Genomic DNA, 57,671 nt, shown 5'->3' with positions numbered 1-57,671 from the left:
GGGCGACGTGCGCCCAGAAGATGTCCATCTCCAGCCATACGGTCTTCGGGTCGGTGACCGTGAGGAAGTACTCGAGCTTGCGGATGCCGGAGCTGCGGGTCGGCCGGCCCTGTGCGTCCAGCGGACCGCCGTCGAGCAGGAAGCCGTAGGCCGCATCGTGGTTGTGGGTGTACAGCTTGATGCCCGCACGATGAGCGATCTGCCCCAGGGCGTTCCACTTGTCGGCGGCCACGTCCCAGTCGGCACGGTAGGCGCTGCCGGTGGGGTCGCCACCGGTGCCCATGTGGTCCATGCCGAGGATGTTCGCGATTTCGAGCGTCCGCTTGAACTGGTCCAGGTCGCTCTGGCTCAGCGGCCAGGACGACGGGATGAAGCCGTGGTTGCCCTGGGCGCGCAGACCGTATTCGTCCAGCCACGAGCGCAGCAGCTTCGCACCCTCCACCGTTTCGAGGTTGCTTCCGCCGGGTGCATTGGCGTGCTGGCCGTACCCGGCGAACTCGACCTGCTTGTAGCCGTAGCGGGCCAGCTCCTTGAAGACCTCGCGGAAGCCCGAGGGAAGGTCGGTGCTGAGCGGATCCCGGCCCGTGGCGTCACGCACGGTGTACAGGATGATTCCGCGCTTCGACGCCGGGACCAGATCCTGGCCGTGGCCGTGGTCGTCGTGCCCCTGGTGGGGTGCGGGCTGGGCGAAGGCCGGCGACGCGCCGAAGGCGGGCGCGGCGATCGCCGTTGCCGCAGCGGCGGTGCAGGTGCTGAGAAAGCGGCGGCGACTGACGCCGAGGCTGCGGCGCAGGGCGCCGTCCGTTCCGGATTCGTCGTTGTACACGGTCACGGTCTCTCTCTTTCTCGAAGATGCTCGCAACGCTGTGCGCGGACCGAACTCATGCGAGGCCGGCAAGCGTGAGGAGCAGGGACTTCACTTCGGTGGCCCGGACAGGTCCGGTGAACGCGTGGGGGGTGGAGCAGAGGATGAGCGGACCTTCTTCGTCGCTCATGGGGAGGCGGCCGTGGCTGCCTCGAATGGGTGAGGGGTCGAGGGGCACGACTGCCATGCGGTAGCGCATGCCGAGCTTCTTGCGGGCCACGGCGGTGGCCGCCTTGACCCGTACGTACGGGTCCTGGGGGTCCAGGAAGAGTTCGACCGGGTCGTAGCCGGGTTTGCGGTGGATCTCGACGAGCTGCGCGAAGTCGGGGGCGCGCGCGTCGTCGAGCCAGTAGTAGTACGTGAACCAGGCGTCCGGCTCGGCGACGGCGACGAGTTCGCCGGAGCGCGGGTGGTCGAGGCCGTGTGCCTTCTTGCCCTCGTCGTCGAGGAGCTGCTCGATGCCCTGGACGTCCTGGAGAGCTTCACGGGTGACATCGAGGTCCTCGGGGCGGCGTACGTAGACGTGGGCGAGCTGGTGGTCGGCGACGGCGAAGGCCCGGGACGCCATCGGGTCCAGGTACTCCATGCCGTCCTGGGTGTGGACCTCCAGCAGTCCGGCGCGGCGCAGGGCCCGGTTGATGTCGACCGGGCGGTCGACGCGGGTGATGCCGTATTCGGAGAGCGCCACGACGGTGCGGCCCTCGCGGCGGGCGTCGTCCAGGAGCGGGGCCATGGCCCGGTCGAGGTCGGCGGCGGCGCGGTAGGAGCGGGGGTCGTCGGGGCCGTAGCGCTGGAGGTCGTAGTCGAGGTGCGGGAGGTAGCACAGGGCCAGGTCGGGGCGGCGGGTGTCGAGGATGTGCCGGGTCGCGTCGATGATCCACTGCGAGGAGACCAGGTCGGCGCCGGGGCCCCAGAAGTGGAAGAGGGGGAACGTGCCGAACTTCTCGGTGAGTTCGTCGTGGAGGGCGGGCGGCCGGGTGTAGCAGTCGGGTTCCTTGCGCCCGTCCGCGTAGTAGACGGGGCGCGGGGTGACGGTGATGTCGGTGTCGGCGCCCATGGCGTACCACCAGCAGATGTTGGCGACGGTGTAGCCGGGGTGGACACGGCGGGCGGCGTCCCAGAGCTTGTCGCCGGCGACCAGGCCGTTGTGCTGACGCCACAGCAGGACGTCGCCGAGCTCGCGGAAGTACCAGCCGTTGGCGACGATGCCGTGCTCGGCGGGGGTGGTGCCGGTGAGGAAGGTGGACTGGGCGGCGCAGGTGACGGCGGGCAGCACCGTGCCCAGGGGGGCGTGGGTGCCGGACCGCCCGAGGGACTTGAGGTGCGGCATGTGGTCGAGGAGCCGGGGGGTGAGCCCGACGACGTCGAGGACGAGAAGCGGGGTGGGGGTGGAGTCCGGGGACGTACCCGTTTCGGCTGCGGTCATGGGAGCTCCTTGAGGCCGAGGTCGACCAGGAGGTCGCGGGCGAGGGTGAGTTCGGCGGCTATGCCGTCGGCGAGCTGGGCGCGGGTACGGGGGCGCAGCTCGGCGGGGAGCGCCTGCCAGGTGTACGTCTCGACCTCCAGGTGACGGGTCAGCGGGTGGGCACCGCCGACCAGGCGGGTCAGCGCGGCCCCGAGCACCGGGAGGGTGGAGGTGAGCGGTGGGGCGGGTGGTGCGTGCAGCGGCACATGGAAGTGGGCTCGCCACGGGGTGCCGTCGGGCAGGGCCCGGCCGCTGACGGCTTCCTCGAGGTCGTCGGTGCCGCGCAGTCCGTGGGTGGTGAGCGTGCGGGTCTGGTGGAGGAAGCGCGGTTCGGCGAAGGCGGCGAGTGCGGCGCGCACCTCCGGCAGGTGCGGGTGTTCGGCGTGGAGCGCGGCGGAGAGCTGGGTCTTGGCGACGGGGATGCCCGCTGCGGCGAGCGCGTCGAGGGCGGTGCCGGGGTCCTCGAAGGAGGTGGCGAGGTGGCAGGTGTCGACGCAGATGCCGATGCGGTGGTGTCCGACGGCGGTGAGCGGGGCGATCGCGTCGGCGGTGGTCTCGATCGTGCAGCCCGGTTCGGGTTCGAGGCCGATCCGGATGGACTTGCCGGTCAGCTCGGCCAGGGCGTCGAGGCGTTCGGCGAGGGTGACGAGGGCGGTGTGCGCGGTGCGGGCGGCCTCGGGGTCCTCGGCGTACGGGGTGCGCCAGGCGATCGGGAGGGTGGAGACGGTGCCTTCGGTGACGTCCTCGGGGAGCAGGGTGGCGAGCAGCCGGGCGAGATCGGTGGTGTGGGCGAGCCGTTCGGGGTCCGCCCAGTCCGGCTTGTACACCCGGTACTTGACCTCTTCGGCCCCGAAGCCCTCGTACGGGAAGCCGTTGAGGGTGACGACCTCCAGACCGCGCCGGTCGAGTTCCCCGCGCAGGGAACGCAGCTGGGCGGGGTCGTTGATCAGGGTGTTCGCGGCGTCCTTGGCGAGCCAGAGGCCGATGCCGAGGCGGTCGCGGCCGAGGCGCTTGCGGACGGGCTCGCAGTGGTCGCGCAGCTGGGCGCGGACACCGTCCAGCGTCTCGGCGGGGTGCACGTTGGTGCAGTACGCGAGGTGGACGGTGGATCCGTCGGGGTGGCGGAAGCGCATCGGATCACTCCCCTCCGCGGAGGATGGAGTTCCCCTCGTGGAGCGGATCGGGGGTGGTGAGGTCGAGTCGGAGTCGGCCGCTCTGGCCGTAGAAGGCGACGGGGTTGCGCCAGAGCACCTGGTCGACGTCGTCGTCGCTGAACCCGGCGGCGAGCATGGCGTCGCCGACCCCGCGGGTCTTGAGGGGATCGCTCTTGCCCCAGTCCGCGGCCGAGTTGACCAGGATCTTCTCGGTGCCGTAGGTCCTCAGGACCGCGACCATGCGGTCCTCGTCCATCTTGGTGTCGGGGTAGATGGAGAAGCCGGCCCAGCAGCCGCTGTCAACGGCGTCCTTCACGGTCGTCTCGTTGAGGTGATCGAGCACGACCCGTTCCGGGGCGAGGTGGGACTCGCGGATGACGTCGATGGTGCGCTGCAGACCGGCGAGCTTGTCGCGGTGCGGGGTGTGGACGAGGGCGGGGAGCCCGTGGTCGGCGGCGAGCTGGAGCTGGGCGGCGAGGGCGGTGTCCTCGGCGGGGGTCATGGAGTCGTAGCCGATCTCGCCGACGGCGACGACCGAGTCCTTGACGAGATAGCGCGGCAGGGCGTCCAGCACCGGAGTGCAGCGGGGGTCGTTCGCCTCCTTGGGGTTGAGGGCGAGCGTGCAGTGGTGGGCGATGCCGTACTGGGCGGCACGGAAGGGTTCCCAGCCGAGCAGGGCGTCGAAGTAGTCGATGAAGCTGGCGGGCGAGGTCCGGGGCTGGCCGAGCCAGAAGGAGGGTTCGACGAGGGCACGGACACCTGCGTCGTACATCGCCTGGTAGTCGTCCGTGGTGCGGGAGGTCATATGGATGTGCGGGTCGAAGATGCGCATCAGGACTCCTCCGTGGGGGGTTGGGCGCTCCCCTGCTCGAGTTCGTTCGAGGGTTCGGGGAAGGGGGCGGGGGCCGTGAGGGCGAGGACCCGGCGCAGGTCGTCGGGGACGGTGCGGCCGGCAGCGGTGCGCTCGGCCGCGAAGTCGCCGAGCATGCGGGCGAGTTCGGCGTCGCCTCGCGCGCGCCGCGCCAGTCCGTCGACGGCATCTACGGGGACACCGGTGAAGAGGCACTTGAGGATGGCGTGCCGCCATTGGTGCGCGTCGAGATGGGCGGCGGCGTACGGGCCGACGGCGGCGGCGACCAGCCGGGTGTCGTTGGTACGCAGGGCGTCCTCGACGAGCGCGAGAGCGGTGGGGCCGAGGTCCAGCCGGTGCAGGGTGAGGAGGACGGCGCGGCGTTCGGCGGCGGTGCCGTGTTCGTAGAGCCTGGTCGCGACGGGCAGACCGGCGCGGGCTTCGAGGAGCAGCAGGGCGCGCACGGAGTCGGCGTGCTCGAGTCCGCAGTGCCGGCCCGCGGCGGCGAATCTGAGCTCCCACGGGGGTACGGCGTAACGGCTGCCGGGTGCGGTGTCCGCGTGGACGGCGGTGTGGGCGGCCTCGGCGAGGGCCTCGTCGAGCCAGGCGCGTGCGGCACCGCCCAGTTGTGCGTCAAGTTGTTCGCGGGTCACCGGCGGGGTCATCGGCATGGTGTCGCTCCCTTCGAGGACATCGACGGGATCCGGGACCGCAGGAACTCGACGGACGTCCTGGCCAGTTCGGGCCCCGCGTGGGAGTGGCGGGGCAGTTCGACGACGGTGAGGCCGTGGTATCCGGTGTCGCCCAGGGCGTCGAGCGCCTCGAGCACGGGTGGGAAGTCGATCTCGCCGTCGCCGAACGGAAGGTGTTCGTGGACGCCCCGGCGCATGTCCTCGATCTGCACGTGCCGCAGCCAGGGGGCGGCGGCCCGCACGCAGTCGGCGGGCGCGGCCGGTTCCAGGCACTGGCAGTGACCGATGTCGAGGGTGAGCCCGAGCGGTTCGGGGTCGCCGCTGAGGACACGGAGATGGTGGAAGTCCGAGAGGGTGGCGAGGAGATGACCGGGTTCGGGCTCGATGGCGAGCGGGACGCCGGTGCGGGCCGCGGCGTCGAGCACGGGGGCGAGCGCGTCCGTCAGCCGCTGCCAGGCCGTCTCAGGGCAGGTGCCGGGTGGGGTGATGCCGCTGAAGCAGTGCACGGCGTGGGCGCCGAGGTCGGCGGCGACGTCGACGGCGCGCAGCAGCAGCCGGGTCCGGACGGCGCGGGCCTCCGGGTCCGGATCGAGGAGGGACGGTCCGTGTTTGCGGCGTGGGTCGAGGACATAGCGGGCCCCCGTCTCGATGGTCACGCCGAGCCCGGACCGGTCGAGCGCGGCCGCCACGTGCCGGGTGCGTGCGGCGAGGTCCGGGGCGAGAGGGTCGAGGTGCATGTGGTCGAGGGTGAGGCCGACGCCGTCGTAGCCGAGGTCCGCGAGGAGTTCCAGGGCGTCGTCCAGGCGGAGGTCGGTGAGGCCGTTGGTGCCGTAGCCGAGGCGGATCGTCATGTGAGGCTCACCTTCCGGGCGAGGGTCCGGGCGAGGGGAACCAGCCCCATGACGGCGAGCCCGGTGGCGGCCGCTCCGGCGCGGGCGGCGAGCGCGGCCTGGAGCGGGATCATCGCCCGGATGCCGCTGCCGACGGCGCGTTGGGTGAGGGGCGCTGACGGATTGAGGGCGGCGTGGAGGAGCGGCTCGGCGGCGGTGCGGAAGTAGGTGGCGGTGAGTGCGGTGAGGAGGACGCCGGGTGGCGTGGAGGTTCCGGCCCGGGGGCGGTGGTGGTCCCCCGGCCCGTCCCTTCCCGGTAGTCGGGGCAGGCCACCGAGCCCCTGCTGCCCACGCACCGTGACGGCGCCCAGCGCGGCGACCGCCGCGAGCGCGCCGAGGGGCACGGCGGTGGAACCGCCCTGCGCCTCGTGGCGTGAGACCGCGGTGACGGCGTAGGTGTGCGCCCCGAGCAGGGCGGCGGCCGGCACGGCAGCACGAACCGCGGAGTCGACGGGGCTCAGGGTGCGGGTGGTGCCCCGGGGAAGGGCGGTGCGCCCGGGATGGACGGTGCCGGCCCTGCGTACGGCGCCCGGCGTGCCGGTCGGGCCCTCGGTGCGGGCGATGCCGACCGGGCGGGCAGGGGCCTGTACGTGCCGGGGCGGCTCCGCGCGGCGGGGTTCGCGATCCGCGGTCGCCGTCGCCACCGCACGGCCGATCCGGCCGAGCAGCCGGGCGACCGGGCCGCCTCGCCGCTTCCCCGCCACGGACCGGGAGGGGGCGGATGCCCCGACGAAGCCCGTGGCTGTCGCGGACGGAGTGACCGCGCCAGCAGCGGGCGGGGCTGCGGTGCGTGAGCTCGTCGCACCCGTACCTGCCCCCGCCCCCGCCGTCGCCGTCGCCGTCGCCGTCGCTCCCAGCAGGAGGTCCAGTGCGCGGGCCGCCGCCATCGCTGCCGGGCCGGCCTGGGTGTGCTTCAGGCGGAGGTCGTACGCCCAGACCGTTGCCGCGAGGCCCGTGGCCACCGTCAGGGCCGGACGGCCCGCGTGGGCGGCCAGCGTCAGACCTGCGGCCGTCAGGGCACCGGCTGCAGCCAGGGCCGCGCCGGGAGTGATCTGGCCCGAGGGGATCGGGCGGTGCGGGCGGTCGACGGCGTCCTCGTCGCGGTCCGCCCAGTCGTTGAGGGCCATGCCCGCCTCGTAGAGACAGAGGGAGGCCCCGACAGCCAGTGCAGTGCCCCCGTTGGGGCGCCGGCCGATGGCCGCCGCCCCGGCCAGCGCATCACCGGGGACGGTGAACAGCGCCGATACCCGCAGCAGTTCGGCCCAGGCGCGTACCGCGGCCGTCATTCCTGCCCCCGCAGCGTTTCGGCGAAGGCCAGCAGCTGCAGATACTGGTCGGAGAGTGCGGCGGGCCCGCCGTCCGGGTCCTTGAAGTAGAAGCCGAGTTCGGGCCGTGGGCCCACCAGTCCCGCTTCATGGGCGCGGGCGAGCAGCCGCGCCAGGTCCAGGACCAGCGGGGCGGCCAGCGCCGAGTCACACCCCTGCCATGTCGTCTGGAGGACCATACGCGCCCCGAGGAATCCGTCGAACGCGATGTGGTCCCAGGCCGTCTTCCAGTCGCCGAGGGCCGGCACGTCGTCGATGTGCACCTCGCCCTCGGGAGCGGCGCCCAGGGTGTCGGCGAGAACCCGTTCCTTGCCCGCGTTCTTCGCCGCCGCCGCGGCCGGGTCGGCCAGCGCCGCCCCGTCCCCGCCGCCCAGCAGATTCGTGCCGGACCAGGCCCGTACGGGCAGGGCGCGCTGCACGAACATCGGGGCGAGTACGGAGCGGAGCAGCGTCTGGCCCGTCTTGCCGTCGCGGCCTGCGTGAGGAAGTCCGCATTCCGCGACGGCGTCCTGGAGCGCGGGGGTGCGCAGCCCGGTCGAGGGGGTGAAGTTGACGTAGGGGCAGCCGGCCCGGAGCGCCGCCGCGGCGTAGAGCGAGCTGGCGGGCAGCCGGTGCTGCCCGGGTTCCGGGAGCGGTTCGGTCGAGGCGACGTTCACCACGACGGTGCGGGCCAGGTCGTTGCGGCGGCCGAAGTCGGTGAGGTCGGCGGCGAATGCGGCGATGAGCTCTTCGTCGGTGCGGGTGTCGCCGGGCAGCGGCCCACCGGGGCGTATCTCCGCGTCGGCCGCGGCGAGTTCGGACCGTACTGCCGAGGGCAGCCCGTGCGGGAGCACTCCCCCGGCGGCCAGGGCCTCGGCCCGCTTGGGCAGGGGGCAGTCGACGGTGTCGTGTCCGCCGAATACCAGGGAGGTCAGCGCCGGCAGCCCGCTGCCGGCGAAGGGCGCGGTCTCGGTGACCATGCCCGCCGCCGGGTGGAGCCCCGCCGCGACGGCCGCGCAGCCCGCTGTGGCGGTGGTGGCGACGGAGCCGCGTGCTCCGATGAACCAGACTCCGGTACGAACGGCATGTGCTGACACGGGGCTGCCTCCCTGGCTGGGATCCTGGCTGGGCAGTGCGAAGAGCGCGGCGCTGTTCGGTCGGTGGCGGGCAGGGAAGTGGTGGTGACGGCGGGCGGGGTAGGGCCGTCGCCCCGCCCGCCGTCGGACTGTGGCTGCCGCCTATGCGGCGGGCAGCTCCTTCAACTCGATGTTGCGGAAGGACACCTGGTCGTCGGCCCCGTGGTTCTGCAGGCCGATGTAGCCGTCCTTCAGGCTGCGTACGGGATCGGTGTTGGTGAAGTCGTTGATCTTGACTCCGTTGAGGAAGACCTGGAGCCGTTCACCCTGGACCTTGATCTCGTAGCTGTTCCACTGGCCCGGCGGCCGCAGGACCTGGTCGCGGGCCTTGATGTTCGCCGCCTTGAAGGTGTAGATGGCGCCCGTGGTGCGGTCGGGGGCGTCGGTGGCGTCGATCTGGACCTCGTAGCCGTTGTTCACCGCGGACCAGGGGTCGTCGGACTCCGGGAAGCCGACGAAGACACCGGAGTTGTCGTCGCCCGCCAGCTTCCAGTCGAGCTTCAGCGAGTAGGACCCGAGCTCCTTGGGCTGGTAGGTGAGGAGGCCCAGGCCGCCCTCGGAGCGGAGTTCACCGTCGACGACGTTGAACTTCCCCGGGCCGGCCTGCTTCCAGCCTTCCAGCGTCTTGCCGTTGAAGATCGGCCGGTAGCCGGTGTCCGGCTTGCAGTCGGCACTGACCTGGCCGGCCGCGTACCGGACACCGCCGAGGAGGAGCTGGCGGAAGGCCGGTTCGGCGTACGACTCCTTGGTGTGGCCGAGGCCGGTGTAGAAGGAGCGGCCGCCCCCGTAGGACTGGCACCAGGTGATCGGGTGATCGCCCTTCATGGTGCCGCCGGTGTAGGTCGTCTCGTCGAGCGTGGCGAGGACCTTCACCTTGTCGCGCGGGTTGGTGCGGTAGTTGTACAGCTCATCGGTTCGGACCCAGGCGTCGTCGAGGTGGGCGGTCGCCGGGTTCTTGTGGTCCTCGACGCGGACGGTGACGGGCTGGATCGCGGGGTGCCCGGCGAAGTACGAGCCGACCAGTCCGCCGTAGAACGCCCAGTCGTACTCGGTGTCCGCGGCGGCGTGCACGCCCATGTAGCCGCCACCGCCGGCGATGTAGTTCTCGAACGCCTTCTGCTGGTCGGCGTTGAGAACGTCACCGGTCGTGGAGAGGAAGACGACGGCGTCGTAGCGGGCCAGGTTGCTGGTGGTGAACTGGCCTGCCTCCTCCGTGGCGTCGACGGTGATGTTGCTGCTCGCGCCGAGTTCCTTCAGTGCGGCGATGCCCTCGGGAATCGCGTCGTGGCGGAAGCCGGCCGTCTTCGAGAAGACCAGGACCCGCTTGGCGGTCCGGTCGGGGGCGCTGTTGGAGAGCTCGAAGTCGTCGATGTCGTAGAGCGCACCGTCGCCGCCCTTGAAGACCAGGAAGAGTTCCGTGGCCTGCTTCGGGACGCCGCGCAGCGGTACGTCGATGTCCTGGAAGGTCTCCCAGCTGCCGGTCACCGGCACCGGGGCGGAGCCGAGGATCTTGCCGGTCGCGGAGCCGGTCCGTACCTCGAGGAAGCCACCGGCGCCACCGGACGAGATCCGGGCGGTGAGCTTGGTGGAGTCACCGAGGATGTACGGCTTGAAGGCGATCCAGTCGTCGTTGTTGATGTCGCCGACCGTCTTGCCGCCCTCTGCGTTCGCCTTGTCGAACGTCTGGATGCCAGACGACGAGGTGAAGTGCTCGGCCTGCCGGTGGCGGGGCTGGAGCTGCGCCTGGTCGTGGCCGGAGAGTGCGGCCTGGCCGCCGCCCCCGCCATCGGTGTACGAGGCGTCGATGACTCCGAAGATGTTGGCGTTCGGGTCGTGCCCGCCGTCCATCTCGGTCTTGACGGTGCCGGAGCAGCCGTGCTCCGTGGTGATCGGGTGGCCATGGTTGTCATGGCCGAGTACGAAGCTGACCTGGACCTTCGAGCAGTCGATCGTGCCGTCCTCCGGGTCGGTGACGGTCACCTTGAACGGGATCTCGTCGCCGAAGGTGAACAGCTGCCCGTCACCCGGGAGTTCCAGATTCACCGTGGGTGCGGTGTTGCCGACGGTCACATGGGCACTTGCCGAACCGGTGCGGCCGGTGGGGTCCTTGGCGGTGACGGTCGCGGTGTAGGTGCCGTTCTTCTTGTACGTGTACGTGGGGTTCGCGGCGGTCGACGTACCGCCGTCGCCGAAGTCCCAGGCGTAGGTGAGCGAGTCGTTGTCGGAGTCCGTGGTGCCCGCGGAGGAGAACTGCACCTTCAGCGGTGCGGTACCGGACGTCTTGTTGGAAGTGGCCTCGGCGATCGGCGAGTGCCCGCCGGTGGCGTTCTCGATGCGGTAGAGCGCGGAGTGCTCGTCGCCGCCGAACCAGGAGAGGCCGTAGTCCAGGACGTACAGCGCCCCGTCCGGGCCGAAGGCCATGTCCATCACCTGGGTCCCGGACCACGGGATGTCGTTGATGGACTGAACGGCGCCGTCGCCGTCCTGCTCGATCCGCTTGATCCACTGCCGGCCGAACTCACCGGCGAAGAAGTCCCCGTCGTACGCCTCGGGGAACTTCACGGGCGAGTCGAGGTTCGGGTCGTAGTGGTAGACGGGGCCGCCCATCGGCGACTCGGAGCCGGTGCCGAACTCGGGCACGGATCCGCCGTCGTACGGGATCCAGGCGGGCTGCGCCGGGGGAAGGTCGACCAGGCCGGTGTTGTGCGGCGAGGTGTTCTTCGGTGCGGCGCAGTCGAAGGTCGCGCCGGACGTCTGCGTCGCGAAGTCGTAGTCGACGAAGGGATCGTTGTTCCCGGTGCAGAACGGCCAGCCGAAGTTGGCCGCCTTGGTCACCCGGGCGAACTCGACCTGTCCGCCGGGTCCGCGCTTCGGGTCGGCCGCGCCCGCGTCGGGACCGTAGTCACCGACGTACGCGATACCGGTGGCCTTGTCGACGCTGAAGCGGAACGGGTTGCGGAAGCCCATCGCGTAGATCTCGGGCCGCGTCTTGTCCGTGCCCGGGGCGAAGAGGTTGCCCTCGGGGATGGTGTACGAGCCGTCCTCCGCGACCTTGATCCGGAGGAGCTTGCCGCGCAGGTCGTTGGTGTTGCCCGCGGAGCGCCGGGCGTCGAACGCTGGGTTCCGGTCCGGGCGCTCGTCGATCGGTGCGTAACCGTCGGAGGCGAAGGGGTTGGAGTCGTCGCCGGTCGACAGGTACAGGTTGCCCTGCGCGTCGAAGTCGATGTCGCCGCCGACGTGACAGCAGATGCCGCGCGACGTCTTGACGTCGAGGACCTTCTTCTCGCTGCTCAGGTCGAGGGTGCCGTCCTCCTTGAGGACGAAGCGGGAGAGCCGGTTGACGCCGTCGAACTTGGCGAAGTCGGCGGCGGTGCCTGTCTCCGGGGCGTCGCCGGACGGGGTGTCCAGCGGGGGCGCGTAGTAGAGGTAGATCGCCCGGTTCGTGTCGAAGTCGGGGTCGACGCCTACGCCCTGGAGGCCTTCCTCGTCGTGCGAGTAGACGGGCAGGACACCGGAGACCCTGGTGTTGCCGGCGCTGTCGGTAATCCGCAGCTCGCCGCTGCGCGAGGTGTGCAGGACGCTGCGGTCCGGGAGGACCGCCAGCGACATGGGTTCGCCGGTTTCGGCGGCACCCTTGGCGAGGGTGACCTGCTGGAAGTCCTCGGCCGCCGCGGCATCGGTGGCGGCCGGCGAGGCCGCGGACGCTGCGGAGGCGCCGGGGGTGGCGCCGAGGGCGAGGGTGGCGGCGGTGAGGAGGCCGCCGGTGAGCAGGGCGAGGGACTTACGGAGCCCGGTCCTGCGTTTGCTTCTGCTTCTGCTTCTGTGCACGAGTGTCCTCCGGAAAGTGCCGGTTGTACGGGCGGGTAGTGCCGAGCCGTTCCGCGCGGGGACTGCCGCGCAGGTCACATGAGGGCCTGATGGGGCCCCGGTGACGAGAGTTATGTCGTGTACACCCCATGGACCGTAGACCCGTTCGTCCTGCACGGAAAGCCTTTGCGCAGCAGTTGAGTTGAACTTTTTCCTGCATCAGGACAAAGGCCGGTGAGGGCATGCGGAATCGCCCCGGGGGTGCGCGGAGTGACGCCGGGCGGGGGCTGTTCCCCCTGCCCGTCCTTCCCGAAACCGGGGCAGTGCCCCGGGCCCCCGGTCCTCGGACGCCGGGCAGGCCTGGTCGTGCCGGGCAGCACCCAAGGCGCCGCCCGGACGGAGAATCAGGCTTCCCCGGCGATCGAGGAGCGGGGTTCCGGGGGCCGAGCCCCCGGAAACACCGTCAGTCGCCGCCCCCGAACGCCGCGTCGAACGACGCCGCCGGCGGGTCGAAGTCGTACCGCTTCAGCGTGGCAAGCGCTTCGGGCGCGCCCGCCAGCCGGTCCATGCCCGCGTCCTCCCACTCCACCGAGATCGGCCCCTCGTAGTGGATCGACCGGAGCATGCGGAACACGTCCTCCCACGGCACGTCACCGTGCCCGCCGGAGACGAAGTCCCAGCCGCGCCGCGGATCACCCCATGGCAGGTGCGAGCCGAGGCGGCCGTTGCGCCCGTCGAGGCGCTTGCGGGCCTCCTTGCAGTCCACGTGGTAGATCCGGTCCCGGAAGTCGTAGAGGAAGCCGACCGGATCGAGGTCCTGCCAGACGAAGTGGCTCGGGTCGAAGTTCAGCCCGAACGCGGCACGGTGGTCGACGGCCTCCAGAGCACGGTGCGTGGTCCAGTAGTCGTACGCGATCTCGCTGGGGTGCACCTCGTGGGCGAACCGCACGCCCTCCGCGTCGAACACGTCGAGGATCGGGTTCCAGCGCTCGGCGAAGTCCTCGTACCCCCGCTCGATCATCCGCGGCGGCACCGGCGGGAACATCGCCACCAGGTGCCAGATCGACGAGCCGGTGAAGCCGATGACGGTGTCGACCCCGAAGGCCGCGGCGGCGCGCGCGGTGTTCTTGATCTCCTCGGCGGCCCGCTGCCGTACCCCTTCGGGCTCGCCGTCGCCCCAGATCCTGGCGGGCAGGATCCCCTGGTGCCGCTCGTCGATCGGGTTGTCGCAGACCGCCTGGCCGACAAGGTGGTTGGAGATCGCCCAGCACTTCAGCCCGTACTTGTCGAGCAGCTGGTGCCGCCCCGGCAGGTAGCCCGGGTCGGCGAGGGCCTTGTCGACCTCGAAGTGGTCGCCCCAACAGGCGAGTTCGAGCCCGTCGTAGCCGAAGTCGCGGGCCAGCCGGCAGACCTCCTCCAGCGGCAGATCGGCCCACTGGCCGGTGAAGAGAGTGAAGGGACGGGGCATGCGCGGAACCTCCTACGGGGTGTGTACCGGGGTGAGTACGGAGTTCTTCTCGGCGCTCTCCTCCACCGCCGCGAGCACCCGCTGCACCTGGAGTCCGTCGGCGAACGACGGCACGGGGTCCGCCCCTTCGGCGATCGTCCGGACGAGGTCGCGGGCCTGGTGGATGAAGGTGTGCTCGTAGCCGAGGGCGTGACCCGGCGGCCACCACGCCTCCAGGTACGGATGCTCGGGCTCCGTGACGAGGATGCGGCGGAACCCCGCGGTGGTGGCGGGTTCGGTGTGGTCGTGGAAGGACAGCTCGTTCAGTCGCTCCAGGTCGAAGGCGAGCGAGCCGCGCTCCCCGTTGAGCTCCAGCCGCAGCGCGTTCTTGCGGCCCGCCGCCATACGCGTCGCCTCGAACGAGGCCAGCGCTCCGGAAGCGAGCCTGCCGGTGAACAGAGCCGCGTCGTCGACGGTGACCGCCCCCCGCGCCTCGCTGTCGGCCGAGCCCGAGAGCCCCGCCGACGCTCCTGCGAGCAGGGGCCTGTCCCGTACGAAGGTCTCGGACATCGCGGACACCCCCACCAGCAGCTCCCCCGCCAGATACTGCGCGAGGTCGACGATGTGGGCCCCGAGGTCGCCCAGCGCACCGGATCCGGCGCGCTCGCGGTCCAGCCGCCAGGTGAGCGGCGACTCGGGATCGACCAGCCAGTCCTGGAGGTAGGTGGCCCGTACGTGCCGCAGGGAGCCGAGCCTGCCGTCGCTGATCATCTTCCGTGCGTAGGCGATCGCCGGCGCCTTGCGGTAGTTGAAGCCGACCATCGCCACCTGGCCACGGGCCCTGGCCCGTTCCGCGGCCTCGGTCATGGCCTCCGCCTCGGCAACCGTGTTGGCGAGCGGCTTCTCGCACAGCACGTGCTTGCCGGCCTCCAGGGCGGCGATGGCGATTTCCGCATGGCTGTCGCCGGGAGTGCAGATGTCGACGAGCTGGACGTCGTCCCGGGCGATCAGGGCGCGCCAGTCGGTCTCCGCCGCCGCCCAGCCGTGACGCTCGGCGGCGGCGGTGACCGCCGCACGGTCGCGTCCGCAGATCGCGGCGAGAGCCGGCCGCATCGGCAGGTCGAAAACGTGTCCCACGGTGCGCCACCCCTGGGAGTGGGCGGCGCCCATGAACGCGTATCCGACCATGCCGATCCCGAGCGGTCGCTCCGGCTTCCTCGTCGGCGGCGCAGCGGCCTCCTGCTCCGTCTCTTCCCTACGGGCCATACGGGCTTCCTCCTCATCGGTGCTTCGGTGGGGGCTGCAGGAGGGTCAGCACCCTCCCGGACGGCGGATCAGCTGAAGCCCGTCGGCAGGTACTGGTCGATGTTGTCCTTGGTGACGACGGCGGAGTAGAGGGTGAGGCTGGTCGGGATCTCCAGTTCGGAGAGACCGCCGATGCCCTTGCCCTGGCCGAGCGCACGCGCCAGGTCGATGGCGGACGCCGCCATCGTCGGCGGGTAGAGGACGGTGGCCTTCAGGACGCTGTTGTCGGCCTTGATGGCGTCCATGGCGGACTTCGCCCCGGCTCCGCCGACCATCAGGAACTCGTCCCGGCCGGCCTGCTGGATGGCGCGCAGCGCACCGACACCCTGGTCGTCGTCGTGGTTCCACAGTGCGTCGAACTGCTTCTGCGCCTGCAGAAGTTGGGCCATCTTCGCCTGGCCGGACTCAACGGTGAACTCGGCGGCCTGCCGCGCGACCAGCTTGACGTTGGGGTAGTTCTTGAGGGCGTCGGCAAATCCCTGGCTGCGCTGCTTGGTGAGCTCCAGGTTGTCGATACCCGCGAGCTCGACGACCTTGGCGTCCGCCTTGTCCTTGAGCTGCTCGCCGATGAACGTACCGGCATTGAGGCCCATGCCGTAGTTGTCGCCGCCGACCCAGCAGCGGTAGGCCTGCGGTGAGGCGAAGATGCGGTCCAGGTTGATGACGGGGATGCCCGCCTTCATCGCTTCCAGACCGACCTGGGTGAGCGCCTTGCCGTCGGCGGGGAGGATGACGAGGACATCGACCTTCTTGTTGATGAGGGTCTTGACCTGGCCGATCTGGGTGGCGGTGTCGTTGGAGCCCTCGGTGATCTCCAGGGTCACCTCGGAGTACTTCTCCGCCCGCGACTTGGCGTTGTCATTGATGGCGTTGAGCCACCCGTGATCGGCCTGCGGGCCGGCGAAGCCGATGGTGACCGCCTTGCCGGGCTTGTCGTCGGCGGCCGGCTGATTGGTCTGCGCGGTCTCCGACTTCTTGGGCTCGTTGCTGGTGCAGGCGGTGAGGAGGGCGCCCGCGGAGACGGCTGCGGTGCCGAAGAGCAGGCCTCTGCGGCTGGTTTCTGGCATGGCTGTCGAACCCTTCATCCGGTACGTGGGTGGCATGCGGAACTGTTGGGTGGGACGGGGTGGGGTGCGGTGAGGGGATATGGGGTGGAGGACCGGGGGTCAGGTCTCCCCGTGGGCCGAGGTTCGGCGCTGGACCAGGACGGCGGCGACGATGATCGCGCCCTTCGCGATCTGCTGGACATCGCTCTGCAGATTGTTGAGCGCGAAGATATTGGTGATGGTGGTGAAGACGAGGACGCCGAGGACGGAGCCGACGATCGTGCCGCGTCCGCCGCTGAGCAGGGTGCCGCCGATGATCGCGGCGGCGATGGCGTCGAGCTCGTACAGGTTGCCGTTGGTGTTCTGTCCCGAGCCGGACAGGATGATCAGCATGAAGGCGGCGATACCGCAGCACAGCCCGGAGAGCAGATACAGATAGAGCCGCTGGCGCCGTACGTCGATCCCGGCGAGCCGGGCCGCTTCCGCGTTGCCGCCGACCGCCACCGTGCGGCGTCCGAAGGTCGTCCGGTTCAGCACCAGCCAGCCGATGACGGTGACCGCGGCGAACGCCAGCACCAGGGGCGGTATGCCGAGGACGTACGAGTCCGGCAGGCCGAGGTCGAGGACCGACTGGACGGTCACGATCTGCGTCTTGCCGTCGGTGATCTGCAGGGCGAGGCCGCGGGCCGAGGCGAGCATGGCCAGCGTCGCGATGAACGGCACCATCCTCCCGTACGCGATCAGCAGCCCGTTGACGAATCCGGCACCGACACCGACGAGCACCGCGGTGAAGAGGATGCCCGCGAAGCCGTACTCCTGGGTGGCGAGCGTGGTCGCCCAGACCGAGGCGAGCGCGACCATCGCACCGACCGACAGGTCGATGCCGCCACTGGTGATGACGAAGGTCATGCCGACGGTGACGACGCCGATGACGGACGACTGGGTCAGGATCAGCTGCAGATTCCCGGTGTCCAGGAAGGCGTCGGGTTCGGTGAACCCCCCGACGGCGATCAGTACGGCGAGGACGCCGAGCAGCGACAGGTTGCGCACGTCCATGCGCACCCCGAAGGCGCGCAGTCCACCGCCCTTCGAGGGCGGCAGCGTGGCGGAGGCCGGCGGGGCCGCCTTGTCCGGCCCACCGTGCTGCGCCGAGGAGACGGGCTGTGTCATGACGTCGGGCTCCCTTCCATCACGAGATCGAGTACGCGGTGCTCGTCGAGCTCCCGGGCGTCCGCCGTATGCACGACGCGGCCCTCACGGAGCACCAGCACCCGGTCGGCGAGGCCCAGTACTTCGGGCACTTCGCTGGAGACCAGCAGAACGGCGAGGCCTTCGTCGGCCAGCCGGCGGATCACGGCGTAGAGCTCGGCGCGAGCGCCGACGTCGACGCCGCGGGTCGGTTCGTCGAGCAGCAGCACCCGGCAGCCGCGCAGCAGCCAGCGGGCCAGGACGGCCTTCTGCTGGTTGCCGCCGGAGAGGGTGCGGACCGGGGTGTCCGGGTTGTCGGGCCGCAGCGACAGTTCGCGGGTGGCGGCACGGGCCGCTCGGCGCTCGGCCCCGCGGTCGAGCCAACCCACCCTGGAGAAGCGGGACATGGAGGAGACGGAGACGTTGCGGGTGACGGATTCGAGCATCAGCAGCGCCTGCGCCTTGCGCTCCTCGGGGGCGAGCCCGATGCCTGCGGCGACGGCGGCTCGGACGCTGCCGGGGCGCAGCGGCCGTCCGTCGACGAGGGCCCGGCCCGAGCTCGGCCTGCGTGCCCCGTAGACCGTCTCCAGGATCTCGGAGCGCCCGGAGCCGACCAGGCCGGCGAGGCCGACGATCTCGCCGGGCCGCACCTCCAGGTCGAACGGGGCGAACTCGCCCTCCCTGGACAGCCCTTCGACGGCGAGTACGGGCTCCCGGCGGGCGGTCTCCCCGGCATCCGTGGTCGCGTCGGGGCGCGGCGGGAAGACGTACTCGACATTGCGGCCGGTCATCAGGGCGACGATGTCCCGTGTCGGGGTGGACTTCGCGGGCAGACCGACCGCGACGGCCCGGCCGTCCTTCAGTACGGTCACCCGGTCGCCGATCCGGCGGATCTCCTCCAGCCGGTGGGAGATGTAGACGACGGCGACACCGTCGGCGGTGAGTGCGGCGACGATACGGAAGAGGTTGTCGACCTCGTCGGGGTCGAGGGCCGCTGACGGCTCGTCCATGACGATGAGCCGCACCTCGTGGGAGAGGGCCCTGGCCATGGAGACGATCTGCTGCTGGGCTGCGGAGAGCGCACCGACCGGGCGGGCGGGATCGATCTCGGGGTGACCGAGTCGCTTCAGCAGTGCGGCGGCCGCCGTACGGCCCTCGCGGGTACGGACGACGAAGCGGGCGGTGGTGGGTTCGTGTCCGAGGAAGATGTTCTCGGCGACCGAGAGACCCTCGACCAGGTCGAGTTCCTGGTAGATGGTGGCGACACCGAGGCGCATGGCGGCGATCGGAGACTTCAGTGCGACGGGTGCGCCGCGCCAGGTGATTTCGCCGTCGTCGGGCTGGTGGGCGCCGGCGAGCACCTTGATGAGCGTGGACTTGCCGGCGCCGTTCTGCCCGAGCAGGCAGTGGACTTCGCCGGCCTGGACCTCCAGGTCCACGCCGTCGAGGGCGCGCACGCCGGGGAACGACTTGGTGATGCCGGACATCGTGAGCAGGGGTGGTTCTGGTGCCATGACAAATCCCCTCGGCGAAACGAGGTCTCCCCTGCTCGAGCGAAGCCGAGAGCGTGGGAAGGGCCGGTGAGCGGGCAAGGCTGTGCCAGGTACGGGTGGTGCTCGGTTTCCGATATCTCGCTGGTGACGTGCAGCCGGCCGGTGATCAGGCCGGTGAGAACAGGTGGTCGCTGATGAGCCGGGCGGCGCCGATCACTCCTGCGGCCGGTCCCAACTCACCCAGCACAATGGGGAGATTGCCGGTGGCCAGCGGCAGGGACTGCCGGTAGACCTGGGTCCGGACGCTGGCCAGAAGCGTGTGGCCGAGGCCGGTCACACCACCGCCGATCACCACCAGTCCGGGGTTGAAGAAGCTGACGAGTCCGGCGATGACCTGACCGACCCGGTTGCCGCCTTCGCGGATCAGATCGAGCGAGGTCTCGTCTCCGGCCGCGGCCGCCGCGGCGACATCGGCGGCGGTGAGCCGACCGGCCGCCTCCAGCCGGGCCGCGAGCTCCGGCGACTGTCCGGACCGTGCCGCCTCCTCGGCGTCGTGGGCGAGCGCCGCGCCGCTGAAGTGGGCTTCCAGGCAACCCCGGTTGCCGCAGGCGCAGGCACGCCCGTCGGGCTCGACCTGAATATGGCCGATGTCGCCCGCGCTGCCCGTCGTACCGCGGTAGACGTCGCCGCCGACGACGATTCCGCAGCCGATGCCGGTACCGATCTTGACGCAGAGGAAGTCGCCCACGGAGCGTGCGACGCCCGCGTGCTGCTCCCCCATCGCCATCAGGTTCACGTCGTTGTCGACCATGACGGGGCAGCCCAGTTCCTGACTGAGCGCCTCGCGGACCGGGAAGCCGTCCCAGCCGGGCATGATCGGGGGTGCGACCGGTACGCCTTCGGGGAAGCGGACCGGTCCGGGTACGCCGATGCCCGCGCCGTCGAAGCCCTCCGCGAGCCCGGAGGCCCGGAGCTTGGCAGCCAGGGACAGCACCTGCTCGAAGACCGCGACGGGCCCCTCGCGTACGTCCATGGGGTGGTTGAGGTGACCGAGGACCTCCAGCTCCGCGTTGGTGACTGCCACATCGATCGATGTGGCACCGATGTCGACGCCGAGGAAGCGCAGTGCGGGAGCGAGCCGGATGTTGTGCGAACGGCGGCCGCCACGGGAGGCGGCGAGTCCGTCGGCCACGACAAGTCCGGTCTCCAGCAGCCGGTCCACTTCGACGGCGAGCTTGGAACGGGAGAGGTCGACCTGATCCCCCAGCTGCGCCCGCGAGTTGGGCCCGCCGTCGCGCAACAGCCGCAGTAGCCGCGCCTGATGCGCATTCGCGGGTCGTGCCGTCATACGTCTCACGCGCCCCTCCCCGCCGCGTCGGCCTTGTCCGTCGGGCTTTCGAGTGGAACGTAGCAGCGCTTGCCCGGAGTGGGAAGAAGTTGAGCAGGAATCCGCTCCAACTTTCTCCACCCGCAGGACAAAGACGTACGCCTTCGCCGACACGAGGTCCCCGCGACGCGGGGACGGTCGCGCGGCGGGCAACGCAGAAAGGGCCGGGGCGCCACGCCCCGGCCCTGATCCGAACGTAAGGCTCTAGCCCTCTTCGCGCTGGTGGTAGGTCCTGCGGGTGTGCTCCGTGTGAGCCCGCATGACCTCCGTGGCGCGCTGTTCGTCGCGCGAGGAGATCGCCGAGATCAGGGCGCGGTGCTCGATCCAGGACTGGGTGCCACGCTGGCGGGCCACCGGCGTGTAGTACCAGCGGACCCGGCGGTCGACCTGTCCGGCGAGTTCGGCGAGGACGACATTGCCCGCCAGCTCCATGACCTTGGCATGGAACTCCGCATTGGTGGCAACGGCGAGATCCACATCGTCGGCGGCGACGGCCTGCTCACCCTTGGCGCAGAGCTCCTCCAGCGCGGCAATGCCGGCCGTGCCCGAATTGGCCGCGGCCAGCCGGGCGGCCTCCGCCTCCAGGAGCGTACGGACCGAGAGCAGCTGGTCCGCCTCCTCCTCGGTGGGTTCGTGGACGAACGCACCCTGCGCGGGCCGCAGATCGACCCAGCCCTCGGTGTTCAACCGCTGCAACGCCTCGCGCACTGGCTGGCGGGACACACCGAGGTGCCCCGCGAGCTCGCTCTCGACCAGATGCTGGCCGGGGCGGAGCGCACGCGTGGTGATCAGTTCGAGCAGCGCCTCATAGACGCGCTCGCGCAGCGGACCGGGCCGTTCCAGCTTCGGCACGGCCCCTTGCGGCAGTCCTGTGGACAACATCGCGGTCCCCCTCCGGGCGACGAGCAATTGCTTATCGTCTACAGTCTACCGAGCGCAATGGGGCTCAGGGACAGAGGATCACCTGACCCGCGTACGAGAGATTCCCGCCGAATCCGAAAAGGAGCGCCGGGGCGCCGCTCTCGACCTCGCCACGTTCGATCAGCTTGGACAGGGCCATCGGGATCGAGGCCGCGGATGTATTGCCCGAATCCACCACATCCCGGGCGATGACCGCGTTGACCGCACCGATCTTCTTGGCAACCGGTTCGATGATCCGCAAGTTGGCCTGATGCAGTACCACCGCGCCGAGGTCCTCGGGGGCGACACCGGCCCTTTCGCACACCTCGCGCGCGATGGGCGGCAGCTGGGTGGTGGCCCAGCGGTAGACGGACTGCCCCTCCTGGGCGAAGCGCGGCGGCGTCCCCTCGATCCGTACCGCACGGCCCATCTCCGGCACCGAGCCCCACAGCACGGGCCCGATTCCGGGCGCGGCGTCGCCGCCTCCCTGCGGGTCCGCGACCACGACCGCGGCGCCCGCGCCGTCGCCGAGGAGGACACAGCTGGAGCGGTCGGTCCAGTCGGCGACATCACCCATCTTGTCGGCACCGATCACCAGCGCCCGGGTGGCGGCGCCCGCCCGGATGGCGTGGTCAGCGGTGGCCAGGGCGTGGGTGAAGCCGGAGCAGACGACGTTGATGTCCATCACGGCCGGCGAACCCATACCGAGGCGGGCGGCGACCCGAGCCGACATGCTCGGCGAACGGTCGATTGCGGTGGAGGTCGCGACGAGGACCAGATCGATATCCGCAGGGAGCAGACCGGCCGTGGCCAGCGCCTTGGCCGCCGCGTGCGCGGCCAGCTCGTCCACCGGCTCGTCAGGACCTCCCACATGGCGGGTCCTGATCCCGACACGGCTGGTGATCCACTCGTCGCTGGTGTCGACCATGGCGGCCAGATCGTCGTTGGTGAGCACCCTGGCGGGCTGATAGTGGCCGAGCGCCACTACACGTGAGCCGGTCATGTACGGGTCCCCTCGCTACGTATGGCAGGAACTATCCAGTCTTGGTGGCTACCGCCCGGTACGGGGGCACGTGATCCCACAGGATTACCGGCCGGGGGTTGGAGGCTTGACGACAGCCTTGACCCCCCTCTCCGCATACTGTAGACAATATTCTGTCGACTTGACGTCGTCTCCTGTTCCCTCGCTCGGTCCCTTACCGAACGGAGAGCCCCGTGAAAGTCACAGTTGTCGGCGCCGGTGCGATCGGCGCCCATGCCGGGGCCGCCCTGCACCACGCCGACGCCGAGGTCAGTCTCATCGCCCGCGGGCGGCCGAATGGATTCGCCGTCGCGGGCCGCGGCTTCGACGCCCGCATCTCCACGGAGCACGAGGCGCCGCTCACCGACTCGGCGTGTGTCCACTGCGGTGTCGGACGCAACGTCACCCTCCATGTGCAGGACAATGAGATCGCCAAGGTCACCTCACCGCACGACAACCCGGTGACCCACGGCCATGGCAATCTCTGCATCAAGGGCCGTTTCGGCTTCCAACACGTACAGAATCGGGTTTAACCGCCATGGGACGGGTCACCGAGCGCCGCCGCACCATCCGCATCCGGGACGGAGTGGTCTCCGCCCGCCCCGACACCCTTGTCGCCGAGGAGCCCCTGGAGATCCGGCTGAACGGCCGGCCGCTGGCCATCACGATGCGCACGCCCGGCGACGACTTCGCGCTGGCCGCGGGGTTCCTCGTCAGCGAGGGCGTGATCGGCGACGGGTCCGAAGTGCAGTCGATCGTGTACTGCGCAGGGGCGACGGCGGACGGCGTGAACACGTACAACGTGGTGGATGTGAAGCTCGCACCCGGCGTGGAGGTCCCCGACATCACGCTCGAGCGCAACGTCTACACGACGTCGTCCTGCGGGCTGTGCGGCAAGGCGAGCCTCGACGCGGTCCGCACCACCACCCGGCACCCCATCGCAGACACTCCCCCGGTCCGGGTCGAGCCCGCGCTGCTCTCGGCCCTCCCCGACCGGCTGCGCGAGTCGCAGCGGGTCTTCGACCGGACCGGGGGTCTGCACGCGGCGGCACTGTTCTCCGAGACGGGGGAACTGCTCGACATCCGGGAGGACGTCGGCCGGCACAACGCGGTCGACAAGCTCGTGGGCCGGGCGCTGACCGACGGCCGGCTGCCGCTGTCCCGGGCGATCCTGCTGGTGTCGGGACGGGCCTCGTTCGAACTGGCCCAGAAGGCGGTGATGGCCGGGATCCCGGTGCTCGCCGCCGTCTCGGCACCGTCGTCGCTCGCCGTCGATCTGGCGGCCGAGACCGGACTGACCCTGGTCGGCTTTCTGCGGGGTCCGTCCATGAACGTGTACGCGGGTGACCACCGCATCGCCCTGGAGGCGACGGTCGGCACGGGCTGAGCCGCCCGGCCCGCGACACGGGTCAGGGGTCCGGCCGGCGGGGAGCGCCCCCTGCGCCGGCCGGTCCCTCCCCCCTGAGTGCATCGTCGAACGACGCCGCACACGGTCCACGCAACCCCGCGGGCGGGCGCATCAGCCCACCGCGACCGGCTCCTCCGCCATCCGGCCGCCGGCCGGAGCCGTCGGCCGCTCCCGGAACTCCTCCTCCGGGTCGCGCGAGCGACGCTTCGCGATCACCGCGCACACCATCAGCTGCATCTGGTGGAAGAGCATCAGCGGCAGCACGGCCAGGCTCGCCTGCGCCCCGAAGAGCACGCTCGCCATCGGCAGGCCCGAGGCCAGGCTCTTCTTCGAACCGGCGAACTGAATGGCGATCCGGTCCCCCCGGTCGAAGCCGAGCCGCTTCGCCCCGTACCAGGTCAATGCCAGCATCAGCGCGAGCAGCGCCGCTTCGGCGACGAGCAGCGCGCCGAGCCGGACCGGGGTGACCTGGTGCCAGATACCGGCGACCATGCCCTCGCTGAACGCGGTGTAGACGACCAGCAGGATCGATCCCCGGTCGACATAGCCGAGCACCTTCTTGTGCCGGGTGAGGAAACCGCCGATCCAGCGGCGCAGCAACTGCCCGGCAGCGAACGGCAGCAGCAGCTGGACCCCGATCTTCAGCAGCGCGTCCGCGGAGAATCCGCCGCCGCTGTTGCCGAGCAGTGCGGCGGCGAGCAGCGGCGTGACGAAGATGCCGGCGAGCGAGGAGAAGGAGCCCGCGCAGATCGCCGCGGGCACGTTGCCGCGGGCGATCGAGGTGAAGGCGATCGACGACTGGATCGTCGACGGGACGAGGCAGAGGAAGAGGAAGCCGCTGTAGAGCTCTGGTGTCAGGACGTACGGAACGAGGCCCTCACCCGCCAGCCCCAGCAGCGGGAACGCGACGAACGTGCAGGCCAGGACCGTCAGATGGAGCCGCCAGTGCCTGAGGCCGTCGAGCGCCTCGGCGGTCGAGAGGCGGGCGCCGTACAGGAAGAAGAGGAGGGCGACCGCTCCGGTGGAGACGCCGCCCGCCACATCGGCGGCGGCGCCCGACGCGGGCAGCAGCGCCGCAAGCACGACGGTGCCGATCAACGCGAGGATGTAGGGGTCGATCGGCAGCCAGGACGGCAGCTTCATTGTGCGGCGGCTCATGTGCTCCACGTGTCTCTCGTTCAGGTCGTGCCCTCTCCATCCTGCTCTTGATCACCGCAATCGGGAATCCCATATACCACTCTCACTGTCATCACGCTTCGCGATAGCCTGGGCGCTATGTACGACCCTGCGCAGCTGCGTACCTTTCTCGCCGTCGCCCAGACGCTGAGTTTCACCCAGGCCGCCCGCCGGCTGGGTGTGCAGCAGTCGACGGTCAGCCAGCATGTGCGGCGGCTGGAGGATGCGACGGGACGGCAGTTGTTCACCCGGGACACGCACCGGGTCGATCTCACCGTGGACGGTGAGGCGATGCTCGGCTTCGCGCGGACGATCCTGCAGGCCCACGAGCGGGCTGCGGCGTTCTTCACCGGGACGCGGCTGCGCGGCCGACTGCGGTTCGGGGCCTCCGAGGATTTCGTACTGACCCGGCTGCCGGAGATCCTCGAGGCGTTCCGCCGCGACCACCCGGACGTCGAGCTGGAGCTGACCGTGGAGCTGTCCGGCACGCTGCACCAGCAGCTGGCGGCGGGCCGGCTCGATCTGGTGCTCGCCAAGCGGCGGGCCGGCGACACGCACGGCGAGCTGGTCTGGCAGGACGCGCTGACCTGGATCGGTGCACCGCATGTGCGGGTCGATCCGGACCGCCCGGTTCCGTTGGTCCTCTTCCCGCCGCCGGGCATCACCCGCGCCCGCGCTCTGGAGGTGCTGGAGGAGCACGGCAGGTCCTGGCGGGTCGCCTGCACGAGCACGAGTCTGAGCGGACTGATCGCGGCCGCCCACGCCGGGCTGGGCGTCATGGCGCACACCCGCGGCCTCATCCCGCCGGGACTGGCCCCGGTGCCGGCCAGGGCGGGTCTGCCGGAACTCGGCGATGTGGACTTCGTCCTGCTGCACGGCCGACGCCGGGACGCGGCGCAGGAGGCCGCGGATGCTCTTGCGGCGGCGATCCTGGCGGGGGGCGACCGGCTCATCCGTTCCGTCGGGGGGATCAACGCGATCGGCGGACGCGACGGCGCGTGACCGTGGCGTACAGATTCGGTGGAGATTCCCGCGCGAGCTGCATACTCCTCCGGCAGAAGCGCGCCCGAGCCTTGCCCATCTGGCCGGATATCTGTGGCTGACCTGTGCATATCCCACACTGTCCGCCGCTTCGGGGCTCTCCCGCTGCGCCGTCCGATCGGGTAGCGTCACGGCGCTGTGCGGAGCGCCACAAGGAGCAGTTCATTGCGCGAGTTCACGGTCCCACCCATGGCGGCCGCGCCCCATGTCGGCGGGCTGGCTGATGCCGTCTTCGACTACGCGGAGGAGGATCCGCACCGGGTCGCGCTCGGCCGGAAGGACGCGGCCGGACAGTGGCGCGATGTCACCGCGGCCACGTTCCGCGACGAGGTGCTCGCGCTCGCCAAGGGGCTGATCGCCCATGGAGTCCGGTTCGGTGACCGGGTCGCCCTGATGTCCCGCACCCGCTACGAGTGGACCCTCTTCGACTTCGCACTGTGGACGGTCGGCGCGCAGTCCGTCCCCGTCTATCCGACGTCCTCGGCGGAGCAGGTCTTCTGGATGCTGCACGACGCCGAGGTGTCCGCCGTCATGGTCGAGCACGAGGACCATGCGATGACGATCGCCTCGGTGATCGACCGGCTGCCGCTGCTGAGACGGCTGTGGCAGCTGGACGCCGACGCGGTGGCCGAGCTCGTCGACGCGGGCGCCCATGTCGAGGACGAGGTCGTGCACCGGCACCGGCGGGCGGTGACGCCCGAGTCCGTGGCGACCGTGATCTACACCTCGGGGACGACGGGCCGCCCCAAGGGCTGTGTGATCACCCACGCCAACTTCATGTTCGAGACGGACACCATGGCCTCGCGCTGGGAGCCGGTCTTCCACTCCAAACCGGGCGACGAGGCCGCGACGCTCCTCTTCCTGCCGCTGGCGCACGTCTTCGGCCGTATGGTGGAGATCACGGCGATCCGCGGCCGGGTGAAGCTGGGCCATCAGCCGGAGCTGTCGGCGAAGGCACTGATGCCGGACCTGGTGACGTTCCGGCCGACCTTCATCCTGGCGGTGCCGTACATCTTCGAGAAGGTCTTCAACGGGGCCCGGCGCAAGGCCGAGGCCGAGGGCAAGCTCGGGCCGTTCGACAAGGCCTTCGACGTCGCGGTGAAGTACGCGGAGGCGATGGAGCACAAGGCGTTCGGCACCGGCCCCGGCCCGTCGCCGGGGCTGCGGATGCAGCACCAGTTCTTCGACAAGGTCGTGTACAAGAAGGTCCGCGACGCGATGGGCGGCCGGGTGCGGCACGCCATGTCGGGCGGCTCCGGCATGGAGCGGCAGCTCGGCCTGTTCTTCGAGGGCGCGGGCATCACGGTCTACGAGGGGTACGGGCTGACCGAGTCGACGGCGGCAGCCACCGCCAATCCGCCGGAGCGCACCCGGTACGGCACGGTCGGGCAGCCGATCCCCGGCACCACCGTGCACATCGCCGACGACGGCGAGGTGTGGGTGTACGGCGGCAATGTCTTCGGCGGCTATCTGGGCGACCCGAAGTCCACCGACGCGGTGCTGCACGACGGCTGGCTGGCCACCGGCGACCTGGGCGCGCTCGACGAGGACGGCTATCTGACCATCACCGGGCGGAAGAAGGAGATCCTGGTGACGTCGGGCGGCAAGAGTGTGTCGCCGGCCGGCCTGGAGGAGCGGGTCCGGGCGCATCCGCTGGTCGCGCAGTGCATCGTGGTGGGCAACGACCGGCCGTACATCGCGGCGCTGGTGACTGTGGACCAGGAGTCCGTCGACCACTGGCTCTCGATGCAGGGGCGGCCGCCGATGAACGCGGCGAACCTGGTGCGCGACCCGGATCTGGAGATGGAGGTCCGGCGGGCGGTGGTGGCCGCCAATACGGCGGTGTCGCAGGCCGAGTCGATCCGTACGTTCCGGATTCTGGCGCATCAGTTCACCGAGGAGCACGGCATGCTGACCCCGTCGCTGAAACTGAAGCGGAAGGCGATCGAGACGGCGTACGCGACCGAGGTCGACGCGCTGTACGGCTGAGGTGCCGCCCGCGGGGAGCAGTCCTGAAATGCCTCTCGCAGGGGAATGCATCACGGCCCTTGATCGTTGACCATGGGAGTACGAAACCGACGACGTAAGGATCGACCGCTCGTGAGCAAGGTCCCCTCCCTCACCCTCAACAACGGCATCGAGATGCCGCAGCTCGGGTTCGGTGTCTGGCAGGTGCCGGACAGCGAGGCCGCGGAGGCGGTCACGACGGCCATCGAGTCCGGGTACCGGAGCATCGACACCGCCGCGATCTACGAGAACGAGAAGGGCACCGGCGAGGCCGTCGCCGCCTCCGGTGTCGCCCGCGAAGAGCTGTTCATCACCACAAAGCTGTGGAACAGCGAACAGGGCTACGACTCCACGCTCCGCGCCTTCGACGCCTCGCTGGAGAAGCTGGGTCTCGACTATGTCGACCTGTACCTGATCCACTGGCCGGTGCCGGCCAAGGACGCGTACATCGACACCTACAAGGCCTTCGAGAGGATCTACGCGGACGGGCGCGCGAAGGCCATCGGTGTCTCGAACTTCCTGCCCGAGCACCTGGAGCGCCTGCTCGGCGAGACCTCCGTGGTCCCCGTGATCAACCAGATCGAACTGCACCCGCAGCTCCAGCAGGCCGAGTCGCGCGCCTTCCACGCCAAGCACGGCATCGCGACCGAGGCCTGGTCGCCGCTGGGTTCGGGCCGGGGTCTCCTGGAGGTTCCGACGGTCGTCGCGATCGCCCGGAAGCACGGTCGCACGCCCGCGCAGGTGGTACTCCGCTGGCACCTCCAGACGGGCAATGTGGTGATTCCGAAGTCCGTGACGCCGTCGCGGATCGCTGAGAACATCGATCTGTTCGACTTCGAGCTGGACGCCGACGACCTCGCCGCGTTCGCCGCGCTGGACGAGGACAGGCGTCTCGGCCCCAACCCGGGCGAGTTCAACGCAGGCGCCTGAGCCCTGCCGCTCCACCACCGCATCGCGCACGACCGCCGCCCGGCCTCCCGCCGGGCGGCGGTCGCATGCCTGACCCTGGAGGACCGCACATGAGCGGCGAGACCGCGCCCGTCGTCGCAGCCGGTCCGTACCGGCTGCGCAATGTCGGCAGCGGGCTGCTGCTGGAGGTCCACGGCTCCGCCAGGGGCAGTGGCGCGAATGTGCAGCAGGGCAGGGAGAGGGAGGACGGGGCGGGCGCCCAGCAGTGGCAGCTCTCCCCCGTGCACGAGGGCGCCGCCCTCTACCACCTGACCAACGTCCACAGCGGCAAACGACTGGACGTCGCCAACGCCTCCACGGAGAACGGCGCCAACGTCCAGCAGTGGAAAGCCAACAACTACGGCGCCCAGGAGTGGCTGATCGAACAGCACCTGGAGGCATCGGGCACCGTGACGCTGGTCAGCTTCATCAGCGGCCTCGTCCTCGAAGTGGCCGACGGCAGTACGGCGGACGGCGCCAACGTCCAGCAGGGGGAGGACACCGACTCCCCCGGCCAGTGGTGGCAGTTGGAGCCGGTCGTCTGAGGACTGTCCTGTCGCGCTGCACTCCGCCACCGGGCCTTCACGCAGACATGGTCACGGCGTCGGCGGGAGACCGTTCGGGCACACGCACGGAGCCGTGACGCACCTGCAGTTGCCCAGCCCCGTCGAAGGCGTCAGCACGGGAGGCGGGTTCGTGGGACGGATCCGGATCCCGCCCTCCGGGTTCTGCCCCCTGCCCACCTCCAGCAGCAGGGTGCTCGACGTGCCCGGCCCCTGTGGCTGCTCCAGCCGATTGTTCGGCCTGCCCTGCCCCCGCTCCACATTTCCTGGCTGCATACCCGAGGGATGCTCGGGACAGATCGGTGGCTCCGTCTGGAGGCAGATATGCGTGCCCGGCGCCGCGGCCGTGGCCAGGCCCTGCGGCGCTGCCGCGGCGCTCACCGCGCCCGTCCCGCCGACGATCATCGTGACCAGGCACGATGCGCCTATCAGAGAAGCTTTTCGGTGCCGGATTCTTCTCACCATGACAGTGTCCTTGCTTGCGAAGGTGGGATGCGCCTGCCCCGTACCGGCCATCGTGGAACGGGGGGCATTGCCGTGGTGTGACGCCGGCGTGACCGGGCTCGGGATCTCACTGCGCGGGGGCTCGTGCTCAGCCGCAGTGGCGCAGACGGACGCGGCGAATCCGTCTCCGTCTGCTGATCCCCGTGGAGTGGACTGTGGTCCGGGCCGTGCCGCGTGGAGCCCCGATGATCAGCGCCATCCTCCCTGCCGGACGTCCGGCGCCAGGGCTCAGTGCCCCCTTCGATCGATTCATGGTGAGCAAGCAGCCCCGGTTCTCGGCTGCCGCGACACCACCGGGCCTCGCGGCCGCCGCCCGCACGAGAGACCGCCTTCTGCCTGGTCAGGTGTGCCGACCCAGGTGGACCGTGCGCACCGTGAGCAGGAATACGTCCGGGCGCCGGCGCAGCCCCGCCGGGTCGTCGGGGTCGAGCAGCCGGTCGAGTACGGCGAGGTCGTCGTCCTCGAGCGCGTCGACGTACGTCTCTCGCCGCCGGGCGAATTCGGCGATGACAGGGTCGCGGGCCCGGTCGGGGAGCGGTGCGGGAAGGTCGAGGAGGAAACTGCGGGTGCCCTGCGGCGACAGCCCCACTGCGGCGAACAGGGCGCTCCAGTCCTCGATCTCCCGCTTGGCCTCCGGCAGGGCCGCCCGCATACCCTCGAACCAGTCCGCGGTCACCGCATCGAGCCTGGCCTCCAGACCCGGCCGGCCCATCCCGATGTCGCGCGGCAGCTGACGGGGCTGCAGCCCGCCCTCGACGAGGGCGACGGTGCCCCCGGGGCGCAGCAGACCGGCGAACCCGGCGAGGGCGGCGCGCTGGTCACCCATATGGTGCAGCGCGTTGCCCGCCCAGACGATGTCCGCGGCCCCCAGCGTGGCCAGCTCGTCAGGGAGTTCGGCGTGCAGGGTGCGGACGCGATCGCCGAGACCCAGCCGTTCGGCGCGGGCCCGGGTGCGCTCCAGGAGCGCCGGGGTGCCGTCCACGGCAACGACTTCGGCCTCGGGGAACATCTCGGCGAGCAGACACGTGACCACGCCGGGACCGCTGCCGATGTCGAGGACCCGGCGTACCCGCGGGGCGTTCGGCAGACTCGCGATCCATTGGGCGGCCTCTCGGTACTGCGCGCTGCTGAGCTCGGCGTTCTTCTCCAGAACCGGGGCCATGACGTCCCAGTCCAAGTCGGCGCTGTCGTGGTGGTGACGGTGCGCGGCGCGGTCGTGGGGGCCGCGGGCGGCGTCGTGGTGAGGTCCGTGACCGGCGTGGCTGTCCATGCGCACAACATTCCCTGCGCATCGGACGTCCGGCAAACTTTGTTGCCGATTCGGCAACCGGCCGTCGCTCCGGTGGTCCCGAAAGGACCCGGCCGGCGCTGCGGGAAGGGCCGGACCGGCAGGTACCGGCCCGGCTCAGCCCCGGCGCCGGAACACCACCAGCCGGTACTCGGGATCGGGGCGCGGCCGGTCCTGGTCGGGCAGGCCCAGCAGCGCCGCCGCCAGCTGTTCGGCCGCCTCCCCCGGCAGCTCCAGGCGCGAGACGAAGTCGCCCTTGCGCACCGCGCGCGCCGCCGACCGCGGCGTCCGCCCCTGGCCGTGGCCGAGGAAGCGGGCCTCTCCCATGACGTCGAGCCCGGCCTCCGCCCCGTAGCCGACGACCAGCTCCTCGCGGTCGGACGGCCTCGGCCTCAGATACGGGGCGAACGCCTCGTCGATGTCGCTGCCCACGTCGTGCGCCGCGTCCTTGTCGACCGTGGTGACGAACACCCCGCCGGGCCGCAGTACCCGGGCCGCTTCGGACACCACCGCCCGCACGTCCCCCGCTCCTCGCAGCAGATGCAGCAGCCAGATCGCCCCGACCGCATCGACCGCGCCGTCAGCCAGCGGCAGCCGCCGCGCGTCGGCGAGCGCCACCGCGCCGATCCGCTGCCGGGCGAACCTCGCCATGCCGTACGAGGCGTCGGTACCGAACACCTTCAATCCGGGCCGAGCGAGCACGATCCGTTCGCCGACGAGCCCCGTACCGCAACCGATGTCCAGCAGCGTGCGGGCGGATTCCGGGACCAGGTCCAGCACGGCGCGGGCTGCGGATTCGGCCCTGGGCACGCCGCCGCGGGTCGCGTCGTAGACAGCCGCTTCGGTGTTGTAGTCCAACATGCGTGCGACTGTAGGTCACCGGGCCGAATCCCGGATGGGGAAAGCCGGGAACGCGTGGATGCGGGCGAAGTCCGGGCCTACGACCGGCGGCGGGGCTTGCCGCGCTTGGCGCCCTTGGAGCCGCCGGATCCGGCGGACCCGCCCCGCGGACTCCTGCCCGCCGACTTGCCGGCTGCGGGCTTGCGCCGTGCGTCGCCCCCGTCGGGGCGCTTGCGCTCCTTCGGCTGTGGCGCAGTGGCGGTGCGCCCCCGGGAACTGTTCACGGTGCGGCCGCGGACGATCCCGATGAAGTCCTCCACCATGTCGGTGGTCGCATCCTCCGGCCACGACAGCGCGACGCGCGACTCGGGGACACCGGTGACCGGCCGGTACGTGAGGTCCTTGCGATGGTGCAGACGGGCCAGGGACTGCGGGACGACGAGAAGACCCACCCCGGCCGCCACCAGTTCGATGGCATCCGCAGTCGTGGCGGGGCGCTCGTTCGCGGACTGTCCCGGCGGACGCTCCCAGTCGAGGGTGTCGTCGAGGGGATGCAGCACGATGTCGTCGGCCAGATCGTCCACGGACACCTCCTCGACCGCCGCGATCAGGTGGTCCTTCGGGACCACGACCACCGTCGTCTCGGTGTAGAGAGGGATCGCGCTGAGGTCCGTCCGGTCCATCGGCAACCGCACGAAACCCGCGTCGGCACCACCGGCCCGCAACACGTCCGGGGCCTCGGCAGGAGTCACCGCGACGAGGGCCAGCGGGATGTCCGGCAGCCGCTCGTTCCAGATACGCACCCACTTCGTCGGCGTCACGCCCGGTACATAAGCGAGCCGGAAAGAAGGGGGTACCTGGGAGCCTGTCACCCCGCCAGGTTACCGGTCGTGGTCGGAGGTATCGCACACGCTCGCTACTCTTGACACCATGACGTCCCACCAGACCACCCAGACGATGAAGCCCGCGACCGCGGCAAAGAAGCTGGGTGTGTACCTCGAGGCCACCCCCGCCGAGTTCCAGGAGGGTGTCGTCTCGCGCAGCGAGCTGAACGCGCTGCAGGCCGATCCGCCCGAGTGGCTGCAGGAGCTGCGCCGCAACGGCCCGCACCCGCGCCCGGTGGTCGCGGCGAAGCTCGGCATCTCCATCTCGGGTCTGGCCCGGGGCGGAATCACGGACGCCCTCACCACGGAGCAGATCGACGCGCTGAAGAAGGACCTCCCCGAGTGGCTGCAGAAGGAACGCGCCACCCAGGCCGAGGTCCGGAAGGAAGCAGTGCGCATCAAGGAGAAGAACGCGGAGCGGAGCGAGCAGGCCGACCGTCCTCGTTCCTGACCGCCGCACACGCACAACGCCTCCGGCTCCGTACGCAGAGCCGGAGGCGTCGGCGTAGGCCCACCCTCCGATGCGCTGCGCCCGGCCACGGCACGCTGAGGCGCTGCAAGATCGTCCCGCGGCGGGTCTTCCGGCGCATCTCTCAGGCCGATTCGCCGGGCCTCAGATACCGGTAGCCGCTGTCGGTCTCCTGGGCGAGCCACCCGTTGAGGCTGCTGAGGCCGCGCTCGTTGATCTGGGCATCGTGGATTGCGAAGGCCCGCTGCGGTTCGATCGCCTTGACGAAGTCGATCGCCTCCGCCGTCTTCATCCACGAGCCGTGGGCCGGGACCAGGAGCGTCTCGATCGGCTGGTCGGGCACGTGCAGCGAGTCACCGGGGTGGTAGAGCGCCTCGTCGACGATGTAACCGAGGTTCGCACAGTCCGGTTGGTCACCGTAGATGAACGCGTGACGGCCGCCGACCGCCCGTACACGGAAGCCGGCGGCGGTGAACGTATCGCCGGTGGACACCCCGGTGACCTGCAGCCGTGGAATGTCCGCTTCGGCGGGGGCGTGGACCGGCACACCGAGTCCCGCCAGGCGAAGGGCGTCGATGTGGTCGGCGTGTTCGTGAGTCACCAGCACGGCGTCGGCACCGGTCAGGGCGGCAGGCTCGCTCCACGTCCCGGGATCGATGACGAGCACTCGGCCTTCGTGTTCAAGCCGTACACATGCGTGGGTGTATTTCGTGATCCGCATGGCGCACAGACGTACCCAGGCCACGGCACCCCGAACCGCTGGGACGGACACGCGGGCCGTGCCGGGCCACGCTCCCGCCGGCGCGTGTCATGGCCCGCGCCCTGACGAGCGCGGGCACCCCGTTCCTCCTGTGCGCGGCGTCCCCCTCCGTCAGTGCGCCCCGTGCCCCGGAGCGATCGCCTCCAGCCGCGCCGCCAGCGTCATGTCCTTCTCGGTGACCACGCCGCCCGCGTCGTGCGTGTGCACCGCCAGGGAGACGGTGTTGTAGCCGAGTGTCAGATCCGAGTGGTGGTTCAGCTCGTCCTGGATCTGGGCGACATGGACGGTCAGCGCGGCGGCGGCGAAGTGCGAGGCGAGCCGGTACGTGCGGGTGATCCGGTCTCCCTCCAGCGCCCAGCCGGGCAGCTCGCGCAGCCGGTCCTCGATCTCTTTCTGCGACAGCGGTTCGGTGGGCACGGGGCGGCTCCCTCACGAGGTCGGTCGGTGATGGGCGGTGGCGGTGACGTTACGGTCTCCGTATGACAACTGTCGCGCCTGACACGGGGGTAGGGCCACTACTGCGCAGCTGGCGGGAGCAGCGCCGGATCAGTCAGCTGGAGCTGGCCCTGCGCGCCGACTCCTCGGCCCGCCACATCTCGTTCATCGAGACGGGGCGTTCCCGCCCCAGCGAAGAGATGATCCTGCGGCTGGCCGAGCACCTCGACATACCGGTCCGGGAACGCAACACCCTTCTGCTCGTGGGCGGTTACGCGCCCCGGTACGCCGAGACCGCCTTCGACGACCCGGCGATGGGCGCGCTGCGCGACGGCATGGAGCAGCTGTTGCAGGGGTACGACCCGTATCCGGCACTCGTCGTCGACGGCACGTACACCGTGGTGGCCGCCAATCGGGGTATCGCGATGCTGTTGGACGGGGTGGCGGAGCATCTGCTAACGCCGCCGCTGAACGCCATGCGGCTCACCCTCCATCCGCAGGGTCTGGCACCGCGCATCCGCAATCTGCGCGAGTGGCGGGCCGATCTGCTGGCACAGATGGAGCGTCAGATCGCGTTGGTCCGGTCGGCGGAGCTGCGCGAGCTGTACGAGGAGGTCGCCGCCTATCCGCTCCCCGAGGAGTTCTCCGGCGGTCGGGACGAGCCGGCGCGGCCGCTTTCGGCGCTGTCGTTCGCGCTGCCGCTGGTGATCGAGCACGACGGTCGGGTGCTGTCCTTCGTCTCCTCCATCGCGACGTTCAATACGCCGATGGACGTGACGGTGTCCGAGCTGGCGATCGAGACGTTTCTGCCCGCCGATCAGGAAACCGCCGCGTATCTGCGGTCACTCGCACCGTGACCGCCGGGCGTCAGGTCCTGCCCCGTCGGGCCCGACGGCGTGTCAGTTCTTGGCGAGCGGGCGGATCCACGGGGCATCGGCGCGCGCCAGTACGGTTGCGGCCGCAGTCACCCCGGCCAGGATGATCAGAGCGAAGAGCAGCGGCAGCGCCGGGTGTCCGTGCAGGAAGGCGAAGGTGCCGGCGACGGCGCCGAGCAGCATGGCGCAGGCGGAGAGCACCCGTCGCCCTGCCTTGCTGCCCGTCCCTCCGACGAGGCGGCTGTCGGCGGCGATGCCGGTGATGGTGAGGGTCAGCACGGTGGTCATGAGGTCGGGGACCGCGAGGGCACGCGCGGCGGCGTTCTGCACGCCGAGGCCCAGGGCGAGCAGCACGATGAGGGTGAAGCGGACCTCGCCGACGTACGGGCTGCCGGACGTCTGGGTGACGATCACGGCGGCCGTGAAGCACAGGGTTTCGGCCAGGAGCGCGTACTGGAGCATCTTGCCCCGGTGGGCGTGACGGTGCACGAGCAGGCCACTGAGCACCGCACCGGCGATGAACGAGACGAGCGCCACGAGCGAGGCGGTGACCGAGAAGCCCGGGGCTCCGGCCACCGCGAAGCCGGAGAAGACCACATTGCCGGTCATGTTGGCGACGAAGACCCGGCCGAGCTGCAGAAAGCTCACCGCGTCGACCAGTCCGGTGACGACGGTCAGGGCGAGCATCATGGGCGGCAACGGCCCGTGCCGGTCGGTCATGTCCGGTACGAGGGTGGCCCATGCCTCACGAAACAGGACGGGCATGGGCACGCTCCAATCACCAGGACGGAATCAGGATTGTGCCGTGATCGGGGTGCGGAACGGAGGACCGCCGCAGCGTGTGCCGCCCCCGCACCGCTGGGTGGGGGCGGCACACGCTGTGTAAGAGCGTCCGCCGGTAGGGAAAAGGTGTTGCCCCCGGCAGTGGGCGGGACGATCATGACAAAGATGTCGGATCTGCTTGAGCGCGTGACCGCCTTCCGCGCCGCCTTCGCCCGCCGCCAGGCCTCTGAGACCGTCGAGCTGCCCGGGGCCTTCGCCGTCCGCGACTCGGACTTCCCCCAATCCCAGGAGCACAACCAACTGATCGTCCACGCCTCAGACGCCGACCCGGCCGCACTGCCCGAACTGGCTGCGCAGGGCCTCGGACCGCGCCAGCAGTACCGGATCACGGTGCTGGACGAGGCGCTCGGGGAGCGGGCCACCCCGGTGCTGGCGGCGGCCGGCTACGACCGGGACACCGAGCTGATACTGGCCCGGGAGACAGCTGGCTGCGCGCTGCCCGAACCTGCCGCGCACCCGGTCGAGCTGGCCGAGCTGCGAGCGGCGGTGTTCCGCCAGCAGCTGGACTGGGGCTTGGACGAGGATCTCGCTCGACAGCTCACCGAGCGCCGTACCGCCCGCCTGCGCGGCGCCGAGAAGGTGTCCTTCCTGGCCGCCCGGACACCGGATGGGGAGGTCGCGGCCTGGGCCGACCTCTACCTCGACCGAACCGCCGGGCTGGCTCAGCTGGAGGACCTCGTCACCGCTGTGCTGCACCGTAAGCAGGGCCACGGAGACACCTTGCTCGCCACAGGGCTGGCGTTGGCCGCCTCTGCCGGGATCCCGCAGCTCTTCCTCGTCGCGGACGCGACCGACTGGCCGCGCGAGTGGTACTCCTGCCGCGGCTTCACCGAGCTCGGCCGCAGCTACTCCTTCCTCAACCGCTGACGGCGGGGATGAACCGGTGCCCACTGCTGCCGAGCACCCTGAGCCCGGGTTCGGCTGCAAACCAGCGACAGTGCGCCAACTTCCCCAAGGTGTATGCGAGTAGGCGATAGCAGGGCAGACACGGTTCGCCCGATCATGGAGCTCTCTATGCTTCATGATCACCGGGGGATCCGTGCCTGCTGTCCCATCATGCATTCTCGCCCCGATCCGCGACCAGTTCCTCGCGCTGCTGCCCGTGCGCGAGGACCGGCACCCGCTGGGCTGCCACAACCCGAGGATCAGCGATGCGCTCGTCTTCGACCGCCTGGTACAGGTCCTGGTCTTCGGCTGCGGATACGAACGTGCCGCCGACGAGCACTGCTCGGCCACCACCTTGCGCCGGCGCCGCGACGAGTGGATCGCCGCTGGCGTGATGGAGACCTTGCGGCTGATCGCGCTCTCCGCCTACGACCGCATGATCGGCCTCGAACTCGACCGCCTGAGCGCCGATGGCTGCATCACCAAGGCGCCCTCTGGTGGCGAGTGCGCCGGCAGGAGCCCGGTCGACCGAGCCAAACTCGGCATGAAACGCTCGCAGTTGACCGACGGTACCGGTATACCGCTGGTCACCGAGCCCGCACCGGCCAACGCCCGCGACCACACCCTGCTGCCCGCTACCCTCGACCGCTTCACCGCCCTGGAGCCGACCCTCGGGCCGCTGCCCAAGCACCCGCGCCTTGCCCTGGATGCCGGATACGACTACCAGATGGTCCACGACGACCTGGCCGCCCGCGGGATCGATGCGCGCATCGCCGCGCGCGGCGCGAAGACCCCGATCCAGACCGGCGGCCGTTGGGTGGTAGAGCGCACGAACTCCTGGATGAACAACTTCGGCAAACTCCGACGCTGCACCGAACGTCGGAGAGCGGCCATCGAGTTCTTCCTCGCCCTGGCCGCCGCCATCATCACCGTCCGCTGCCTGATCCGACGCTCCTGGCCCCTCTACCGCTGGAACACCCGACCCCGAAACCCACGCATCCGATGACCTACTGGCGGACGCTCTAAGCGCGAAGCGGTTATACGCGCGCGCCGTTGTCGCGCGGGTCCCGGCGTTTCGCTCCTGCGCCGGACGTGCGTCCGGAAGCGCGCTTGCGGGCGGGCGGCGGGGTCTTGGCTCTCTTCTCCAGGGTGAGCGCGACCGGTACGGCGGTCAGGACGGAGGAGTACGTGCCGACACAGATGCCGATGAGCAGGGCGAGCGCGAAGTCCTCGAGGGAGTCGCCGCCCAGCACGGCGAGGGCGGCCAGGATGAAGAGGGCGCCCATACCGGTGTTGACGGTTCTGGGCACGGTCTGCAGGACGGCGCGGTTGGCGATGGTCGACACGGATGCGCGGCGTGCCTTCGCCCACAGTTCGCGGACCCGGTCGAAGACGACCACCGAGTCGTTGACGGAGTAGCCGATGACGGTGAGGAGTGCGGCCAGGAAGATGCCGTCGACGGTGCGGCCGAGCCAGGCGAACGCGCCGACCAGCAGGATGACGTCGTGGACGAGCGCGGCGACCGATGCCAGGGCGAACGTCCAGCGGAACCGGACCGCCAGATAGGCGAGTTGCACAGCGACGGCGACGGCGAGCGCGATCAGCGCGTTGCGCCGCAGTTCGTCACCGAGGCTGGGGCCGATGAGCTCGTCGCGGACCTTGGTGGTCTGGCCGCCCTCCTCGGCGAGGGCGGCACGCAGGGCATGCTCCTCGTGGTTGTCGAGGTCTCCCGTGCGTACGGAGAGGTCACCGGCGCCCGCCGTGGTGACCTCGGCGTCGCCGAATCCCGCTCCGGCCAGGACGGTGCGGGCGGTCTCCACGTCGACGGGCCGGCTCGTGGAGTACTCGACGAGCCGGCCGCCGGTGAACTCCACGCCCAGGTTGACACCCCGCACGACGATGCCGAGGACCGCGACGGCGATCAGTGCCGTGGAGATCAGCAGCCAGCGGCGGGGGGACCGGAACAGCTGTGGGTCGCGGCGGGCCAGCCAGGTCCGTACGCGTCCGGGGCGTGCGATGCCGTTGACGCCCCGGTAGTCGCCGACGAACCGTGAGCGGGACGCGATCTCGGTGAGGGCGCGAGCGATGACGAGTGCCGAGAACATCGACGCGAGAACACCGATGGCGAGCGTGACCCCGAAGCCCTTGACCGGTCCGGAGCCGAGAAAGAAGAGCAGGCCGGCCGCGATCAGTGTGGTCACGTTGGAGTCGGCGACCGCGCTCCAGGCGTTACGGAACCCGGCGGTCATCGCGGAGCGCAGGGAGCGGCCGGACCGTTCCGCGTACTCCTCCCTGGCGCGTTCGAAGACCAGCACGTTCGCGTCGACCGCCATCCCGATGGCGAGGACGAACCCGGCGAGTCCGGGCAGGGTGAGGGTGACGCCGAGGGCGACCAGCGCGGCGTACGAGATGACTCCGTACGCGGCCAGGGCCGTCGCGGCGAGGGCGCCGAAGAGCCGGTAGACGAACGTGATGAAGAGAGCGGTGGCGGCGGCCCCGATGAGGGCGGCACGGGCGCTGGCGTCGATGGCGGCGGCGCCGAGCGTCGGGCCGACGGTCCTCTGTTCGACGATCTCGACGGGAAGGGGCAGCGCGCCGCCCTTGATGAGCAGCGCGAGATCGCGGGCCTCGTCGGCGCCGAAGGAGCCGGTGATCTGCGTGGAGCCGGACGGAAGGCCCACGTCGCAGCCGACGGACGGGGCGACCTGGGGCGAGGAGATGACCTGGTCGTCCAGGACGATGGCGACCCGCCGCCGTTCGTCCTGAGCGGGATGGCAGGCGGCTTCGCCGGTCAGCCGGGTCCAGTCCCGGCCCGCGCCCTTGTGGAAGTCGAGGGCGACGGTCCAGCCGGCGCCCTGCTGGGCGTCGAAGGAGGCCCCGGCGTCCTTGACGCCCGCGCCGGTGAGCCGGGCCGGGCCGAGAGCGAGAAGGCGGCCGTCCTCGTCGGGCAGCGTCAGCCCGGTGGCCTTGCCCTTCTGCTGTTCCGTGCCCTGGCCCCGGACGGCGTGGAAGCTGAGCTGGGCGGTCCTGCCGACGACTTCGGCGGCCTTGCGCGGGTCCTGGACGTCGGGCAGTTCGACGATGATCCGGTCCTCCCCGGACCGGGTCAGGGTCGGTTCGGAGACGCCGAGCGAGTCGATGCGCCGGCGCAGCACCTCAAGGGTCCGGTCGGTGCTCTCCCGGTCCGCCTTCGCGGTGGCGGAGTCCTGGGCCTGGAGCACCATCCTGGTGCCGCCCTGAAGGTCGAGGCCCAGTCTGGGTGACATGGTCAGCGTGATGAGCACGGAGACGAGCAGCACGGCAGCAGCCAGGACCGCTCGCACCGTGGTGGCGCGAGTCATGGGAATCCTCCGAGGGACGACGGCCGCCCTCACCGGGGCGTGGACGCGCCGTCAGATCTGTCGAGCAGAACGGTGGCCGAGGGAACGGTCCGTCCTCGGAGGGCCCCGTACACCGGGGAGCGCCACGCGGAAGCGGTCGGCTGCGAAGGAGGGTGCGTCCGCTGCCTGATGCCGAGCGGGAAGCGGTACCTGGATGCCGAACGGCCCCGGCAACAGGGCGCCGCCGGGGCCGGGCGGCGGGAGCTGGTGCTGAATGCGGATGTGGTCGGTGGCGACCCAGGGCCGGGGCACGGCCGGGACGCGCGTGAGTTCGTGGCCGGTCGCCGTGGCCGTGCGGGTCCGCCGGGTGTCGTGCGGGGGACCGGTGCGGGCGGTCAGGTCGGTGCGCCGGGCGGGCGTCGGGGCGGCAGGCGTGTGCGCGGCAGCGGACTCAGGACCGGACAGGAAACGTGGCGGGGTTCCGGCTCCGGCGGCCGCGACGGCTGCGGACGCGCCGCCGACGACGGAGAACACGACGAGGAGGAGCGCGACCAGGGTTTGACGGGCCGCCGTCACGCGCCCCCGGCCCGCCGTACGGCGGGCCGGGCTGTTCGGGCACCGTCCCAGGGGCGTGTACCCCGCGAGCGGCCCCGGGAAGGTTGTCACCTCACCTGGCCGGGCAGGGCGGGTGCCGCGCCGGCCGCGCGGAGCGCGGAGCCGAGGATCAGTCCGGCGCCGCGGACCACCGTGGTGGCAGGGTCGTCGGCGAGTCGCACCGGAACCCCGAGGCGGACCGCGATCCGGTTGGTGATGTCGGGGCGCAGCGCACCGCCTCCGGTGAGCAACGGCCCCTTCCGCAAGGCTCCGAGGACCGCGCCGTGCCGGTCCTGCCGCCACATCTCCATGATCATGTCCAGCGCGGTGCGGACGACGGCGGTGGCCGGCTCGGCGGGCCCGAGGTCGCTGAGCCCGGTCTCGGCCTGGCGGGCGTCACGGACCATTCCGTCGACCAGGAGGGTGACTTCGGTCAGCTCGGCGCCGATGTCGACGACGAGCAGCGGGCCGCCGTCCTGCGGTCCGGCGTATGCGGCGGCGGCTCTGGCGCTGTCCAGCACGATGATGCTCGTCGGCCCGAGTGCGGCGAGCAGCTCCCGCACCTCGGCCCGGTGTTCGGGCCCGGCGAGCACCGGGTGGCTGAGGACGATCAGGGTCTCGCCCCGGTCGGCGCCCAGCGCCGTGTCGGCGAGGCGGCTGAGCATCCGGCCGCAGGACTCGGGGTCGGCGATGCGCCCGCGCCGGACCGGACGGCCGTGACCGGTCCCGCCCTCGGGATCGCCGCCGGACTCGGCGTCGGTGACGACGCCGAGTCCGGGGATCCAGGCGCGGGTGCGGGAGCTGCCGAGGTCGAGGGCGAGTCCGCGGGTGACACCGCGGTACCCGTTGTGGATGGACCGGCCGTGTCGCCGTCCGTCGTGCGGAGAATGCACCGTCCCTCATCCCCCGGCCTGCCGCAGCAGCCGTTCACACACACGTCGACCCGCCGATAGCGAGGCATGACCGAGCCCTCACTATGCAATAAGAAGGTAAAGAAAGCCACTCTCAGGCAAAATCCAAGGGTTCGGCGCGCCCGTCCGTCCACTCTCGCGGACGGACGCCCGAGTGTTCCGCCCGTCACACCTCCGACGGCAGGAACCCGGCGATCAGCTCGGCGAACTCGTCCGGTGCGGCAATCCGTACACCGAGATCCTCCGCCTTGGTGCGCTTGGACCCGGCCTTCTCCCCGGCGACCAGCAGCGTGGTGCGCTTGGAGACGCTGGACGAGGACTTCCCGCCGGCCCTCTCGATCAGCTCGTTCATCTGGTTCCGCGAGAGCTTCTCGAGCGCCCCGGTCATGGCTCCGGTGACCACCACCGTCATCCCGTCCAGAGGCCGTTCGACCGCCGCCTCACCGTCCGCGGGGGCAGCGGCATCCGTACCCTCCTCGCCGGGCTCCGGCGGCGGAGTCGCGCCGGGCTCGGCCATGTTGACCCGGGCGGCGACCAGCTTCTCGATCAGCGGCGCCAGTTCCGCCAGCTCCGCGACCACCGCGGCAGCCTTCTCCTTGCCGATGCCGTCCACCTGCTGGAGCGCGTCGGCGTCGGCGGCCCGGATCCTGTCCATGGTCGCGAAGTAGCGGGCGATCCGCCGTGACATGGAGCGCCCGGTGCCTCGTACCCCCAGCGCGCAGAAGACCCGCGAGAGCGGCTGGGCGCGTGCGGTCTCGATGGCGGCCAGCAGATTGTCGGTGCTGGTCTCGCCCATCCGCTCCAGGCCGAGCAGTTGCTCGCGTTCGAGCGTGAAGAGGTCGGCGAAGTCGGCGACGAGTCCGGCGTCGACCAGCTGGACGACCCGGGTCGCGCCGAGCCCTTCGATGTCGAGCTGGTCACGGCCCGCCGCGTACGAGATGGAGGCCACCAGCCGGCAGTCACGGCCCCGGACACAGCGCCAGCGCTGCTCACTCGTGTCGATCTCGGAACCGCACTGCGGGCAGACCTCGGGGAAGACGATCGGCTTCTCGTCGCCGGTGCGCAGATGGGCGACGGGCGCTTCGATGCGGGGGATGATGTCGCCCGCCTTGTAGACCATGACCCGGTCGCCGAGCCGGAGATCGCGGCGGGTGATGTCCGCCGGGTTGTGCAGTGTGGCGTAGCTGACGGTCGATCCGTCGATCTCGACCGGCTCCAGCACGGCGCGCGGCGCGATGATGCCCGTCCTTCCGACATTCCACTCGACGCCCAGCAGCCGGGTGACCTTCTCGACGGCCGGGAGCTTGTACGCGATGGCCCAGCGGGGCGCCCGGGTTCCCGACCCGGCCTCGCGCTGGTCGGCGGCGAGATCCGCCTTGATCACGATGCCGTCGATACCGAACGGCAACGAGGCACGCAGCGCGGCGACCTCCTCGATCCGGGCCTGCGCCTCCTCGACGGTGGTGACCGTGCGCGGGGCGACGTCCGTGTCCGCCGCCGTGTGCACGCCGAGCCCGGCGACGTACTCCAGGACCTCGCTGTGCGGGAGTTCGGCCAGGGTGGCGGTCAGCGCGCCGGAGTCGGGCAAGGGCAGGGCACCGTAGGCGAAGAACGTCATCTCGACCGTGTACGGACGGTCCTTGGCGCGAAGGGTGCCCGCCGCGCCGTTCCTCGGATTGGCGAAGGGGGCGCCGCCGTGCTCGGTGCGCACGGTGTTGGCCTGTTCGAACTGCTCGTTCGTCATCAGGATCTCGCCGCGTATCTCGATCGTCACCGGCTCGCCGAGCTGCTCCGGGAGCCCGGCGACGGTGCCGATGGCATGCGACACGTCCTCTCCCGCGGTGCCGTCGCCCCGGGTGATCAGGCGCTCCAGCCGGCCCGACCGGTAGCGCGCGGCGACCGCGAGCCCGTCGAGCTTCGGCTCCACGCTCCAGGCAGCCACGGGTCTGCCGATCCGGCGCTCCAGGGAAGCCGTCCAGGTGGCGAACTGCTCGGCGGAGAACACGTTGTCCAACGAAAGCATCGGCACCGTGTGCGGCACGTCCCCGACCGCGGCACCGCCGGCGACCTTGCCGGTGGGTGAGGCGGCCAGCACGTCCTGCGGATGCGCCTCCTCGTACGCGGCGATCCCGCGCACCAGCCGGTCGTACGCGTCGTCGTCGAGCGTGCTCTCGCCGGTGGCGTAGTACGCGGCGGCGGCCGCCGAGGCTTCTTCGACCGCGGCGGCGTAGCCGGCGGCATCGGCGAGCACAACAGCTGAGTTCGTCATGCCCCCATCCTGCCGCCCACCACTGACAACGCCCCTCAGCTGGCTGCCTGGACGCTCCCGTCCGCCTCACCGATGCCGGTCACCGGCACCTGTGGCCCGGAGCACTCCCGAAGCCACCTCCGCAGCACCTCATGCACCTGCTCGGCACCCACCAGCTCCGCGTCCGGATCAGCCGATGCGTGGGAGGCCACCGGATCCGACATGGAGCGGGGCCAGAGCAGGAACGGCCGCGACTGCCGGCCGCCGAGTCCGCCGTGCGAGCCGATCTGTTCCTCGAACGCATGCACACAGCCCGTCTCCGGGTCGTACATCGAGTTGACCATCACATCGGCGACATGCGGAAACGTGTCGGTGCGGCGCACCGCGTCCGCCGCGCCCGGGCCGAACGGGGCCAGCGGGCCCTCCCCGTCCTTCAGTTCCGCCACCGGTATCTCGGCGCCGCCGCGCCCCAGCACGACCGATCCGTGCCGCTCGCTGCGGACCAGCAGAAATCCGATGCCGGGGTGGTCGGCGAGGGTGCCGAGCAGTGCGGGATGGCGGCGGTCGAGCTGTTCTCGGGCCGCGCGTCCTTCGATGTCGGGGAAGGAGATCAGGCCGAGGTTGCCGGAGGCCAGGACGACCGGGTCGGACGGCGTCGCGGCCGCTTCGGTCCCGGCCCCCTCGACGGGCCGGTGCAGAGCGATCCGCACCGCGTCACGCGCCTCCGAGGCACTCTTCGTACGCTGCGCCCGGCGCGGCACGGGCAGCCCGCAGCCCGCTCGCACCAGGTCCTTGAGCGTCAGCCCGTACGCTCCCGCGAAGGTCTCCCCCGGGCTCTGTCCGTGGTCGGAGAGCAGCACGATCCGGTAGGGGCGTGGGCTGTGTTCAGCGACCTTGACGATCAGGGCGAGCGAGCGGTCCAGGCGGGCGAGGACCTTCGCCGCGTCACGGCTGTGCGGCCCGGAGTGGTGCGCCACCTCGTCGTAGGCGACCAGATCGGCGTAGACGGCGGTGCGTCCGGCGAACATGTCGCCGATGACCGCGGCTACCACCACATCGCGTTCGACGACGGTCGCGAAGGCCCGGATGAAGGGGTAGAGACCGCCGCGCTTGATCCGGGGCGTGTCCTGGCGCAGCCGCGCCCGGGTCGACTGGACGATCTCCCGGACGACCTCGGCGACGAACGACAGGGCGGTACGGACGGAGTTGGCCGGGTCGGAGAAGTACGCGAAGTATCCGGCCCGGGAGCGGCGTCCCTTGCCCCGCCGGGCGGCCATCGACAGCACGAGGGCGAGCTGGTCGGCGCCGCCGCTGAAGAGATTGCCGCGGCTGGCGCCGTCGAGGGTCAGCAGCCCGCCGTCACGCGTGCGGACCATGGCGCGCCGCTGCAGCTCGATGGCGCTCGCGGGTCTGTTGGAGACCATGACGTCGCCGGTCTCCTTCTCGTACCAGCGGAAGGCGGGGACGTCGAAGGTGCTCCCGTGCAGGATGCCGAGCTGACTGGCACCGGTCTGGCTGGACCAGTCTGTGCGCCAGGGGGTGAGCCGGTGACCCGGCCCGTCCTCGAGCCAGTGGGCGACCGTGGGCATCACGCCGTCGGCGGCGGCCTGGGCGAGGACGTCATGGCCGACGCCGTCGAGCTGGATGAAGACCGTTCCGGGCGGTCCGCTGCGGCCGCCGTCCGCGCCCCGGCCGGTGCCACTACGGCGGCGGCGCCGGTCGGCGAGGCGCGAGAGTCTGCGGCGGTAGGCGTTGTCGTCGCGGACGGCGAGTGCGGTGGAGGTCGCGGAGGCCACGGCGGACATCACGGCCGCGACGACGACCGCGGTCTCGGGGTTGGCGTCGCCGCGCCCGTCCGGAATGAGCCGCAGGGCGACGAGCAGCAGCGAGCCGTTGAGGAAGAAGACCAGCATCCCGAGGACGAGGGCAGGCACGATGAGCAGTGCCCGTACGAGAACGGGCCAGACCAGTGCGGAGAGCAGACCGAACGCGCCGGCGCCCCAGGCCGCCGTGAACGCGATCTTGGTGATGCTGTCGCCGTTGTCCGACTGGAGCTGGAAGTCGGGCAGAATCCCGGCGAGCGCCAGCAGGGTGAGGGTCGAGACGGCCCACACCGCGATCACTCGCATCAGAGCGCTGCCGGCCGTTCGCCATCGCCCGTCACTCACGCCGTTCCCACCTCATCCGTCCGGGCCCTGCCGCTGTCGGCACCCGTTCCAGCGTTTCACAGGCGTCTCGTGCAGGGTGGAGGCGAGGGTGGCGACGGTCAGCAGCCGTCGTATCCGGCGGTCGGCATGGAGAGCCTGCGGTGCACGCTCGCCTTTGTGCGGGCGCTGTACGTGGGTTCGTCGAGGCCGGCGAGCTCCAGCCGTACGCCGCGCCGCTCGCACTCCGCGGCGAACTGCGGTACCGAGGTCAGCGCCCGGGCCAGCACGCGGTCGTTGGGGGCCACGAACAGCTCGACGTCGCCGCCGTCGACATCCGCCCACAGGGCGTGGTGGTCGGGTCGCAGTCCGTAGAGCCGAAGCTGCCGCGTGACGACGTAGCCCTTGTCGGCGGCCCACCGGGCACACATGGCCTGCTGGCTGCGGGTGTCCACGAGGAACGGGTCGACGTCGAGTTCCTCGAGCGGTGTGAGACTGGCGATGGCCGCCACCCGTACGTCCCGTACGTCCCCCATGGGCGTTCCCCCCGTGCTAGGCGTACCGGCGACCCTACCGCTCCGACTCCCGCACAAAAAGGCGCATGTCAGGACGGGAGGTGTATGGGCGGGAGTGCGCGACCGCCCCCGCGCCGGGGGCGAGGCCGGGGCGGGGGCGGCAGAGCGCGCGGGGTCGTGAGCTGCTGTCGGTTTGCTGCGTAGAAGTGAGTGGTAGTGCGCGGGAGTGAGTCCTGTGGGTGGGTTGGTGGGGTGGGAACGGGGGTTCTGGGGCCGAATGGGTGACCTCGGCGGCTGTGGCTCGTTGGGCTGGATGGAGGACGTCCGGCCTGGGTGGGGGTGATGTGGTGGGTGGTGTGCGGAAGCTGGCCATGTCCTTCGTGGTGCCCGGGCCTTGTGGGGTGGCGGTCCGGGACCGTCTCAAGCATCTGACCGCCCGGGACGAGAGGGTGCTGCGTGCGGTCGGTGCGCATCAGGGAGCGCTGGCGTCCGGTGATCTCAAGGCCCGCTGTGCGGATGGTCTCGAGCACGGTGCGGACACCTGGGCAGCGCGTAAGCGGGACCTTACGAAGGAGTCGTCGTCGCGGATCGCGGGTGCGATCACCAAGGCCACGCACGATCAGTGGGCGCTGGCGCGCCGTTGCCAGGTGGCGCACATCCAGAACCTGGCAGCCGGGATCAAGACGTTGCGGCACCGCCTGCCCCTCCCGATCGGGGAACGCGGAACGAAACGTGCGGCGGGTGGCTACCGCTCGAAGAGCGAGTGGTTCCGCAAGTCCCGCCGCCTCGCGATGCTGGAGGCGCGGCACACGGCTGCTGTTGCCGACTGGCGTTCGGGACGGGTGCGGGTGGTACGGGGCGGCAAGCGTCTCCTGAACACCCGCCATCATCTCGCCGAAGCCGAGCTCACCGAGGAACAGTGGCGGGAGCGGTGGGAAGCGGAACGCTGGTTCATTGCCGCTGCTGGTGAGTCGGGCAAACGGTTCGGGAACGAAACGATCCGCGTCACCCCAAACGGCCAGGTGTCCATCAAGCTGCCCGCCCCGCTCGCGCACCTGGCCAACACCTCGCACGGCCGCTACACCCTCACCGCCACCGTGGCGTTCGCACACCGGGGTGCGGAGTGGGCCGACCGCATCGCCGCCAACCGGGCCGTGGCCTACCGCATCCGCCTCGACACGGGCCGCGGACGCTGGTACCTCACCGCATCCTGGCAGCGCCCCGTCGTGCAGACCATCGCGCTGGAGGCCGCCCGCGCCCGGGGCGTGATCGGTGTCGACACCAACGCCGACCACTTCGCCGCCTACCGGCTCGACCGGCACGGCAACCCGGTCGGTGACCCGCACCGCTTCGGCTACGACCTGTCCGGGCCGGCCGGTCACCGCGACGCGCAGATCCGCCACGCCCTGACCCGGTTGATCAACTGGGCGGGGCGGGTCGGTGTCGCCGCGATCGGCATCGAAGACCTCGACTTCACCAACGAGAAGACCCGCGAGAAGCACGGCCGTCGCAAACAATTCAGGCAGCTGATCTCCGGCATCCCGACCAGCAAACTCAAGGCCCGGCTCGTCTCCATGGCCGCCGAACACGGCCTCGCGATCGTCGCGGTCGACCCCGCCTACACCAGCTTGTGGGGTGCCCAGCACTGGCAGAAACCACTGACCACCCCACACCGCACTATGTCCCGTCACGATGCCGCCGGTATCGCGATCGGGAGACGCGCCCTCGGGCACCCGATCCGGCGTCGGACGGCACCGCCCCCACACGACCGGAGTGATCGTGCGGGGCATCGGACCGTCCAGGCCGGACCAGGTGACCGGGGGCGTGAGGGAACCCGCCCACCCGCCACGGACCGGCCCCCCAAAGGGCCGTCGCCGAGCGGGACGCGAACGCGGGAACCCAGCGCATCCAAAACCGTTCGGGATGCGCCCAGCACGCAACAGTGGGCCCACAACTCACTCATGCGCACTGGCTAGGAGCGGTCAGAGCGACGTCATGACGTGCTTGATGCGCGTGTAGTCCTCGAAGCCGTACGCGGAGAGGTCCTTGCCGTAGCCGGACTTCTTGAATCCGCCGTGCGGCATCTCGGCGACCAGCGCCATGTGGGTGTTGATCCACACGCAGCCGAAGTCGAGGTTCTTGGACATCCGCATCGCGCGGGAGTGGTCCTTGGTCCACACCGAGGAGGCGAGGGCGTACTCGACGCCGTTGGCGTACGCGACCGCCTGTGCCTCGTCCGTGAAGGACTGGACGGTCATGACGGGGCCGAAGACCTCGTTCTGGACGATCTCGTCGTCCTGGCGCAGGCCGGAGACGACGGTCGGGGCGTAGAAGTAGCCCTTGTCGCCGACCCGGTGGCCGCCCGCCTCGACCCTGGCGTGTTCCGGGAGCCTGTCGATGAAGCCGCTGACCTGGGCGAGCTGACCTGCGTTGTTGAGCGGGCCGTACAGCACGTCCTCGTCGTCCGGCTGCCCCGTCTTCGTGTCGGCGGCCGCCTTGGCGAGCGCGGTGACGAACTCGTCGTGGACCGACTCGTGGACGAGCACGCGGGTCGCGGCCGTGCAGTCCTGGCCGGCGTTGAAGAAGCCGCCGACGATCAGGTCCTCGACCGCCTTCTCCAGGTCCGCGTCCTCGAAGACGACGGCCGGGGCCTTGCCGCCGAGCTCCAGGTGGACCCGCTTGACGTCCTTGGCCGCGCTCTGCGCGACCTGGATGCCGGCGCGTACCGAACCGGTGATGGACGCCATCGCCGGGGTCGGGTGCTCGACCATCAGCCGGCCGGTCTCACGGTCGCCGCAGATGACGTTGAAGACGCCGCGGGGCAGCTCCAGGGACTCGAGTACGCCGCCGATGATCTCGGCGATCAGCACGGTGGAGGCCGGGGTGGTGTCCGAGGGCTTGAGAACCACGGCATTGCCCGCGGCGAGCGCGGGTGCGAACTTCCAGACCGCCATCAGCAGCGGGTAGTTCCACGGCGCGACCTGCGCGCAGACGCCGACCGGCTCGCGGCGGATGATCGAGGTCATCCCCTCCATGTACTCGCCGGCCGAGCGGCCTTCGAGCATCCGCGCCGCACCCGCGAAGAAGCGGACCTGGTCGATGGCCGGGGCCAGTTCCTCGCTGCGGGTGAGGTGGAGCGGCTTGCCGGTGTCCCGGCTCTCCGCGGCGACGAGCTCGTCGGCCCGCGCCTCCATCGCGTCGGCGATCTTCAGCAGGGCCAGCTGGCGTACGGAGGGGGTGGTGTCGCGCCAGACGGGGAACGCGGCAGCGGCTGCCGCCATCGCCGCGTCGACGTCCGCGGCGCCGGAGAGCGGGGAGGTGGCGTAGACGTCACCGGTGCTGGGGTCCACGACATCGAGCGTGCGGCCGTCCGAGGCGTCGGCGAAGGCGCCGTCGATGTAGTTGCGGAACGTGGTGCTCATGGAACCGGTCTCTCTCGTGGTCGGTCGGCGGTACGGAGGGTGCTGGTCGTGTCACCCGGTGGTGCGGGCGAAGGGTCCGGCGCGGCGGGGACGTCAGCCGGTGGTGCGGGCGGACAGGTGCTCGTGGACGGCGGGCCAGCCGCCGTCCTCGGCGCGGGCGAAGACGATCGTCTCCCGCTCGTGAACGGTCTCCTCACCGCTGCGGGTGGCGATCCTGGTCTCGACGTCGTGGCTGAAGACGGCGGTGGAGCCGAGGTGCTGGATCAGCTGTCCGGTGGAGGTGCAGCCCAGGATCCGGAAGTCGTCCTCGGCCACCCACTGCTGCCACAGCGCGCGGTACTCGGCCGTGGAGGCGAGCCGCTGCGGAGTGGAGTGGAAGACGAAGGTGGCGTCCGGGGCGAAGGCACCGAAGTAGTCGTCGAGGCGGCCTTCGGCGAAGGCGGCGACGAGCGCGTCGGCGGCGGCCTGGATCTCCTGGACGGGGGTGCTCTCGGGCGTGCTCATGGAGGGCTCCTGGTTGCGGGTGGGGCAGGCGCTCAGTGAGCGGCGGCGGGTTCGGCGGCGCGGGGCTCCTCCGTACCGCCGGTGATCGGCGGGACCTCGGTGTCCGACGCCCGGACGAACCGGGGTCCGGCCGGCCCGTACACCCCGCGCGGCTCCGGGAACACGGTGAGCAGGGTGAGGTAGAGCACGGCTGCCAGGGCGAGGCCGACCGGCAGGGAGATGTCCGCGCCGTTCGCGAGATTGCCGAGCGGGCCGACGAACTGGCCGGGCAGGTTGGTGAAGAGGAGCGCCACGATTGCGGAGACGACCCAGGTGGACATGCCGCGCCAGTTCCAGCCGTGGTTGAACCAGTAGCGTCCACCGGTCTGGCGGCGGTTGAAGACCTGGAGGGCGTCCGCGTCGTACCAGCCGCGCCGGGTGAGGTAGCCGAGGGCCATGACGATCATCCACGGGGCCGTGCACGTGATGATCAGGGTGGCGAAGGTGGAGATGGACTGCGCGAGGTTGAGCGCGAACCGGCCGACGAAGATGAAGGCGATCGACAGGGCGCCGATGAAGAACGTCGACTGGACCCGGCTGAAGCGGGTGAACACGCTGGAGACGTCGAGTCCGGTGCCGTACAGCGCGGTCGTGCCGGTGGACAGACCGCCGATGAGGGCGATCAGGCAGAGCGGCAGGAAGTACCAGCCGGGCGAGATGGCGAGCAGTCCGCCGACGTAGTTGGGGGCGGCGGGGTCGACGTACTTCGCGGCCTTGGCAGCGATGATCGAGGCGGTGGCCAGGCCGAAGAGGAACGGCAGCAGGGTGGCAACCTGGGCGAGGAACGCGGCGCCCATGACCCGGCGGCGCGGCGTCGCAGTCGGGATGTAGCGGGACCAGTCGCCGAGGAAGGCGCCGAACGAGACCGGATTGGACAGGACGATCAGCGCGGAGCCGATGAAGGCCGGCCAGAAGAGCGGGTCGGCGGTCGAAGCGAAGGCCCCCGCGTACCCGGCGTCGAAGTCTCCGGCGAAGGCGAAGGCGCCGAGGACGAAGAGCGCCGATGCCGCGATGACCGCGATCTTGTTGACCAGCAGCATGAACCGGAAGCCGTAGACACAGACGACGAGCACCAGTCCGGCGAAGATCGCGTAGGCGACGCCGTAGCTCACATCGGACTCGGGGAGACTGGCGAGCCGGTGGGCGCCGCCGACCAGTGCGTCACCCGAGGACCACACGGAGATCGAGAAGAACGCGACCGCGGTGAGCAGCGAGAGGAACGAGCCGACGATCCTACCGTGCACGCCCAGATGGGCGGAGGAGGAGACGGCGTTGTTGGTGCCGTTGGCCGGGCCGAAGAGCGCCATCGGGGCGAGCAGCAGGGCGCCGACGAGCAGACCCAGCACGGTCGCCGCCAGGCCCTGCCAGAAGGAGAGCCCGAACAGGATCGGGAAGGCACCGAGCACACAGGTGGCGAAGGTGTTGGCGCCGCCGAAGGCGAGCCGGAAGAGGTCGAAGGGACGCGCGGTGCGGTCCGCTTCGGGTATCCGCTCGACCCCATTGGTCTCGACTTCGGTGATCGAAGAAGTCACGGGCGCTCCACCTACTGTTCATGCGCGGGGACTGGCCCCTCAGTCTGTGGGCCCGGACCGTGTCCGGCAATTGTGAATGTCACAAAGGGATAGGCTGTTGTCTGTGGCCAGCGACAAACTCACCGTTGAGGATCTTCTCTCCTACCCCGCACTCCAGCTCACCGTGAAGGCGGGCAGCCGCGGTCTGGGCCGCTCGGTCTCCTGGGCTCACGCAAGCGAACTGGCCGATCCGACACCCTGGTTGCTCGGCGCCGAGGTGATCATGACGACGGGCCTGGCGATCCCGCGGAACGCCGCCGGGCAGCGCGCGTATCTGGAGCGGCTCGACGACGCCGGGGTGTCCGCACTGGCCCTCTCGGCACAGCTGCACATGCCCCCGTTGCACGACGCCTTCTTCCGGGCTGCCGAGGAGCGGGGCTTCCCGGTCCTCGAGGTGCCGCTCGCCGTCCCGTTCATCGCGGTGTCGCAGGAGGTCGCCGCTTCGGTCCAGGAGGATGCCCGGCACCGGCTCGGCGCCCAGCTGCAGGTCTTCGGTTCGCTGCGCTGGCTGGTCGCCGAGGACCTCGACACGCCTGCGCTGCTGCGCCGCCTCGAACGCCTCTCGGGATACGACGTCTACCTCTGCACTCCCCAGGGGCGCCCGCTCCTGCCGGGTGTGCCCGTGCCCGATCCGGGCGTCCTGCCCGCCTCCGTCGACGCCCCGCCGACCGTGCCCGGCGGGTTCGTGCTGCCCGTGCCGGCACCCGGTGGCCCGGCGGGGTTCCTCGTCGCGTACGAACGGGAGGGCGCCCAGCCGGCCGGGCTCGCGGTCGTCCAGCACATCGCCACAGTCGCGGCGCTGCGGGTGGCGATGGTGCGCACCGAGCGCGAGACCCTGCGCCGCGAGGGTGCGGAGACCCTCGCCGAGCTACTTCAGGAGGTCCTCGACCCGGAAGCGGCGCGGCGCAGGCTCGCCCGGCATGCGATCGAGGGCGACACCGTGCTGATCGTGGTCCGGCGGACCACGGACGAGGCGCTGCTGCGCTGTCTCCAGGACCATCCGCATCTGCTGCTCACCCGGGGCGAGGACCGCTATGTCCTGGGGGCGCCGCAGCTGGCCGCCGAGATCGGTGTACTGCCGGACGTGGCGGCGGGGATGAGCCGCCCGTTCCTTCCGGGCGCCGCACTGCGGGTGGCGCAGCGCGAGGCCCTCTGGGCGGTCTCGAAGGCCGTTGAGTCGGGTCGCCCAGTGATCCGTTACGGGGACGATTCGATGGGCCGCTGGATGCCCGACGACCCGGCGGTGCTGGCCGCCCTGGTCGAGCATGTCCTCGGCGAGGTGCTGCGCTACGACAAGGCGCACGACTCGCAGCTGCTGGTCTCCACCCGCACGTGGATGGAGCGCGACCGCCGCACGGAGACGGCGGCGACCGCGCTCCACATCCATCCGAACACCCTCGGGTACCGGCTCCGGCGGTTCGGCGAACTGACCAGTCGCGATCTCGCGTCGACGGGGGCGCTGGCCGAGGTCTGGCTGGCGATCCGGGCGGCGGGGGCGCTGGGGCTCACGGACTGAGACCTCCCGACGCCGGCCACAGCGGTATCCGGACGCACCCGGCCCCGTGCCCCGCTCCGGCATTAGGCTCATGGCCAGGAGCGGACAGCGGGAACCACGGGCGAGGAGGCAGACGGTGCCGGTGGAAGTCACCTGGTGGGGTCATGCCACCTGCACCATCGAGGACTCCGGGGTCCGCGTCCTGACCGACCCCCTCTTCGTACGCCGGCTCGCGCACCTGCGCCGCCGCCGCGGCGCGCTCCCGGGGCCCGAGGCCACCGTCGCCGATGTCGTGCTCGTCTCCCATCTGCACTCCGATCATCTGCATCTGCCGTCGCTGGCCCGCCTCGCACCCGCCAGCCGGCTGATCGTGCCGCTCGGCGCCGTCCGCTCCGTACCGGGGCTGCGGTTGCTGCGCCGGGTACGCGGACTGCGCATCACCGAGGTGACGGCCGGGGAGGAGGTGCGGGTCGGTGACGTGCGGGTACGGGCCGTCCCCGCACAGCACGACGGCCGGCGCCTGCCGGTGGGCCCGCACCGTTCGCCCGCGCTGGGGTACGTCGTCGAGGGCGAGGCGCGCACGTACTTCGCCGGGGACACCGGGCTGTTCGACGAGATGGCGAAGTCGGTCGGCCCGGTGGACGTGGCGCTGTTGCCGGTGGGCGGCTGGGGCCCGTATCTCGGCCACAGCCATCTGGACGCGGGCCGCGCCGCCGAAGCCCTGGCCCGGCTGGCACCGCGCTCGGCCGTGCCGGTGCACTACGGCACGTACTGGCCGATCGGGATGGACGGGATCCGGCCCCACGAATTCCACGCACCCGGTGACGAATTCGTCCGGAAGGCGGCGCTGCTGGCACCGGATGTGACGGTGCACCGGCTGGCCCACGGCGAGCATGTGCGGCCGGAGGCCGCCGGGTGATCCAGGAGGTCGTGGGGCAACTGCCCCCTGAGTCGACGCAGCAGGCCGTCGGCTATCCGTCCCTCTTCCTGCTGGTGGCGCTGGGCGCGCTGGTACCGGTGGTGCCGACGGGGGCGCTGGTGAGTTCGGCGGCGGTGGTGGCGTTCCACCAGACGGACCCGTTCGCCCTGCTGGTGGTATTCGCGGTGGCGTCGTCGGCGGCGTTTATCGGGGACATATGCCTGTACTGGCTGGGGCAGCGCGGGGTGCGGTCGAAGAACGGCTCGAAGTGGCTGCGGGCGATCAGCGACCGGGCGGCGCCGGAACGGCTGGCGCAGGCGCAGCAGAAGCTCGACGAGCACGGTTCGGTGGTGCTCGTGCTGTCGAGGCTGGTGCCGGCCGGGCGGATTCCGGTGATGCTGGCGTGTCTGCTGAGCCGGATGCCGATACGCCGGTTCGCCCGTGGGGATGTGCCGGCCTGTCTGGCGTGGGCGGCGACGTATCAGCTGATCGGCATTCTGGGCGGTTCGCTGTTCCCCGAGCCGTGGCAGGGCGTGGTCGCGGCGGTCGGCCTGACACTGCTGATCAGCGGGGCGCCCGCGGTGTGGCGCAGGGCGCGGGCCCGCTTCAGCCGCTGATGCCGTGGGGCGCCTGCGGGGACGGGGGTGCCGCCCTGGTCCCGTCCAGCACCCGGGAGCCGCCGATGGGCAGGTCCCAGAGGTGCTCGCGCGGATGGCCGGCCCGCTGCCAGGCCTTGTGGAGCCGGGTTATCGGTTCGAGTACCGGCTCGGCGGAGAGCAGGAAGGTCGCCCAGTGCATGGGCGCCATGGCGCGGGCGCCGAGATCCTCGTACGCCTGCACGGCCTCCTCCGGATCGGTGTGCACGTCGCCGAGCCACCAGCGCGGTTCGTACGCCCCGATCGGCAGCAGCGCCAGATCGATCCCGGGGTGGCGGCGGCCGATCTCCGCGAACCAGTGCCCGTAGCCGGTGTCCCCCGCGAAGTAGATCCGCTGACTGCCGCCCGCCGCGCTGCCGATGCTCTGGATGACCCAGCCGCCCCACAGGGAGTGGCAGGTGTCGGTGAGGGTCCGCTTGGACCAGTGGTGGGCGGGCACGAAGTCGAAGCGGACGCCGTGCAGGTCCGCCGACTCCCACCAGTCGAGTTCGGTGACGCAGGAGAAGCGGCGGCGACGGCACCATCGGCCGAGCCCCGCCGGGACGAACAGCGGGGTGTCCCGCGGCAGTCTGCTCAGGGTGGGGGCATCGAGGTGGTCGTAGTGGTTGTGGCTGATGACGACCGCGTCGACGGGCGGCAGATCCTCCCAGCGGACACCGACCGGCGTGATCCTGGCGGGGGTGCCGAGGATGCGGCGGGACCAGACGGGGTCGGTGAGGATGGTCAGTCCGCCGGTCCGGACGATCCAGCTGGCGTGTCCGGCCCAGGTGACGGCGGTCGTGTCCGCGTCGCTGACGGGCAGCGGTCCCGGGGCGTACGGCAGCCGGTGAATACCGCGCAGACCCTCGGCGTCGGGCCGCACGGCACGCTCGCGGGCCAGTCGCGTCATTCCCCTGACACCGGGGAGCGGGCCGGTGAGCCGGTCGGCGAACGAGGCGGGCCAGACCCTCACCTCGCCGAGCGGGCGCGGGGACACGATCCGGCCGAGGAGCTCCGGCTGCGCGGGCCCGGCGAGGGCCCGCTCCGTCTGTTCCGTCATCGAGAGACTCCCGCCCCGGAGTGCTTCGTCGAGCAGTCCGTCAGGTTCGTCGTCCATACGTTGTCGGGCACGTCGTCGGGTAGGTCATCGTCAGCGCAGTTCGCTGAGCGCCGTTGCGAAAATGCTCAGCGCCCGGGCGACATGCGGCAATTCAAGGGGCTCCACCGCAGTGAGGGACTCCGTCTGCTGCTCCGGGGTCGGGCCGAGCAGCGGCCCGGTGCCCAGCCGCACCCGCAGTGCCCCCAGTTCGTCGCCGAAGCGGTGGCCTCCCGGGGCGGGCGCGCCGAGACGTTCGGTGAGGTACTCCTCCAGTTCCAGGGAATCCGTCACTCCGCGGGTGGCGAGCCGGGACCGTAGAGGGCCGAGGTCGGCGTAGAGATGACGGCCGGCCTGCGGGGGCCGGGCCAGCGCCCCCGCGGCGAGCACCGCCCGGTGGGCCGCGGCGGCGACCTGCGCCTGCAGTTCTGCGGCCCGGCGGACGCGGGCCACGACGGGCTCCGGTTCGCGCAGCGCATGGGCGGCCGCGGCGGCGACCGGGCCCGCGACGAGGGCGCCGAGCGCGGTGAGGACGTCGAGGGCGCGGGCGTGGCGCACCGCCGCCCGTGCGGTGGCCGGAAACCTGGCGACCGCCACAGGCCAGGTGGCCGGGGTCAGCGCACCGGCCAGGTCGCAGACGACGGTGACGTCGTCGGGGCACATCTCGGCGGGGCTGAGCAGCACGTCGTGCGGCCGGTGCAGGGTGTCGCGCCAGGTCTCGTCGCTGACGATGTGCATTCCCTCGGCGACCGCGGCCTCGCACGCCTCGCGCACGAGTTCCGGCGGGGCGACGGTGGCGGTCGGGTCGTCGACGACGGAGATCAGCAGGAGCCGGGGCCGGCCGCCCTCGGCGCGCACTCTGCGTACGGTTTCGAGGAGGGCGTACGGATCGGGCACGCCGCCGCACTCGGCCGGGGTCGGCACATGGTAGGCGGGCCGGCCCAGCAGCCGGGCCTGCGGAATCCAGGTCGCGGGGCAGGGGCGCGGCATGAGGACGTCGCCGCCGTGCGCGGCGATCAGGGCGAGCAGCAGCGGCGAGGCACCGGGGGCGGCGGCGATGTGCTCGGGACCGCCGCGCAGTCCGCGCCGGGTCCAGTAGCCGGCGGCCGCCTCGCGCAGGGCTTCACCGCCGCCGGTCGGTTCGGGCTCGCCGCGTCCGGCCGCGGCGGCGAGCACCTGGGCCAGCTCGGGCAGTACGGGCAGCCCGGGGTCGTGCGCGGGTGGCCCGTACCGAACGTGCCCGTGGTCCCCTCGAAGGGTGCGCGGGGCGTCCCGTCCGCTGCCCCCGGCCGGTCCCGCGTCCCCGCCCTTCCCGGCCCGCTTCCGCGCCATCCCGGGCCTCCTTCGCTGCCGCTCCGTCACCCTGTCTCGCCCCCAGGGCC

The 57,671-nt window shown here is 71.1% G+C and carries 49 protein-coding genes (1 of these 49 running past the window's edge); 14 read left to right on the top strand and 35 right to left on the bottom strand.

Going from position 1 to position 57,671, the window contains the following annotated elements:
• From LRD69_RS29660 to LRD69_RS29580, 17 genes are all read right to left on the bottom strand, one after another.
• Positions 1–832, bottom strand: partial view of a sugar phosphate isomerase/epimerase family protein gene (locus tag LRD69_RS29660; RefSeq protein ID WP_277324454.1) — the 5' portion only. Its footprint begins 329 nt before the window's first position; 832 of the gene's 1,161 nt are visible here — the first part of the coding sequence; its start codon is at positions 830–832; its stop codon lies beyond the left edge, outside the window.
• A 49-nt stretch (positions 833–881) separates the two neighbouring features.
• Positions 882–2,291: a nucleotide pyrophosphatase/phosphodiesterase family protein gene (locus tag LRD69_RS29655; RefSeq protein ID WP_277324455.1), complete on the bottom strand. Its 1,410-nt coding sequence runs from the start codon at positions 2,289–2,291 to the stop codon at positions 882–884.
• Positions 2,288–3,463, bottom strand: a complete 1,176-nt coding sequence (gene eboE, locus LRD69_RS29650) for a metabolite traffic protein EboE (protein ID WP_277324456.1) — start codon at positions 3,461–3,463, stop codon at positions 2,288–2,290. The genes LRD69_RS29655 and eboE overlap by 4 nt, the downstream gene beginning before the upstream one ends.
• A 4-nt stretch (positions 3,464–3,467) precedes the next feature.
• Positions 3,468–4,316, bottom strand: a complete 849-nt coding sequence (locus LRD69_RS29645; protein ID WP_277324457.1) for a TatD family hydrolase — start codon at positions 4,314–4,316, stop codon at positions 3,468–3,470.
• The gene (locus LRD69_RS29640) at positions 4,316–5,005 is read right to left on the bottom strand and encodes an EboA domain-containing protein (protein WP_277324458.1); all 690 of its coding nucleotides are present in this window, start codon (positions 5,003–5,005) and stop codon (positions 4,316–4,318) included. The genes LRD69_RS29645 and LRD69_RS29640 overlap by 1 nt, the downstream gene beginning before the upstream one ends.
• Positions 4,996–5,877 (bottom strand): sugar phosphate isomerase/epimerase family protein, encoded by an 882-nt coding sequence (locus LRD69_RS29635; RefSeq protein WP_277324459.1) that lies wholly within the window; start codon positions 5,875–5,877, stop codon positions 4,996–4,998. The genes LRD69_RS29640 and LRD69_RS29635 overlap by 10 nt, the downstream gene beginning before the upstream one ends.
• A complete protein-coding gene (locus LRD69_RS29630) occupies positions 5,874–7,202 on the bottom strand; it encodes a UbiA family prenyltransferase (protein ID WP_277324460.1) in 1,329 nt (442 codons plus the stop codon). Before LRD69_RS29630 ends, LRD69_RS29635 begins: the two co-directional genes overlap by 4 nt.
• On the bottom strand, positions 7,199–8,317 hold the full coding sequence (locus LRD69_RS29625) for an inositol-3-phosphate synthase (protein ID WP_277324461.1): 1,119 nt from the start codon (positions 8,315–8,317) through the stop codon (positions 7,199–7,201). Before LRD69_RS29625 ends, LRD69_RS29630 begins: the two co-directional genes overlap by 4 nt.
• A gap of 141 nt (positions 8,318–8,458) precedes the next feature.
• Complete coding sequence (locus tag LRD69_RS29620; protein WP_277324462.1) at positions 8,459–12,184, bottom strand: ThuA domain-containing protein; 3,726 nt, start codon at positions 12,182–12,184, stop codon at positions 8,459–8,461.
• Between the two features lie 442 nt (positions 12,185–12,626).
• On the bottom strand, positions 12,627–13,631 hold the full coding sequence (locus tag LRD69_RS29615) for a sugar phosphate isomerase/epimerase family protein (RefSeq protein WP_277324463.1): 1,005 nt from the start codon (positions 13,629–13,631) through the stop codon (positions 12,627–12,629).
• 12 nt (positions 13,632–13,643) lie between these two features.
• On the bottom strand, positions 13,644–14,876 hold the full coding sequence (locus LRD69_RS29610; protein WP_277324464.1) for a Gfo/Idh/MocA family oxidoreductase: 1,233 nt from the start codon (positions 14,874–14,876) through the stop codon (positions 13,644–13,646).
• Between the two features lie 68 nt (positions 14,877–14,944).
• Entirely contained in the window at positions 14,945–15,982 is a 1,038-nt protein-coding gene (locus LRD69_RS29605) for a substrate-binding domain-containing protein (protein WP_277324465.1), read from the bottom strand.
• A 99-nt stretch (positions 15,983–16,081) separates the two neighbouring features.
• On the bottom strand, positions 16,082–17,131 hold the full coding sequence (locus LRD69_RS29600) for an ABC transporter permease (RefSeq protein ID WP_277324466.1): 1,050 nt from the start codon (positions 17,129–17,131) through the stop codon (positions 16,082–16,084).
• Complete coding sequence (locus LRD69_RS29595; RefSeq protein ID WP_277324467.1) at positions 17,128–18,663, bottom strand: sugar ABC transporter ATP-binding protein; 1,536 nt, start codon at positions 18,661–18,663, stop codon at positions 17,128–17,130. Before LRD69_RS29595 ends, LRD69_RS29600 begins: the two co-directional genes overlap by 4 nt.
• Before the next feature lie 145 nt (positions 18,664–18,808).
• Positions 18,809–19,990, bottom strand: a complete 1,182-nt coding sequence (locus tag LRD69_RS29590; protein WP_277324468.1) for an ROK family transcriptional regulator — start codon at positions 19,988–19,990, stop codon at positions 18,809–18,811.
• A gap of 243 nt (positions 19,991–20,233) precedes the next feature.
• Positions 20,234–20,911, bottom strand: a complete 678-nt coding sequence (locus LRD69_RS29585) for a GntR family transcriptional regulator (protein WP_277324469.1) — start codon at positions 20,909–20,911, stop codon at positions 20,234–20,236.
• Positions 20,912–20,975: 64 nt separating this feature from the next.
• A complete protein-coding gene (locus LRD69_RS29580; RefSeq protein ID WP_277324470.1) occupies positions 20,976–21,932 on the bottom strand; it encodes a beta-ketoacyl-ACP synthase III in 957 nt (318 codons plus the stop codon).
• 212 nt (positions 21,933–22,144) lie between these two features.
• Between LRD69_RS29580 and LRD69_RS29575 the strand changes: the two genes are divergently transcribed.
• Positions 22,145–22,483, top strand: coding sequence for a 2-dehydropantoate 2-reductase N-terminal domain-containing protein (locus LRD69_RS29575; RefSeq protein WP_277324471.1), 339 nt, complete (start codon positions 22,145–22,147; stop codon positions 22,481–22,483).
• 5 nt (positions 22,484–22,488) lie between these two features.
• Entirely contained in the window at positions 22,489–23,337 is an 849-nt protein-coding gene (fdhD, locus tag LRD69_RS29570) for a formate dehydrogenase accessory sulfurtransferase FdhD (RefSeq protein ID WP_277324472.1), read from the top strand.
• Between the two features lie 132 nt (positions 23,338–23,469).
• Here the strand turns inward: fdhD and LRD69_RS29565 are convergent, their stop codons facing one another.
• Positions 23,470–24,516 carry a bile acid:sodium symporter family protein gene (locus tag LRD69_RS29565; protein WP_277324473.1) on the bottom strand — a complete coding sequence of 349 codons (1,047 nt, stop codon included), beginning with the start codon at positions 24,514–24,516 and terminating at the stop codon, positions 23,470–23,472.
• A gap of 108 nt (positions 24,517–24,624) precedes the next feature.
• Here LRD69_RS29565 and LRD69_RS29560 point away from each other — a divergent pair, with 108 nt between their 5' ends.
• The 4 genes from LRD69_RS29560 (at position 24,625) to LRD69_RS29545 (ending at position 29,075) form a co-directional block, all read left to right on the top strand.
• Positions 24,625–25,536 (top strand): LysR substrate-binding domain-containing protein, encoded by a 912-nt coding sequence (locus tag LRD69_RS29560; protein WP_277329571.1) that lies wholly within the window; start codon positions 24,625–24,627, stop codon positions 25,534–25,536.
• 228 nt (positions 25,537–25,764) lie between these two features.
• Complete coding sequence (locus tag LRD69_RS29555; RefSeq protein WP_277324474.1) at positions 25,765–27,564, top strand: long-chain fatty acid--CoA ligase; 1,800 nt, start codon at positions 25,765–25,767, stop codon at positions 27,562–27,564.
• A 111-nt stretch (positions 27,565–27,675) separates the two neighbouring features.
• Positions 27,676–28,512: an aldo/keto reductase gene (locus tag LRD69_RS29550; protein ID WP_277324475.1), complete on the top strand. Its 837-nt coding sequence runs from the start codon at positions 27,676–27,678 to the stop codon at positions 28,510–28,512.
• An 89-nt stretch (positions 28,513–28,601) separates the two neighbouring features.
• Complete coding sequence (locus tag LRD69_RS29545; RefSeq protein WP_277324476.1) at positions 28,602–29,075, top strand: RICIN domain-containing protein; 474 nt, start codon at positions 28,602–28,604, stop codon at positions 29,073–29,075.
• A gap of 862 nt (positions 29,076–29,937) precedes the next feature.
• Here LRD69_RS29545 and LRD69_RS29540 read toward each other — a convergent pair.
• The 3 genes from LRD69_RS29540 to LRD69_RS29530 all read right to left on the bottom strand — a co-directional run bounded on the left by LRD69_RS29540 (position 29,938) and on the right by LRD69_RS29530 (position 32,597).
• Positions 29,938–30,867 (bottom strand): class I SAM-dependent methyltransferase, encoded by a 930-nt coding sequence (locus LRD69_RS29540; RefSeq protein ID WP_277324477.1) that lies wholly within the window; start codon positions 30,865–30,867, stop codon positions 29,938–29,940.
• A 135-nt stretch (positions 30,868–31,002) separates the two neighbouring features.
• Positions 31,003–31,746, bottom strand: a complete 744-nt coding sequence (locus LRD69_RS29535) for a class I SAM-dependent methyltransferase (protein ID WP_277324478.1) — start codon at positions 31,744–31,746, stop codon at positions 31,003–31,005.
• Between the two features lie 77 nt (positions 31,747–31,823).
• Entirely contained in the window at positions 31,824–32,597 is a 774-nt protein-coding gene (locus LRD69_RS29530) for a LysR family substrate-binding domain-containing protein (protein ID WP_277324479.1), read from the bottom strand.
• Between the two features lie 58 nt (positions 32,598–32,655).
• Here LRD69_RS29530 and LRD69_RS29525 point away from each other — a divergent pair, with 58 nt between their 5' ends.
• Positions 32,656–33,060 (top strand): DUF5997 family protein, encoded by a 405-nt coding sequence (locus LRD69_RS29525; RefSeq protein WP_277324480.1) that lies wholly within the window; start codon positions 32,656–32,658, stop codon positions 33,058–33,060.
• Positions 33,061–33,202: 142 nt separating this feature from the next.
• On the opposite strand, the gene LRD69_RS29520 is transcribed toward LRD69_RS29525, so the two are convergent.
• Both LRD69_RS29520 and LRD69_RS29515 read right to left on the bottom strand, forming a co-directional pair.
• Positions 33,203–33,799, bottom strand: a complete 597-nt coding sequence (locus tag LRD69_RS29520) for an MBL fold metallo-hydrolase (RefSeq protein WP_277324481.1) — start codon at positions 33,797–33,799, stop codon at positions 33,203–33,205.
• 150 nt (positions 33,800–33,949) lie between these two features.
• The gene (locus LRD69_RS29515) at positions 33,950–34,255 is read right to left on the bottom strand and encodes a 4a-hydroxytetrahydrobiopterin dehydratase (protein WP_277324482.1); all 306 of its coding nucleotides are present in this window, start codon (positions 34,253–34,255) and stop codon (positions 33,950–33,952) included.
• Positions 34,256–34,317: 62 nt separating this feature from the next.
• Between LRD69_RS29515 and LRD69_RS29510 the strand changes: the two genes are divergently transcribed.
• A complete protein-coding gene (locus tag LRD69_RS29510) occupies positions 34,318–35,130 on the top strand; it encodes a helix-turn-helix transcriptional regulator (RefSeq protein WP_277324483.1) in 813 nt (270 codons plus the stop codon).
• 42 nt (positions 35,131–35,172) lie between these two features.
• Here LRD69_RS29510 and LRD69_RS29505 read toward each other — a convergent pair whose 3' ends face one another.
• Entirely contained in the window at positions 35,173–35,913 is a 741-nt protein-coding gene (locus LRD69_RS29505; RefSeq protein ID WP_277324484.1) for a YoaK family protein, read from the bottom strand.
• Positions 35,914–36,096: 183 nt separating this feature from the next.
• Here LRD69_RS29505 and LRD69_RS29500 point away from each other — a divergent pair, with 183 nt between their 5' ends.
• Both LRD69_RS29500 and LRD69_RS29495 read left to right on the top strand, forming a co-directional pair.
• Entirely contained in the window at positions 36,097–36,858 is a 762-nt protein-coding gene (locus LRD69_RS29500) for a GNAT family N-acetyltransferase (RefSeq protein WP_277324485.1), read from the top strand.
• 172 nt (positions 36,859–37,030) lie between these two features.
• Positions 37,031–37,882 carry an IS5 family transposase gene (locus LRD69_RS29495; protein WP_277324486.1) on the top strand — a complete coding sequence of 284 codons (852 nt, stop codon included), beginning with the start codon at positions 37,031–37,033 and terminating at the stop codon, positions 37,880–37,882.
• 31 nt (positions 37,883–37,913) lie between these two features.
• On the opposite strand, the gene secD is transcribed toward LRD69_RS29495, so the two are convergent.
• The 6 genes from secD to LRD69_RS29465 all read right to left on the bottom strand — a co-directional run bounded on the left by secD (position 37,914) and on the right by LRD69_RS29465 (position 46,629).
• Entirely contained in the window at positions 37,914–40,217 is a 2,304-nt protein-coding gene (gene secD, locus LRD69_RS29490; RefSeq protein ID WP_277329568.1) for a protein translocase subunit SecD, read from the bottom strand.
• A 51-nt stretch (positions 40,218–40,268) separates the two neighbouring features.
• Positions 40,269–40,772: a hypothetical protein gene (locus LRD69_RS29485; protein WP_277329567.1), complete on the bottom strand. Its 504-nt coding sequence runs from the start codon at positions 40,770–40,772 to the stop codon at positions 40,269–40,271.
• Between the two features lie 86 nt (positions 40,773–40,858).
• Positions 40,859–41,644, bottom strand: a complete 786-nt coding sequence (locus LRD69_RS29480) for a rod shape-determining protein (RefSeq protein WP_277329919.1) — start codon at positions 41,642–41,644, stop codon at positions 40,859–40,861.
• 223 nt (positions 41,645–41,867) lie between these two features.
• Positions 41,868–43,970: an NAD-dependent DNA ligase LigA gene (gene ligA / locus LRD69_RS29475; protein ID WP_277329566.1), complete on the bottom strand. Its 2,103-nt coding sequence runs from the start codon at positions 43,968–43,970 to the stop codon at positions 41,868–41,870.
• Positions 43,971–44,005: 35 nt separating this feature from the next.
• The gene (locus LRD69_RS29470; RefSeq protein WP_277329565.1) at positions 44,006–46,117 is read right to left on the bottom strand and encodes a phage holin family protein; all 2,112 of its coding nucleotides are present in this window, start codon (positions 46,115–46,117) and stop codon (positions 44,006–44,008) included.
• A 98-nt stretch (positions 46,118–46,215) separates the two neighbouring features.
• Positions 46,216–46,629 carry a hypothetical protein gene (locus LRD69_RS29465; protein WP_277329564.1) on the bottom strand — a complete coding sequence of 138 codons (414 nt, stop codon included), beginning with the start codon at positions 46,627–46,629 and terminating at the stop codon, positions 46,216–46,218.
• Between the two features lie 326 nt (positions 46,630–46,955).
• On the opposite strand from LRD69_RS29465, the gene LRD69_RS29460 reads away from it, so the two are divergent.
• Positions 46,956–48,584, top strand: coding sequence for a transposase (locus LRD69_RS29460; protein WP_277329563.1), 1,629 nt, complete (start codon positions 46,956–46,958; stop codon positions 48,582–48,584).
• 6 nt (positions 48,585–48,590) lie between these two features.
• Here the strand turns inward: LRD69_RS29460 and LRD69_RS29455 are convergent, their stop codons facing one another.
• The 3 genes from LRD69_RS29455 to LRD69_RS29445 all read right to left on the bottom strand — a co-directional run bounded on the left by LRD69_RS29455 (position 48,591) and on the right by LRD69_RS29445 (position 52,105).
• On the bottom strand, positions 48,591–50,030 hold the full coding sequence (locus LRD69_RS29455; RefSeq protein WP_277329562.1) for a gamma-aminobutyraldehyde dehydrogenase: 1,440 nt from the start codon (positions 50,028–50,030) through the stop codon (positions 48,591–48,593).
• Positions 50,031–50,123: 93 nt separating this feature from the next.
• Positions 50,124–50,534 carry a nuclear transport factor 2 family protein gene (locus tag LRD69_RS29450; protein WP_277329561.1) on the bottom strand — a complete coding sequence of 137 codons (411 nt, stop codon included), beginning with the start codon at positions 50,532–50,534 and terminating at the stop codon, positions 50,124–50,126.
• Between the two features lie 32 nt (positions 50,535–50,566).
• Positions 50,567–52,105 (bottom strand): cytosine permease, encoded by a 1,539-nt coding sequence (locus LRD69_RS29445; RefSeq protein ID WP_277329560.1) that lies wholly within the window; start codon positions 52,103–52,105, stop codon positions 50,567–50,569.
• A gap of 103 nt (positions 52,106–52,208) precedes the next feature.
• Here LRD69_RS29445 and LRD69_RS29440 point away from each other — a divergent pair, with 103 nt between their 5' ends.
• The 3 genes from LRD69_RS29440 to LRD69_RS29430 all read left to right on the top strand — a co-directional run bounded on the left by LRD69_RS29440 (position 52,209) and on the right by LRD69_RS29430 (position 55,175).
• A complete protein-coding gene (locus LRD69_RS29440) occupies positions 52,209–53,660 on the top strand; it encodes a PucR family transcriptional regulator (protein WP_277329559.1) in 1,452 nt (483 codons plus the stop codon).
• Between the two features lie 115 nt (positions 53,661–53,775).
• The gene (locus LRD69_RS29435; protein WP_277329558.1) at positions 53,776–54,558 is read left to right on the top strand and encodes an MBL fold metallo-hydrolase; all 783 of its coding nucleotides are present in this window, start codon (positions 53,776–53,778) and stop codon (positions 54,556–54,558) included.
• Positions 54,555–55,175: a DedA family protein gene (locus LRD69_RS29430; protein ID WP_277329557.1), complete on the top strand. Its 621-nt coding sequence runs from the start codon at positions 54,555–54,557 to the stop codon at positions 55,173–55,175. Before LRD69_RS29435 ends, LRD69_RS29430 begins: the two co-directional genes overlap by 4 nt.
• On the opposite strand, the gene LRD69_RS29425 is transcribed toward LRD69_RS29430, so the two are convergent.
• The gene (locus tag LRD69_RS29425) at positions 55,165–56,253 is read right to left on the bottom strand and encodes an MBL fold metallo-hydrolase (protein ID WP_277329918.1); all 1,089 of its coding nucleotides are present in this window, start codon (positions 56,251–56,253) and stop codon (positions 55,165–55,167) included. The two genes, LRD69_RS29430 and LRD69_RS29425, sit on opposite strands and share 11 nt — an antisense overlap.
• Positions 56,254–56,343: 90 nt before the next feature.
• Positions 56,344–57,621, bottom strand: a complete 1,278-nt coding sequence (locus LRD69_RS29420; protein WP_277329556.1) for an aminotransferase class I/II-fold pyridoxal phosphate-dependent enzyme — start codon at positions 57,619–57,621, stop codon at positions 56,344–56,346.
• Between the last annotated feature and the right edge of the window lie 50 nt (positions 57,622–57,671).

Origin of the sequence: Streptomyces sp. JH14 (assembly GCF_029428675.1) — a bacterium.
In the GTDB taxonomy this organism is placed as follows: Bacteria; Actinomycetota; Actinomycetes; order Streptomycetales; family Streptomycetaceae; genus Streptomyces.
Note: the sequence above shows the minus strand (reverse complement) of the source record. Positions and strands in the feature narration are given on the sequence as shown.

Coding starts and splice junctions, on each gene's coding strand:
- LRD69_RS29465 (WP_277329564.1), bottom strand. CDS start 46,629: ATGGGGGACGTACGGGACGTACGGGTGGCGGCCATCGCCAGTCTCACA.
- LRD69_RS29655 (WP_277324455.1), bottom strand. CDS start 2,291: ATGACCGCAGCCGAAACGGGTACGTCCCCGGACTCCACCCCCACCCCG.
- secD (WP_277329568.1), bottom strand. CDS start 40,217: ATGACTCGCGCCACCACGGTGCGAGCGGTCCTGGCTGCTGCCGTGCTG.
- LRD69_RS29540 (WP_277324477.1), bottom strand. CDS start 30,867: ATGGACAGCCACGCCGGTCACGGACCTCACCACGACGCCGCCCGCGGC.
- LRD69_RS29455 (WP_277329562.1), bottom strand. CDS start 50,030: ATGAGCACCACGTTCCGCAACTACATCGACGGCGCCTTCGCCGACGCC.
- LRD69_RS29425 (WP_277329918.1), bottom strand. CDS start 56,253: ATGACGGAACAGACGGAGCGGGCCCTCGCCGGGCCCGCGCAGCCGGAG.
- eboE (WP_277324456.1), bottom strand. CDS start 3,463: ATGCGCTTCCGCCACCCCGACGGATCCACCGTCCACCTCGCGTACTGC.
- LRD69_RS29555 (WP_277324474.1), top strand. CDS start 25,765: ATGGCGGCCGCGCCCCATGTCGGCGGGCTGGCTGATGCCGTCTTCGAC.
- LRD69_RS29565 (WP_277324473.1), bottom strand. CDS start 24,516: ATGAGCCGCCGCACAATGAAGCTGCCGTCCTGGCTGCCGATCGACCCC.
- LRD69_RS29585 (WP_277324469.1), bottom strand. CDS start 20,911: ATGTTGTCCACAGGACTGCCGCAAGGGGCCGTGCCGAAGCTGGAACGG.
- LRD69_RS29450 (WP_277329561.1), bottom strand. CDS start 50,534: ATGAGCACGCCCGAGAGCACCCCCGTCCAGGAGATCCAGGCCGCCGCC.
- ligA (WP_277329566.1), bottom strand. CDS start 43,970: ATGACGAACTCAGCTGTTGTGCTCGCCGATGCCGCCGGCTACGCCGCC.
- LRD69_RS29630 (WP_277324460.1), bottom strand. CDS start 7,202: ATGACGGCCGCGGTACGCGCCTGGGCCGAACTGCTGCGGGTATCGGCG.
- LRD69_RS29505 (WP_277324484.1), bottom strand. CDS start 35,913: ATGCCCGTCCTGTTTCGTGAGGCATGGGCCACCCTCGTACCGGACATG.
- LRD69_RS29605 (WP_277324465.1), bottom strand. CDS start 15,982: ATGCCAGAAACCAGCCGCAGAGGCCTGCTCTTCGGCACCGCAGCCGTC.
- LRD69_RS29420 (WP_277329556.1), bottom strand. CDS start 57,621: ATGGCGCGGAAGCGGGCCGGGAAGGGCGGGGACGCGGGACCGGCCGGG.
- LRD69_RS29545 (WP_277324476.1), top strand. CDS start 28,602: ATGAGCGGCGAGACCGCGCCCGTCGTCGCAGCCGGTCCGTACCGGCTG.
- LRD69_RS29580 (WP_277324470.1), bottom strand. CDS start 21,932: ATGACCGGCTCACGTGTAGTGGCGCTCGGCCACTATCAGCCCGCCAGG.
- LRD69_RS29645 (WP_277324457.1), bottom strand. CDS start 4,316: ATGCGCATCTTCGACCCGCACATCCATATGACCTCCCGCACCACGGAC.
- LRD69_RS29610 (WP_277324464.1), bottom strand. CDS start 14,876: ATGGCCCGTAGGGAAGAGACGGAGCAGGAGGCCGCTGCGCCGCCGACG.
- LRD69_RS29500 (WP_277324485.1), top strand. CDS start 36,097: ATGTCGGATCTGCTTGAGCGCGTGACCGCCTTCCGCGCCGCCTTCGCC.
- LRD69_RS29635 (WP_277324459.1), bottom strand. CDS start 5,877: ATGACGATCCGCCTCGGCTACGGCACCAACGGCCTCACCGACCTCCGC.
- LRD69_RS29590 (WP_277324468.1), bottom strand. CDS start 19,990: ATGACGGCACGACCCGCGAATGCGCATCAGGCGCGGCTACTGCGGCTG.
- LRD69_RS29615 (WP_277324463.1), bottom strand. CDS start 13,631: ATGCCCCGTCCCTTCACTCTCTTCACCGGCCAGTGGGCCGATCTGCCG.
- LRD69_RS29535 (WP_277324478.1), bottom strand. CDS start 31,746: ATGTTGGACTACAACACCGAAGCGGCTGTCTACGACGCGACCCGCGGC.
- LRD69_RS29520 (WP_277324481.1), bottom strand. CDS start 33,799: ATGCGGATCACGAAATACACCCACGCATGTGTACGGCTTGAACACGAA.
- LRD69_RS29640 (WP_277324458.1), bottom strand. CDS start 5,005: ATGCCGATGACCCCGCCGGTGACCCGCGAACAACTTGACGCACAACTG.
- LRD69_RS29510 (WP_277324483.1), top strand. CDS start 34,318: ATGACAACTGTCGCGCCTGACACGGGGGTAGGGCCACTACTGCGCAGC.
- fdhD (WP_277324472.1), top strand. CDS start 22,489: ATGGGACGGGTCACCGAGCGCCGCCGCACCATCCGCATCCGGGACGGA.
- LRD69_RS29525 (WP_277324480.1), top strand. CDS start 32,656: ATGACGTCCCACCAGACCACCCAGACGATGAAGCCCGCGACCGCGGCA.
- LRD69_RS29600 (WP_277324466.1), bottom strand. CDS start 17,131: ATGACACAGCCCGTCTCCTCGGCGCAGCACGGTGGGCCGGACAAGGCG.
- LRD69_RS29595 (WP_277324467.1), bottom strand. CDS start 18,663: ATGGCACCAGAACCACCCCTGCTCACGATGTCCGGCATCACCAAGTCG.